General features: G+C 50.3%; 55 protein-coding genes (1 of these 55 running past the window's edge). 18 read left to right on the plus strand and 37 right to left on the minus strand.

Annotated features, from left to right (window positions below; translation table 11 throughout):
• Nucleotides 1-281 precede the first annotated feature (281 nt).
• From V3O24_RS05550 to V3O24_RS05560, 3 genes are all read left to right on the plus strand, one after another.
• A complete protein-coding gene (locus V3O24_RS05550) occupies nt 282-1,124 on the plus strand; it encodes an arylamine N-acetyltransferase (RefSeq protein ID WP_331306535.1) in 843 nt (280 codons plus the stop codon).
• A 127-nt stretch (nt 1,125-1,251) separates the two neighbouring features.
• Entirely contained in the window at nt 1,252-3,105 is a 1,854-nt protein-coding gene (gene ilvD, locus V3O24_RS05555) for a dihydroxy-acid dehydratase (RefSeq protein WP_331306536.1), read from the plus strand.
• 231 nt (nt 3,106-3,336) lie between these two features.
• Nucleotides 3,337-3,678: a hypothetical protein gene (locus tag V3O24_RS05560; protein ID WP_331306537.1), complete on the plus strand. Its 342-nt coding sequence runs from the start codon at nt 3,337-3,339 to the stop codon at nt 3,676-3,678.
• 162 nt (nt 3,679-3,840) lie between these two features.
• Here the strand turns inward: V3O24_RS05560 and V3O24_RS05565 are convergent, their stop codons facing one another.
• Nucleotides 3,841-4,344: a DUF1269 domain-containing protein gene (locus tag V3O24_RS05565; RefSeq protein WP_331306538.1), complete on the minus strand. Its 504-nt coding sequence runs from the start codon at nt 4,342-4,344 to the stop codon at nt 3,841-3,843.
• A gap of 281 nt (nt 4,345-4,625) precedes the next feature.
• Between V3O24_RS05565 and V3O24_RS05570 the strand changes: the two genes are divergently transcribed.
• Together V3O24_RS05570 and V3O24_RS05575 are read left to right on the plus strand one after the other, a co-directional pair.
• Nucleotides 4,626-4,964: an STAS domain-containing protein gene (locus tag V3O24_RS05570; protein WP_104424689.1), complete on the plus strand. Its 339-nt coding sequence runs from the start codon at nt 4,626-4,628 to the stop codon at nt 4,962-4,964.
• 57 nt (nt 4,965-5,021) lie between these two features.
• Nucleotides 5,022-5,447, plus strand: coding sequence for an ATP-binding protein (locus V3O24_RS05575; RefSeq protein ID WP_104424688.1), 426 nt, complete (start codon nt 5,022-5,024; stop codon nt 5,445-5,447).
• A 215-nt stretch (nt 5,448-5,662) separates the two neighbouring features.
• Here the strand turns inward: V3O24_RS05575 and V3O24_RS05580 are convergent, their stop codons facing one another.
• The 20 genes from V3O24_RS05580 to gvpA form a co-directional block, all read right to left on the minus strand.
• Entirely contained in the window at nt 5,663-6,043 is a 381-nt protein-coding gene (locus tag V3O24_RS05580) for a response regulator (RefSeq protein ID WP_104424687.1), read from the minus strand.
• A 4-nt stretch (nt 6,044-6,047) separates the two neighbouring features.
• Nucleotides 6,048-7,508, minus strand: coding sequence for an ATP-binding protein (locus V3O24_RS05585; RefSeq protein ID WP_331306539.1), 1,461 nt, complete (start codon nt 7,506-7,508; stop codon nt 6,048-6,050).
• 19 nt (nt 7,509-7,527) lie between these two features.
• Nucleotides 7,528-8,241, minus strand: a complete 714-nt coding sequence (locus tag V3O24_RS05590) for a GvpL/GvpF family gas vesicle protein (RefSeq protein ID WP_331306540.1) — start codon at nt 8,239-8,241, stop codon at nt 7,528-7,530.
• The gene (locus tag V3O24_RS05595; RefSeq protein ID WP_331306541.1) at nt 8,238-9,020 is read right to left on the minus strand and encodes a GvpL/GvpF family gas vesicle protein; all 783 of its coding nucleotides are present in this window, start codon (nt 9,018-9,020) and stop codon (nt 8,238-8,240) included. Before V3O24_RS05595 ends, V3O24_RS05590 begins: the two co-directional genes overlap by 4 nt.
• Nucleotides 9,010-11,187 (minus strand): CDC48 family AAA ATPase, encoded by a 2,178-nt coding sequence (locus V3O24_RS05600; RefSeq protein WP_331306542.1) that lies wholly within the window; start codon nt 11,185-11,187, stop codon nt 9,010-9,012. Before V3O24_RS05600 ends, V3O24_RS05595 begins: the two co-directional genes overlap by 11 nt.
• Before the next feature lie 7 nt (nt 11,188-11,194).
• Complete coding sequence (locus tag V3O24_RS05605) at nt 11,195-11,698, minus strand: Hsp20/alpha crystallin family protein (protein WP_331306543.1); 504 nt, start codon at nt 11,696-11,698, stop codon at nt 11,195-11,197.
• Entirely contained in the window at nt 11,695-13,116 is a 1,422-nt protein-coding gene (locus tag V3O24_RS05610) for a sigma-54 dependent transcriptional regulator (protein ID WP_331306544.1), read from the minus strand. Before V3O24_RS05610 ends, V3O24_RS05605 begins: the two co-directional genes overlap by 4 nt.
• A 278-nt stretch (nt 13,117-13,394) precedes the next feature.
• A complete protein-coding gene (locus V3O24_RS05615; RefSeq protein WP_331306545.1) occupies nt 13,395-13,979 on the minus strand; it encodes a hypothetical protein in 585 nt (194 codons plus the stop codon).
• Nucleotides 13,980-13,992: 13 nt separating this feature from the next.
• Nucleotides 13,993-14,325, minus strand: coding sequence for a gas vesicle protein (locus V3O24_RS05620; RefSeq protein WP_331306546.1), 333 nt, complete (start codon nt 14,323-14,325; stop codon nt 13,993-13,995).
• 143 nt (nt 14,326-14,468) lie between these two features.
• Nucleotides 14,469-14,747 carry a tetratricopeptide repeat protein gene (locus V3O24_RS05625; RefSeq protein WP_146083358.1) on the minus strand — a complete coding sequence of 93 codons (279 nt, stop codon included), beginning with the start codon at nt 14,745-14,747 and terminating at the stop codon, nt 14,469-14,471.
• An 11-nt stretch (nt 14,748-14,758) separates the two neighbouring features.
• Nucleotides 14,759-15,106, minus strand: coding sequence for a gas vesicle protein K (locus V3O24_RS05630; protein WP_331306547.1), 348 nt, complete (start codon nt 15,104-15,106; stop codon nt 14,759-14,761).
• A gap of 4 nt (nt 15,107-15,110) precedes the next feature.
• A complete protein-coding gene (locus tag V3O24_RS05635) occupies nt 15,111-15,308 on the minus strand; it encodes a gas vesicle protein (protein ID WP_219820870.1) in 198 nt (65 codons plus the stop codon).
• 18 nt (nt 15,309-15,326) lie between these two features.
• Nucleotides 15,327-17,282: an ArsA family ATPase gene (locus V3O24_RS05640; RefSeq protein WP_331306548.1), complete on the minus strand. Its 1,956-nt coding sequence runs from the start codon at nt 17,280-17,282 to the stop codon at nt 15,327-15,329.
• Nucleotides 17,279-17,557, minus strand: coding sequence for a gas vesicle protein GvpG (locus V3O24_RS05645; protein WP_104424674.1), 279 nt, complete (start codon nt 17,555-17,557; stop codon nt 17,279-17,281). Before V3O24_RS05645 ends, V3O24_RS05640 begins: the two co-directional genes overlap by 4 nt.
• 9 nt (nt 17,558-17,566) lie before the next feature.
• Nucleotides 17,567-18,385 carry a GvpL/GvpF family gas vesicle protein gene (locus V3O24_RS05650; protein ID WP_181049914.1) on the minus strand — a complete coding sequence of 273 codons (819 nt, stop codon included), beginning with the start codon at nt 18,383-18,385 and terminating at the stop codon, nt 17,567-17,569.
• Entirely contained in the window at nt 18,382-18,579 is a 198-nt protein-coding gene (locus V3O24_RS05655; RefSeq protein WP_104424672.1) for a hypothetical protein, read from the minus strand. The genes V3O24_RS05650 and V3O24_RS05655 overlap by 4 nt, the downstream gene beginning before the upstream one ends.
• Nucleotides 18,580-18,589: 10 nt before the next feature.
• Nucleotides 18,590-18,898, minus strand: coding sequence for a hypothetical protein (locus V3O24_RS05660; RefSeq protein ID WP_104424671.1), 309 nt, complete (start codon nt 18,896-18,898; stop codon nt 18,590-18,592).
• 2 nt (nt 18,899-18,900) lie between these two features.
• A complete protein-coding gene (gvpN, locus tag V3O24_RS05665) occupies nt 18,901-19,890 on the minus strand; it encodes a gas vesicle protein GvpN (RefSeq protein WP_104424670.1) in 990 nt (329 codons plus the stop codon).
• Nucleotides 19,891-20,403: 513 nt separating this feature from the next.
• Nucleotides 20,404-20,898, minus strand: a complete 495-nt coding sequence (locus V3O24_RS05670; protein ID WP_104424669.1) for a hypothetical protein — start codon at nt 20,896-20,898, stop codon at nt 20,404-20,406.
• 115 nt (nt 20,899-21,013) lie between these two features.
• Entirely contained in the window at nt 21,014-21,232 is a 219-nt protein-coding gene (gene gvpA / locus V3O24_RS05675; RefSeq protein ID WP_021013972.1) for a gas vesicle structural protein GvpA, read from the minus strand.
• A gap of 566 nt (nt 21,233-21,798) precedes the next feature.
• Between gvpA and V3O24_RS05680 the strand changes: the two genes are divergently transcribed.
• Nucleotides 21,799-25,230 carry an NAD-glutamate dehydrogenase domain-containing protein gene (locus V3O24_RS05680; RefSeq protein WP_331306549.1) on the plus strand — a complete coding sequence of 1,144 codons (3,432 nt, stop codon included), beginning with the start codon at nt 21,799-21,801 and terminating at the stop codon, nt 25,228-25,230.
• Between the two features lie 143 nt (nt 25,231-25,373).
• Here the strand turns inward: V3O24_RS05680 and V3O24_RS05685 are convergent, their stop codons facing one another.
• On the minus strand, nt 25,374-26,399 hold the full coding sequence (locus tag V3O24_RS05685) for a zinc-dependent alcohol dehydrogenase family protein (RefSeq protein WP_331306550.1): 1,026 nt from the start codon (nt 26,397-26,399) through the stop codon (nt 25,374-25,376).
• Between the two features lie 167 nt (nt 26,400-26,566).
• Between V3O24_RS05685 and V3O24_RS05690 the strand changes: the two genes are divergently transcribed.
• The 6 genes from V3O24_RS05690 to V3O24_RS05715 all read left to right on the plus strand — a co-directional run bounded on the left by V3O24_RS05690 (nt 26,567) and on the right by V3O24_RS05715 (nt 32,193).
• On the plus strand, nt 26,567-27,034 hold the full coding sequence (locus V3O24_RS05690; protein ID WP_331306551.1) for a protein-L-isoaspartate O-methyltransferase: 468 nt from the start codon (nt 26,567-26,569) through the stop codon (nt 27,032-27,034).
• The gene (locus V3O24_RS05695; RefSeq protein WP_331306552.1) at nt 27,031-27,267 is read left to right on the plus strand and encodes a hypothetical protein; all 237 of its coding nucleotides are present in this window, start codon (nt 27,031-27,033) and stop codon (nt 27,265-27,267) included. The genes V3O24_RS05690 and V3O24_RS05695 overlap by 4 nt, the downstream gene beginning before the upstream one ends.
• A gap of 8 nt (nt 27,268-27,275) precedes the next feature.
• Nucleotides 27,276-28,538 (plus strand): adenosylhomocysteinase, encoded by a 1,263-nt coding sequence (locus V3O24_RS05700; protein WP_104424706.1) that lies wholly within the window; start codon nt 27,276-27,278, stop codon nt 28,536-28,538.
• Between the two features lie 194 nt (nt 28,539-28,732).
• A complete protein-coding gene (locus V3O24_RS05705) occupies nt 28,733-29,710 on the plus strand; it encodes a hypothetical protein (RefSeq protein WP_104424665.1) in 978 nt (325 codons plus the stop codon).
• A gap of 154 nt (nt 29,711-29,864) precedes the next feature.
• Nucleotides 29,865-30,500 (plus strand): DUF6781 family protein, encoded by a 636-nt coding sequence (locus tag V3O24_RS05710; RefSeq protein WP_331306553.1) that lies wholly within the window; start codon nt 29,865-29,867, stop codon nt 30,498-30,500.
• Between the two features lie 16 nt (nt 30,501-30,516).
• Nucleotides 30,517-32,193 (plus strand): AarF/UbiB family protein, encoded by a 1,677-nt coding sequence (locus V3O24_RS05715; protein ID WP_331306554.1) that lies wholly within the window; start codon nt 30,517-30,519, stop codon nt 32,191-32,193.
• Between the two features lie 408 nt (nt 32,194-32,601).
• On the opposite strand, the gene V3O24_RS05720 is transcribed toward V3O24_RS05715, so the two are convergent.
• Nucleotides 32,602-32,772 (minus strand): hypothetical protein, encoded by a 171-nt coding sequence (locus tag V3O24_RS05720; protein ID WP_181049913.1) that lies wholly within the window; start codon nt 32,770-32,772, stop codon nt 32,602-32,604.
• A 217-nt stretch (nt 32,773-32,989) separates the two neighbouring features.
• Between V3O24_RS05720 and V3O24_RS05725 the strand changes: the two genes are divergently transcribed.
• Nucleotides 32,990-34,006, plus strand: a complete 1,017-nt coding sequence (locus V3O24_RS05725; protein ID WP_331306555.1) for an NAD(P)-dependent alcohol dehydrogenase — start codon at nt 32,990-32,992, stop codon at nt 34,004-34,006.
• An 89-nt stretch (nt 34,007-34,095) separates the two neighbouring features.
• Here the strand turns inward: V3O24_RS05725 and V3O24_RS05730 are convergent, their stop codons facing one another.
• The 4 genes from V3O24_RS05730 to V3O24_RS05745 all read right to left on the minus strand — a co-directional run bounded on the left by V3O24_RS05730 (nt 34,096) and on the right by V3O24_RS05745 (nt 39,088).
• Nucleotides 34,096-35,061, minus strand: a complete 966-nt coding sequence (locus V3O24_RS05730; RefSeq protein ID WP_331306556.1) for an omptin family outer membrane protease — start codon at nt 35,059-35,061, stop codon at nt 34,096-34,098.
• Between the two features lie 51 nt (nt 35,062-35,112).
• On the minus strand, nt 35,113-37,161 hold the full coding sequence (locus V3O24_RS05735) for a sodium-translocating pyrophosphatase (protein ID WP_331306557.1): 2,049 nt from the start codon (nt 37,159-37,161) through the stop codon (nt 35,113-35,115).
• Between the two features lie 113 nt (nt 37,162-37,274).
• Nucleotides 37,275-38,600 carry a pyridoxal-dependent decarboxylase gene (locus V3O24_RS05740; RefSeq protein WP_331306558.1) on the minus strand — a complete coding sequence of 442 codons (1,326 nt, stop codon included), beginning with the start codon at nt 38,598-38,600 and terminating at the stop codon, nt 37,275-37,277.
• A 155-nt stretch (nt 38,601-38,755) separates the two neighbouring features.
• Complete coding sequence (locus V3O24_RS05745) at nt 38,756-39,088, minus strand: phage holin family protein (protein WP_331306559.1); 333 nt, start codon at nt 39,086-39,088, stop codon at nt 38,756-38,758.
• A gap of 329 nt (nt 39,089-39,417) precedes the next feature.
• On the opposite strand from V3O24_RS05745, the gene V3O24_RS05750 reads away from it, so the two are divergent.
• Together V3O24_RS05750 and V3O24_RS05755 are read left to right on the plus strand one after the other, a co-directional pair.
• Entirely contained in the window at nt 39,418-39,699 is a 282-nt protein-coding gene (locus V3O24_RS05750) for a DUF1778 domain-containing protein (RefSeq protein WP_104424658.1), read from the plus strand.
• Nucleotides 39,696-40,193, plus strand: a complete 498-nt coding sequence (locus tag V3O24_RS05755) for a GNAT family N-acetyltransferase (protein ID WP_331306560.1) — start codon at nt 39,696-39,698, stop codon at nt 40,191-40,193. Before V3O24_RS05750 ends, V3O24_RS05755 begins: the two co-directional genes overlap by 4 nt.
• 70 nt (nt 40,194-40,263) lie before the next feature.
• Here the strand turns inward: V3O24_RS05755 and V3O24_RS05760 are convergent, their stop codons facing one another.
• From V3O24_RS05760 to V3O24_RS05805, 10 genes are all read right to left on the minus strand, one after another.
• The gene (locus V3O24_RS05760; protein WP_331306561.1) at nt 40,264-40,989 is read right to left on the minus strand and encodes a DUF72 domain-containing protein; all 726 of its coding nucleotides are present in this window, start codon (nt 40,987-40,989) and stop codon (nt 40,264-40,266) included.
• Nucleotides 40,990-41,090: 101 nt separating this feature from the next.
• On the minus strand, nt 41,091-42,521 hold the full coding sequence (locus V3O24_RS05765; RefSeq protein ID WP_331306562.1) for an RtcB family protein: 1,431 nt from the start codon (nt 42,519-42,521) through the stop codon (nt 41,091-41,093).
• Between the two features lie 12 nt (nt 42,522-42,533).
• The gene (locus V3O24_RS05770) at nt 42,534-42,959 is read right to left on the minus strand and encodes an archease (RefSeq protein WP_331306563.1); all 426 of its coding nucleotides are present in this window, start codon (nt 42,957-42,959) and stop codon (nt 42,534-42,536) included.
• On the minus strand, nt 42,956-44,179 hold the full coding sequence (locus V3O24_RS05775; protein WP_331306564.1) for an NrdH-redoxin: 1,224 nt from the start codon (nt 44,177-44,179) through the stop codon (nt 42,956-42,958). The genes V3O24_RS05770 and V3O24_RS05775 overlap by 4 nt, the downstream gene beginning before the upstream one ends.
• 362 nt (nt 44,180-44,541) lie before the next feature.
• On the minus strand, nt 44,542-48,000 hold the full coding sequence (locus V3O24_RS05780) for a mechanosensitive ion channel domain-containing protein (protein WP_331306565.1): 3,459 nt from the start codon (nt 47,998-48,000) through the stop codon (nt 44,542-44,544).
• Between the two features lie 156 nt (nt 48,001-48,156).
• Complete coding sequence (miaA, locus tag V3O24_RS05785) at nt 48,157-49,098, minus strand: tRNA (adenosine(37)-N6)-dimethylallyltransferase MiaA (protein ID WP_331306566.1); 942 nt, start codon at nt 49,096-49,098, stop codon at nt 48,157-48,159.
• A 126-nt stretch (nt 49,099-49,224) separates the two neighbouring features.
• The gene (mutL, locus tag V3O24_RS05790) at nt 49,225-51,051 is read right to left on the minus strand and encodes a DNA mismatch repair endonuclease MutL (protein WP_331306567.1); all 1,827 of its coding nucleotides are present in this window, start codon (nt 51,049-51,051) and stop codon (nt 49,225-49,227) included.
• Between the two features lie 99 nt (nt 51,052-51,150).
• Nucleotides 51,151-52,509, minus strand: a complete 1,359-nt coding sequence (locus V3O24_RS05795) for an N-acetylmuramoyl-L-alanine amidase (RefSeq protein WP_331306568.1) — start codon at nt 52,507-52,509, stop codon at nt 51,151-51,153.
• An 83-nt stretch (nt 52,510-52,592) separates the two neighbouring features.
• The gene (gene tsaE / locus V3O24_RS05800) at nt 52,593-53,015 is read right to left on the minus strand and encodes a tRNA (adenosine(37)-N6)-threonylcarbamoyltransferase complex ATPase subunit type 1 TsaE (protein ID WP_331306569.1); all 423 of its coding nucleotides are present in this window, start codon (nt 53,013-53,015) and stop codon (nt 52,593-52,595) included.
• The gene (locus V3O24_RS05805; RefSeq protein ID WP_331306570.1) at nt 53,012-54,478 is read right to left on the minus strand and encodes an NAD(P)H-hydrate dehydratase; all 1,467 of its coding nucleotides are present in this window, start codon (nt 54,476-54,478) and stop codon (nt 53,012-53,014) included. The genes tsaE and V3O24_RS05805 overlap by 4 nt, the downstream gene beginning before the upstream one ends.
• A gap of 364 nt (nt 54,479-54,842) precedes the next feature.
• Between V3O24_RS05805 and V3O24_RS05810 the strand changes: the two genes are divergently transcribed.
• From V3O24_RS05810 to V3O24_RS05820, 3 genes are all read left to right on the plus strand, one after another.
• Entirely contained in the window at nt 54,843-55,079 is a 237-nt protein-coding gene (locus V3O24_RS05810) for a hypothetical protein (protein ID WP_331306571.1), read from the plus strand.
• A gap of 135 nt (nt 55,080-55,214) precedes the next feature.
• The gene (locus V3O24_RS05815) at nt 55,215-55,502 is read left to right on the plus strand and encodes a hypothetical protein (RefSeq protein WP_331306572.1); all 288 of its coding nucleotides are present in this window, start codon (nt 55,215-55,217) and stop codon (nt 55,500-55,502) included.
• 63 nt (nt 55,503-55,565) lie between these two features.
• Nucleotides 55,566-57,671 carry the 5' portion of a hypothetical protein gene (locus V3O24_RS05820; protein ID WP_331306573.1) on the plus strand. It continues 1,851 nt past the right edge of the window, so only the first 2,106 of its 3,957 coding nucleotides appear in the window; it begins with the start codon at nt 55,566-55,568; its stop codon lies off the right edge, out of view.

Consider the following 57,671-nt stretch of genomic DNA (forward strand, 5'->3'; position numbering starts at 1 on the left):
TGAAATAACTTGAGCAAGTTTTATTTTTCATTTTTTAACCATGAAGGACATGAAGCGGCATGAAAGGTTTAAGTCTTCATGCTCTTCATGGTAATTGCCTAAATTAATTTATGCACGATCCTAAGTTAAGCGTATTGCCGCCGCAGCAGTTACAGAGTTCTAGCGCCTTCATCGCGGACATCGCCCGCTCCTGCCGCTCTTGCTTTAACGGCATTGCTTTCGTCCTTCGCCGCATGGATAATTCTTCACCCGCGTCTTAAACCCATTTATCTACCGCTCTTATGACATTCGATCTGAACAAATACCTGAACAGAATAAACATTGCCCACCCCGAAGCCACCGCAGAAGGTTTGGCGCAACTGCAATGGGCTCAGCTCAGCAGCATCCCTTTCGAAAATATCGATCCGATACGCGGAATATTGCCCGATTTGGAGCCTGCTGCATTAAGCAAAAAAATTCTCGATGAAGGACGGGGCGGTTACTGCCTGGAATTAAACGGTTTATTAGGGCTTGTATTGACCGAGCTGGGCTTTAACTTCGAGCCTATTTTAGCCAGGGTTCGGATGGGCCGACCCGAAGGCGGACCACGCGCTCACTTGGCTTTTTTGGTCAACATCGAAAACGATTTATGGCTGGTCGATGCCGGTTTCGGCGGCCCCTGCCCCAAAAAACCGCTGTTGGTCAGCAACGGTCAAATCCAACATCAAGACCATGACCAGTTCCGCGTCAGGAACGATCCTGCCAGCGGCGAATGGGTCGTTGAAAAGCTTCAAAATGACGACTGGTTTGCATTGTACGGATTCGACAGGGCGAAAGTGCAGCGTTGCGATCTGGAAGCCGCCAATGTGGTCTGTTCAACCTGGAGCCAAGCCACCCTGTCGCCATTTCCCGAACATCTGTTAATGTGCCGCAATACTGAGCAGGGCCGCATTCAGCTGTATAACAAAACGTTGACTGAATCCTGCGGATACGGCCAAACAAAACGCCTGCTCGAAACGCTTGACGACCTGGAAGCCAGCATTCGAAACGATTTCGGCATTACCCTCACAGCCGCCGAATTACACCATGTCGCTTGGGCGATGCGCTTTGACAGCAGCGACACTGAGATTCAGACGGCCCTATAAAAAGCTGTAAATCTTGTTCTTACTCAACGGCGGAAACCGATAAGGCTACATGTGGCGCTACCTGCGCGATTAAAGTAAAATCACAGGAATTTACATTCAACCCATTAAAACTACTCCGAGGTTAGCCATGCCACAATACCGTTCCCGCACTACCACCCACGGCCGCAACATGGCTGGAGCAAGGGCGCTGTGGCGAGCCACAGGGATGAAGGAGGAGGATTTCACCAAGCCCATCATTGCTGTCGCCAACTCGTTTACCCAGTTCGTGCCCGGCCATGTGCATCTCAAGGACATGGGGCAGCTGGTGGCCCGAGAAATCGAAAAAGCCGGGGGCGTAGCCAAGGAATTCAACACCATCGCCGTGGACGACGGCATTGCTATGGGCCACGACGGGATGCTGTATTCGCTGCCGAGCCGCGACCTGATCGCCGACAGCGTGGAATACATGGTCAACGCCCACTGCGCCGACGCGCTGGTGTGCATCTCCAACTGCGACAAGATTACCCCAGGCATGCTGATGGCGGCGCTGCGCCTGAATATTCCGGCTATTTTCGTGTCCGGCGGCCCGATGGAAGCCGGAAAAGTGGTCTGGAACGGTCAAACCCGCGCACTGGATCTGGTCGATGCGATGGTGGAAGCCGCCGACGACAGAATCAGCGACGAACAGGTCGCCGCCGTGGAACGCTCAGCCTGTCCGACCTGCGGTTCCTGCTCCGGCATGTTCACCGCCAACTCGATGAACTGCCTGACCGAAGCACTGGGCCTGTCGTTACCGGGCAACGGCTCCCTTGTCGCCACCCATGCGGATAGAGAACAGCTGTTTCTGCGCGCCGGGCGCACCATTGTCGAACTGGCCAAACGTTATTACGAACAGGACGACGCATCTGTGCTGCCGCGTTCCATCGCCACTTTCGACGCATTCCAAAACGCGATGAGTCTGGACGTTGCGATGGGCGGTTCCACCAACACCGTGTTGCACCTGTTGGCCGCCGCCCATGAGGCAGGCGTGGATTTCACCATGGCTGACATCGATGCCGTTTCGCGCCGCGTACCGTGTCTGTCCAAAGTCGCGCCCGCCACACAGAAATACCACATGGAAGACGTGCATCGCGCCGGCGGCGTGATGGGCATTCTGGGCGAACTCGACCGCGCCGGCGTGATCAACCGTGACGTGCCGACCGTGCATGCGCCGAGCATGGCTGCCGCACTGGATCAGTGGGACATTCAGCGCACCGGCGATGAGACGGTCAAAGATTTCTACCGTGCCGCGCCCGGCGGCGTTCCGACTACAATCGCCTTCTCGCAATCAGTGCGCTACCCGACCTTGGACAACGACCGCGCCGAAGGCTGCATCCGCGACAAGGCGAATGCTTACTCGCAGGACGGCGGCTTGGCGGTATTGCACGGCAATATCGCGCTGGACGGCTGCATCGTCAAAACCGCAGGCGTCGATGACAGCGTCCTCAAGTTCACCGGCCGTGCTCGCATTTTCGAAAGCCAGGACGCCGCCGTCGCCAACATTCTGACCGATCAAATCGTCGCAGGCGACGTGGTGGTAATTCGCTACGAAGGACCCAAAGGCGGCCCCGGCATGCAGGAAATGCTCTACCCGACCAGCTACCTCAAGTCTAAAGGCCTAGGTAAAGCCTGTGCGTTATTGACTGACGGACGCTTCTCTGGAGGCACGTCCGGGCTCTCTATCGGCCATGCCTCGCCTGAAGCGGCCGAAGGCGGCGCGATTGGCTTGGTGGAAGAAGGCGACACCATCGAGATCGATATTCCCAACCGCCGTATTCACTTGGCCGTGACGGTGGAGGAACTGGAGCGCCGCCGCGCGAGTATGGAAGCTAAGGGCGTGCAGGCGTGGAAGCCGGTCAACCGTCAAAGAACGGTATCCGCTGCGCTCAGGGCTTATGCCGCCATGACCACTTCGGCCGCTAAAGGTGCGGTCAGAGACGTTTCCCAAGTCGAGCGGAAGTAAAGCCTACGTTGGCTGACTGAACAGTAGCCGGTACTATTGTGCTACTCGGCATCGGCCAGCTGCGTTGCGGAAAATGTTTGTTGCGGCGCCGTTTCGCGGTAACACTCAGGCCGCCGCACAGCGTTTTACGTTTTATAAAAAATCGACAAGCCGCATTGCTTGCCCGGCTTTCGGTCATGTCGCTGCTATAGACACAGCGTAAATTACCCGGTGCGGCAATAGAGTGGCGTTATGATTGAAAGCATTTTTCGACTGTCCGACGGCATTCGTTACGTTGCCGTCTATAAAAATGGTCACCTTGAATCAAAATCAAAAGCCGCGCTGCTAAACAGCAGCGCTTCGGAGACCGACCGATACGAGGAATTGCTGGTCAACCCAAGCTTACTCACATTGGCCTCGCAACGCGGCAACATCGACTGCGGCGGCCTTGATTACCTATTGGTTCGATACGGACATTTTTTTCAGTTTATCCTCCCGACAAGATGGGGACATGTGTCCGTGTGCATTGAAGCAGACGCCGACCCCATACAGATTGGCGGGCGCGTCAAGTCGCTGATAAAAAACGCGTCATAACGCGAAACCGCCTTCCGGTTGGTTTAAGCTGATTTAATCCTTCGATAGCTCAGGACGAACGGCTTGACGATAGAAGACAGTGATTTCGGGAAGTTATTTTTAACCAAATCCTAAGAGAAATATTGTTAGGGCTTGTAATCGCCTTAATTTTAGACTTTGTCTTCAGTAAGACGGCGGCAGAATCGGCTCGATGCCCTCAAACTCCGCCTCAGTATGATGTCTTGTTACCAACTTCCTGATGGTCTCTATCCGGTCGCGCGGAACATCAACCAGCATCAGTAGTTCGCCCTGTTCGATGGCTTCTTCAAACTTCTTTAAGCGTGAATTGCCCGAATTCATGCCCGCCAAGCCGCCCATCAAAGACCCGATCGTTGCGCCTGCGATAATGATCCCCAGCAGCGGCCCGCCCGCAATGGCGAAACCCGCAAAACGCAAACCAACCAATCCGGCCAATAATCCGGTGGCGCCGCCTAATGCAACTCCCCGTTCAACTGCGGGAATAAAATCCGTCTTTATGCTTACTCCGGCCTCATTCAGGCCTTCTAGCGGCGTATCCCTTTTCGCCAGGATATGAATATGGCGGTCTTCTATGCCGTTAGCTTGGAGTTCTTTGACAATTTTATGGGTGATTTGAATATTGGGAACTAAAAAATAAATTCTTCTCATCACATTCTCCTCATTATGATTACATTCACATACCGGACAAGAATCATAAATTAATTTTATTATTTTCCAATAAGTTGAAACACGTATTTTAAGGATGAATGGATAGACTATTCCCGGTGTTCGGCAATAACGACCGTATTACTGAATAACGCATTTCCAACTTTAATAGGAAATATTTTAGCCGTAGCAGCCATGCCGGTTTTTTATTTGCAATGCCGCTTATGGTGCTATGATTCGGTTACGAAGTTTGTTTTAAATACTTATCCCACTCAAGAAAACCTATGAATTTGAAGTCGGAAAAAATAAATGGCTGCAACGTCCTTTTTATTAAGGAAGAAAGAATAGACGCCCACAATTCAGGCGAATTAAAGGAAGCGATTTTGCATCTGATAGAGCATGGCGAAATCAATATTATTGTCCAGCTGGAACAAGTGCGTTTTATCGACAGCTCCGGTTTGGGCGCTTTGCTGTCAGGGTTTAAAAATGCAGCGGCCAAATCGGGCAAGCTGGCTATAGCCAACATGCAGCAACAGGTGTTATCGATGTTTGAATTAACCCGATTGGACAGGGTGTTTGAGATTTATGCGGATTTAAATGAAGCTTTTGACAGCCGACTGTAGGGATACAGGAGGTAGGGCAACGCAGGGAGCGGTTGCCGAGAAACGTAGAGGTTATGTATGTGTAACTCGCTTATTCAGGTAGAGGTAATCATTCCGACGCAGACCAAATATCTGGATTTGATCGGAAGCATCGGTGAGCGCATAGCGAAAGAACTGGATAAGTTTTCCGGCGACCGGGAGGCCTTGGCTTATCATTTAAACCTGGTGTTAACCGAAGCGACCGTCAATGCGATCAAACACGGGACGCAGACGAACCCGAATGACACCGTCAGGATAACCATTCATATTCGGGAAAACGAACTGAATATCAAGGTCTATGATCACGGTCAGGGCTTCGACCTGGAGTCCGTGCCGCTGCCGGATTTTGAGCATCCGCAAGAAGGCGGCATGGGCATCTTTTTCATCCGCACACTAATGGATTCGGTCACCTATACCCGCCAGGGCGATTGCAATGTTTTGGAAATCATCAAATACCTAAGCTGACCATAATGCTCATTGGTATCTGATGTGTCAACACTTACGGACACAGGGTTAAGCCGCTTTGTACTGCTCTTCCCGCTCAATACCGGTCTACTCTGGGATCTTTAATATTAGAAAAGCGATCGTGTTGATTTTACTACCATTGAAAATCAAGATGATAAATTTATCCCTTATCTTAAATTCTATTCCCAAGTATTTTTAAGCGCGATTGGCCTGCGCTACTCTATCGCTTGTGATAGTGTGTGCAGCGTTTTTAGCAATTCTTTATTGGTAAAGGGCTTAGCCAAGAAACCACAGATAATACCTTCAACTATGGCATGCCGAACAACGGGATCATCGTAATAGTGATAGCCGGAAACCAGCACTATGCGCGGCTTTTCGTGCAACAGAGTGCTAGCACGGCGTGCTACTTCTAAACCGTCCATATCCGGCAGTTTGGCATCTAAAAACACAATAGAAAAATCACCGTGAGTCAGTTTAAAACAGGCTTCTTCTCCATTGTAAGCCGTGATGACGTTGAAACCTTGGGATTCAATGATGTGGGAAATAGCCCAACACATATCAGGATCATCATCGACTATCAGAATAGGTGTATTCATGGTTTTAAAGTAACGGCAAGGTGACGATAATAGTAGCACCTTCACCGTAGCGGCTCTCCGCTTGAATAGAGCCAAGATGTTGCTGAATAATGCTATAGCAAATAGACAAACCCAGCCCTGTTCCTTGTCCTACGGGTGAGGAGGTATGAAACGGATCGAAGATTTTATCCAACTCGCCTGAGGGAATGCCGATTCCCGTGTCGGAAATACGCACAACTACCCTGTCTTCAAAGGTGTCGACAACAATGCGCAACACACCGCCCTCGGGCATCGCATTAATGGCATTGAGAAAAATATTCATAAATACCTGCTGCAATAAACCCGACACGCCCGACACCAAGATGTACTTTTTTTGCATGGGCAACAAAATCTGAATTTTCTGCACTTTAGCTTGATTAGAGACCAGATCAATGGTTTCTTTCAGTACCGCGTTCAGCTCGACTTCTACCATTTCGGTATCGAGCGAAGAACGGGCAAAGCGTAGCAGGTTCTCAATAATCGCCGAGGCTTTTTGAATGTTAGCCTGTATTTTTTTTGAGCATTCTTTGTGGAATTCAGCGGTGATATTGTCTTCCAGCAAAAATTGCGCGGCCGAAGAGCAAACGGCAAGCGGATTGCGAATTTCATGGGCGATACCGCCCGCCATGACGCCCAATGCGGTCAGCTTCTGCGATTGACGTAATTGCAGTTCCAGCTTGCGCCGCTCAGCCAAATCGCGGCCGACTACCACCGTACCTACTGTTTGACCATAATCATCTTTCATCGGTGAAAATACCCAAGAAATCAATATGCTGCCGCCGTTATTAGGCGTTAATAAATGGAATTCTGTCGTGTGCGATTCATTACTGTTCTTCATGCGCATGAAGATCAGTCGCACTGGCTGTTTTTGAGTAGTGTCGCAGAATTCAAAAAAGTATCGTCCATGAACTTCATGCGAGCTTAAACCCGACAGCTTTTCCGCAGCCGAATTCCACGTTAATATGCGCCCCTCAATATCGGTCGAAAGAACTATATCGCTGGCGCTTTCTACCACTGAAGCGAGGTGTCGCTCAACTCGACGCACTTCTTCAGAAAGACGGACTTGTTCGGTGACATCCTCCATTAGCAGCATAATCTGGTTAGTAGGAATCGGTAAAATAGAGTAGTAGTAAATTCGAATCGGTACGCCCGGAGCGCGATAGGTCATTTTCTGACCATTGACAGGTGATCCGCTACGAAATACATTGCGTATGCGTTCTTCAAGACCCGTATTTTCTAATATGACGGTCGGAAAGACTTCCCATAAAGGGCGGCCAACCGTATTCGCGTTGCTACGCTGGCTTTTCAGTAAAAAATTCTGGTTGACTGAAACTACATGTAGTTTTTCATCCACCATTAGTACGGAAGAAGGAATAGCATCCAATAACATGTTATACAGCAGTTCAAAGTGATTTTTGGACTTTTTTTTAAATGGATTATCTGGCATATAGGCTGTTGTTAATCAGTTAGCTAGCGAAGTTATAGGGAGGCCAAGGCCCGCTGATGAACCCTATATCTGTTATGCTGTCGGCCAGGGCATTTAACTTGTCGCGAAATGCCTGTAATTCGGTGCGAGGCACTAAATAGCTCAACAGGTAAGTACGCTGTCCATTAAAAACACTGATTTCCGCGCAGTGTTGTCGATACAGTCCTGTCAACGCATTGTTCAGCAGGGTAGCTTGCTGTTCGACATGTTCGGGGACAGCATAAGCGCGTTTCCGCCCCAGCAAATAGTCATGACCGCTAACTTGCGGCATGGTAACGGTATTATCCGAAGCCGAATCCAACGGTAGCCGTATACCCATTTCTTCACAATTCGCAAGCATTGCTAATCGTGTTCGGTAACCCTCCTCATGGTTGAGTAAATGCTGTGTTACCGCGTATTCGTCTGCTAACACACTGCCATAGCGCATAGGAATGAGCGCGGTTTGTTGATGAATGCGCATTACCTGTTCGCCAAAAGCCAGCACTACAGCCGACTCGTGACTGATTTCCGGTTCGCCAGATTTGACTATAGCAGCTAACTTCGCTGCTTTAATCAACTGCATCCCGTGTTCGGCTGCCAGCGGTGCATCTTCGGCAACAATCCCATACAGTAACAAGGCGCTCCTGGGCGTAGTCGAAGCCTGTCCTGAGCTTGTCGAAGTGGCCTGTCCTGAGCTTGGTCGAAGGGGGCTCATGACGCAACAAGTTGGCAAAAACTATAGGCTGCCCACGGGCCTGTCACTCGAAAACTAAAACCGTAGGTTTCATAGCGGTCGGCAATGTTAGTGACTTGCTGCTGAAACGCGGCGACCTTCTCCTCAGAGAGGAGATACGCCCAATGCAAAACTTTATCATCCAACAGCCGCCGTGAGCGAAAATCACGCATCAAGGGATGCAATTCATCTTGCAGCGAGGTCAAGCATTGTGCCAGCCAGTCGTTCAACTCAGTGGCTAAGGTGCGGCGTAATTTCTGTTCTTCCAGATGACGGCGGCCCGCGGCTTCAGGCAAACAAAAGCGGCCGGAGTGCAGACCTTCGGCGAATAAAGAATCAACCGCCTGTTTACGGTCCAGCGTTGCTTCCAGTGACCATTCTTGGCAGCCTGTTATGTGCCGCAACACCTCTAACACTTCTATAGAGCGGCATTGCATTTCCTGCTCCAATGCGATCAAACTGGAAAACAGCGTACCAAATGGTAAAGGATAGACCGGACCTTGAACCATCAATCTGTCTGCAACTAGAGCATGCCTACAGGCGCGCGGCGTTAGCCATGCGACATTCTGTACATTGGTTTCACCGATTTCACCGGTAAAATCAGACAGCGGCACCGAACTGATCACCGCATTCAACCCAGCGCATTGATGTGTGCCAATCGGGTGCTGATTATCGACTCCCAAAATCGGCGGTGCGACTGAATTTGGCAAAGTAAAACCATACAGATAAATGGCTTGAGTGGTCTGCGCTTCAGTGATCACTGTTATTCCCCTTATCGCCAAACATTTCTGCAATCACTTCGTCAAAATCGTGCTGTTCAATGCGTACAGTCAATTTTACTGGCTCCTCATCGCCCGTCGACTGGCTCAAGACAGCCTCTTTGCTTTGTTGCACTGCGCGGCGCAGTGCCGCTAGCGCTGCGCGGTTGCACACTGCCGCCAATTCGGCGCCACTGGCATCGTGACAACGCGCGGCTAAATCTTCGGCACAAATATTCGTGGCTAAAGGCTTATTACGCAAATGCACCGCCAGAATTTGCCGCCTCGCATCCTCATCGGGCAGGCCCAGTTCGATGATGTCATCAAAGCGTCCCGGACGCAGCATCGCAGGATCGATCAAATCCGCACGATTAGTCGCACCCATAACGAAAACGCCTTTGAGTTCTTCCAAGCCATCCATTTCAGATAAAAATTGGCTCAACACCCGTTCAGCAACATGTGAATCGGTCGCGCCTTCACCACGAGCGGGGACGACAGAATCGACTTCATCGAGAAAAATAATGCACGGTGAAGCCTGACGGGCTTTGTGAAACAGTTCTCGCACCCCCTGTTCAGAATCGCCGACATAGCGCGACATCAGTGCCGGCCCTTTGACTGAAATGACGTTAACACCGCTTTCATTAGCGACGGCTTTAGCAATCAGCGTCTTCCCTACACCGGGCGGGCCCGCTAACAGCAAGCCTTTAGGCGGTTTCACGCCCGCTTGCAGATAGAGGTCGGGGTATTTGATCGGCCATTCCACGGACTCTATCAAGCGGCGGCGCACATCATCCAAGCCGCCGACATCTTCCCAGCGCACATCGGGAATATCGACAAATAGCTCACGAATCGCTGACGGTGATACTTCACACAAAGCGGCACGAAAATCATCCATCGTTACCGTCAACGCCGCCAGACGGTCATAAGGTAATTCCGCGGCACTGAAATCAATTTCAGGCAATAAACGACGTAAAGCGCTCATCGCGGCTTCGCGGCATAAAGCTTCCAAATCGGCACCGACAAAACCGTGGGTGACATCGGCAACTACGTTCAAGTCAACATCGGCATTGAGCGGCATTCCTGTGCTGTGAATTTCGATAATCTCGCGGCGACCTTCGCGGTCTGGAATGGGAATGGTAATTTCCCGGTCAAAGCGCCCTGGACGACGCAACGCGGGATCAATTGCATTGGGTAAATTGGTTGCGGCGATGACGATAACTTTGCCCCGGCTCTTAAGCCCATCCATTAATGCGAGCAATTGCGCAACGATACGCTTTTCCACATCACCGACTACCTTGTCGCGGCGCGGTGCAATAGAATCAATTTCATCCAGAAAAATGATGCTGGGCCCTTTGCGTCCTGCTTCCTCGAAAATTTTGCGTAAATGGGCTTCGCTTTCACCGTAAAACTTATGTACGATCTCCGGGCCGCTGATGGTGAAAAACTGTGCATCGGTTTCTTGCGCAATAATGCGGGCAATTAGGGTTTTGCCACATCCCGGAGGGCCAGTAAGTAACACACCTTTGGGAGCGTCTATACCTAAACGTTCAAAGACTTCGGGATAACGTAACGGCAGCTCGATCATTTCCCGAATGCGCCGCACTTGACCTTTAAGGCCCCCTACATCTTCATAAGATAAACGTTGTGCGCTGTAGCCCGTATTTTTAGCCTCGTCTGACTTGCCGATTACCAGTGTAGTAGTCGGATTGATCAGCACTGCACCTGCGGGCGCGGTGCTGTCGACTTTGAAATCGGCAGAACGGCTGCCAAACAGATGTGCGCGTAACAGATCGCCTCTCTGCACGGGCAAGCCGTCGAGTAGACTGCCGATGTAAGCCAAATCACGCTGATTGGGTGTAATCGTAGTGGGAATAAGGACGATGCGCGTAGCGTGTTTGCATGAGACAGGTTCGATCTGCGCTTTTTCATCTATGCTCAGCCCTGCATTGCGCCGTGTCAAGCCGTCCAATTGCACAATGCCTTTATCGCGCATATCGGGATAAGTCGGCATCAACTTGGCAATCCCCTTGCCTTTTTTGCTGTTTACCTGCACGATGTCGCCAACAGCCAAATTCAATTTAGCCATATCGGCGGGGTCTAAACGGGCGTAACCTCGCCCAATATCTTTGGGCAAGGCTTCAACTACTTTGAGCTTGAGTTCTTCAGACATCAACGCCTCACTTTCTTAGTTTGACTTCCAAAATGCCGTTACGGCAAGACCGTTCTATAGCCATGCTATCAAACGAACGCGGTAACACGATTTCTTTATGATATTTCTTGCTGCCTCTTTCAGCGTGAAGCGTCAGGATGTCGCCGTCCAAGTCTAAATGCACATCCTCATCGGCAACCCCCGGCATTTCCGCCAATACCAAAACATGATCGCTTTCTTCGATGACATCGATCAGCGGTTCAGACACTTCCTGCACTGTGGTTTCGCCGGTTTGCTCATCTCGGCGTACATTGCCGAACGGCTCTACGCGCGTTTCCTGGTTCTCATCCAAACCCATTTTTACCGAAAAACCGTAAACCGCCTTAGCACTTTTGCCGCTGCTCGTGTCGATATCGAACGCACCGCTACGCTTTATTTGTTCGCCGGTTTCCGCCAATTTTTCCACCAACTCGCCTAAGCCGCGTAAAATGCCTTCGACATTACCCGCCACGTTACCTTTTTTGTTACTCATGATTTGTTTACCTCGGCTGCATTGATTTTTTTGAGTTTAGAATGCAGCGTTTTGTAGTCAATATTCAAACGCCGCGCCGCTTCCGCCTTGTTGTTGCCTGTTTTTTTCAGGGTGTCTTTAATAATAATACGTTCTATTTGATCAATGTTTAACTGGGTGATCTCTTTGAGGGACGACCCTTCGAGACAAAAATGCCACACAGTGTTTAGATGATGTTCTTTTGTCGGCTGTGACGGTTCTATCCCATTTATAACCAAAGCCAAGGCATCAGCAGCAATCTCTTTTTCGGATACTAAAACAGCACGACGAATAACAGCGCGTAATTCGCGCACGTTACCCGGCCACTGATAGCGTAGAAGTATGTCTTTAGCGGCAACAGAAAAATCGAGCGGTGTTTTGTCTAACTCAATGCAGGTTTCTGTCATAAAGCGATCGGCTAAAAATAGAATATCCTCATGACGGCTGCGTAACGGTGGGATACAAATGGTATATTCATTCAAGCGGTAATATAAATCCTCACGAAATTTCCCTTTAACCACAGCGTCCAGTAATCCTTCATTGCTGGCGGCAAGTACGCGCACATTGACCGGAATGGGATTAGTCGCGCCAATACGATAAACAACGCGTTCTTGTAGTACGCGCAATAATTTGGATTGTGCGGATAATGACATGTTGGCGATTTCGTCCAGGAATAACGTACCGCCGTCAGCAGCTTCAAACTTGCCCGCTTGTACGCGATCCGCACCCGTGTATGAGCCTTTTTCATGGCCGAATAATTCGTTTTCGATCAGCGAATCCGGTATAGCGCCACAATCGATGGGAATAAAAACGCCAGTCGCGCGTTGGCTGGCTAAGTGAATGTTTTTTGCGATCAGTTCCTTGCCTGTTCCAGTTTCGCCTTGAATAATAACTGAAAAGTCCGTGTGTGCCACGTTAATAACATCTCTGACAACAGATTGAATATTTGGGCTATTACCCATCATGGCAGCGATACGGTTTTTAGTATTTCTGCTGGCTTTGCAATTTGAATGGTGTTTACCGCCGCGCGTTTGCATAGCACGGTTCACCAGCTCTAATACTCGATTGTTGTCGAACGGTTTGGGAATGTAATCCCAGGCGCCTGCTTTAATAGCACAAACGGCACTGAGGATGCCAACATTGCCGGTAATAATGATAACGGGGAGTTGCGGGTACAGCGCATGGGTATTGGCTAATACTGCCATACCGCTGTGTTTAGGGATAATGCTGTCGAGTAGCAGCACATCAGGTTCACGTTGAGACAATAATTTTATCGCCATGTCGCCGTCGTAACCTTGTTGGGTTTCATAGCCGGCTTTTTCTAGGAGATGCGACAGCAGATCACAAATATCTTTGTCGTCATCAATTATCAAAACATAGCCAGGATCAATGCTTTTCATTTAATAAATCCATTTGTTCAAGATGTGATGGTTAAGTGCTGAATTACTTACGTCATTAGGCTCTATTGCTAGTAATGGTTACCGCTTGCAATGGACGCGTAGAATAACACCTACGTTAAAACAGAGGGCAGAGAAAACATTGCCCGACTTCTTAATGTATTAAACTGGGGGCCAAATACTTAGCTTGAAACACCAAAAAAAGAAGCTGCTATGATGTCAGCAAAACCATCCGAAACCATAAATATTCTATATGTATGATATGTTAAGTATTCTGGCAGCTATTCTCTCCTTGCCTGGATGCCACCGGGTTTCCCCAACGGTTGAATGAGAACGATGTCTTTGGGTAACTTCGTTTCAATGTTGTGCATTAGTCCCAAAAAAAGTATCGCTAATTCGTCGTCTTGCAACGTTTCATTAATACGTTGAGCAATATAATCATCTCGCTGATCCAATAATGCTTGCGCTGTTTCCAAAGAAGATTCGGTTCGCTCCGTAGACTGTAACAATTGCGTCATTAAGGCATGTTCTTGTAATAACAATTCGGGGGATTCAGTTCCCACCAACATAGCCCCTTTATGCTGTAAAGCGAGTAATAACGTATAATTCTGACTACCCGACTTAGCGACATCCGCAACTATTTCATTTTCTTTTCCGCAAACAGGCAAACCATCTTGATAGATTTTCAACTTGGTATAATCCAGTCCTAAACCTTCAATCGTTGTTGCGATCATTGTCCAGAAATGTTCAATGGAGGCAAGATGCTCGTGTGCTTGTTCCTCAGTCAGCAAATTGCTTACCGTTCCGCCCAGTGACCCTAAATCCTTAGCACTGTGAATAATGGGAAAATGAATCAGTGCACGCATGAAAAGGCAATCCTTATGTGTGTGTTTCTTCGATAACGGTCGGCATTGTTTCCAAACGAGCTTCCAGGCGCTGTAGACGTTCTTCTAACTCTGTCACGGGTAAAGATGATGCTACCCTGGCTCTGGAATCAAACGCAGGATTACCGCTCCACCAGTCTAACCCCATTTCTACCGCTTTATCTACCGAACAAATAAGCAGGCGAATTTCCAATGTCAACAGTTCTACTTCAACCAGCCTGATGCGAATGTCGCCACTGATGACGATACCTTTGTCCAGCAATCGCTCTAACAAATCGGCTACGGTAGTCGAATTGGTTGAGTGGGTTAATCTTTTGTTATCGCTCATGGTGTAAATCCTTACAGTAGTCGACCTAAAGGCCTCAAAGCCACATTTTCATCATTCTCACGCTTTGGCGTGGGGATACCGTCAGTAACGCTCGGCGTCACGCAACGCAGGAACTGTAGTGGTCAACTAAAACAGTACGCTAGCTATACGGTCGTCGTCATCGCTTGCTCAATTCGTTCAAGTACATTCAGCGACAGCCGTAACAAGCCATCCTGTTCGTAACCCCGGGAAATGCTCATCAAACTGGATTGAGCAGCTTCACTTTCCTCGCTGTCAGGATATTCCTCAATAATTTTTAGATACACATCTACCGCTTGCCATAGTTCATCTTGTTCAAACCAAGTATTGCCCATACGCAGTAGCAATCCACGCGTTGCTGCATTTATGTCGATAGTATTGTTATGCTTCACAGGATTGTTCATCACACTCGTCCTTATAGTAATCGGCCTAATGGGCCTAAGTTAAAATTCAAATCATCGTCTTTAAGATCAAAAACCTCTCGTAAATGTTCCAGTTCCTCGGCTTGCCGCATTAACGTCAAACCTAAGCGCTCAATTTCTTCATCGCTGAGCGAACCCGAATCCATACGCTTAATAGCTTGGCGTTCCAACAGTTCGTGCAGCAGTTTAACCAGTGTTAAAACGAGTTGCGCCAAACCATTACGAACGCGTTCACCATCGATTTCTATTTTGCGCTTGTTACCTTGAACATCCGGTTGTTGCGTTGTTTGCGGTGGTAAATCAACCCTGGAATAATCTGGAAACAGGTCATTCGTTGTCATTGTCTTACTCCCTGCCACGTAAACGTTTTCCTGTTTCTACAGAAGCGACTAAAGCTTGTAGACTTAAATAAATCAAATCAATATTAGCGACTGAAATGGTTACATCAGCAACCACAACCGCACCTTTGTTCAGAATGCGATCCAATGCCTCACACAGAGAAACCTGTTGCTGTTCATCCTGATACTGCCGATTCATAGACATAATGCATATACTCCCAGTTTATAGAAACAACGCCGAACCCAAAGCCTTTAGCTCATCCAAACCCGTAGGCTCTATTTGCCGAAAAATTTGTGCTTGCGGCTGGTTAGGAAAAATGTCATGCGCGCGTTTGAGCTGCAATGATTCACGCGCATTAATTGCCTGGCACAATGCACAACCGCTGATGGGTGTAATCTGATTGATAAACAACGCTTTTGCCGTCATGCCTAGCCGCTGTAGTGCGCATAACATTTCACTGGTTTTTTCTATCGACAATTGAGTCGGAATAGTGACGGCATACACTTCTGTTTGTTCGATGTTTTGCAACAGAATGCGTAGTTTTTTTAATTCGCGTGAGAGCTGTACCAAGCGTTCCGATAAATGCGGCAACCGCATGACCTGGCGGTATTTTAGCAATAACGAGAAGAACTGTTTCAGCCAATCTCGAATCAATTCAGGCAATTCCAGTAAACGTAGTAAATGCCCGCTAGGCGCGGCATCGATTATTATTATGTCATAACGTTCGCTATCGAGATAATCAATAATTGTGGTCAATGCCATGATTTCATCCAGTCCGGGGGGAGCCAAATCGAGTAAGTGTTCCATCACTTCACGATCAAAGGTAATATCCAGATGCGGTAAAGCATCCTGCAAAAAATCTTCCAATTCTGCACGATAGTCCTGCCGAATTTTTTTGAAGTCAGCTTCCGCATTAATTTCCTGTGCATCGATTTCAACCAACTCCGTCCTGAGCGTAGTCGAAGGAAGCGTAGTCGAAGGGACTGAAGTAGGGTGCCGTTGTACGCTTATCCCCAAACAATCGCTAAGCGAATGCGCGGGGTCCGTTGAGAATAATAGAATACGTTTGTGCGGATATTCGCTATGCAAGCGCAATGCCGTGGCACAGGCCAAGGTCGTCTTACCCACACCGCCTTTGCCGGCAAAAATCAATAGCCGTAATGTGCTGGCAGGCAGCTGAATGGGATTTTCTACATGCAAGGGCAATTTATGACTATAGGCAGTAGTAGTCATGACTTCGTTTTCATCAAGTAAACGCACCTCTGCCCACAGTGAGTAAAGTAATTTGCCGCTTGGTTCTGCGGCAAGTAAAGGCAGCGTCCAAAACAGGTGTCCCGGTAAAAGCTTAAGGGCGTTTTTAAGCGCGAGCATTTGCCTGCTGCGTTCAGCTAAACAGATTGGACAATCGTTTTTAGGAAACAATCGATTGACCACCAGATCGGAGATAAACACCCGCTGTTTATTCAAGGCGCTGACAAGATCAATACTTTCCTCCACACTCATCGTCTCCGCCAGCATTACTAAAATAAAACAACAACGTTCTGTGTCGGTCATCAGACTGTGCATGGCTTTTAGCGAATCACTCATGCCCAATAAAAAATTATCCAAATGATCCAATCGATTATCGCCGCCAAAACGTTTTCGCATGTAGCGGTGTTTGGCGAGCAAGGTATCCAAAGCCGTCAACCACCGATGAATCAGGTCAGGCATTTCCAAAAGCCGCAATGTATGCCCCGTAGGCGCGGTATCTATAATGATGCGGTAATAGGTATCCTGTTCAATCCACTCGGCTATTTCAAGATAAGCCGCCAATTCATCCATGCCTGGAAGCGCGGCGTCCATTAAGCCTTGAATGTCGTTTTTGTCAAGGAAAGTACCGCGATCAGCGATTTCTTTCAGGAGGGCATCGTGTCGCATTTTGAACTCATGCAAGGAAGCGGCGGCATTTAATTCGCGCACCTCCAGATTCTTGGGCAACACCAGATTGGAAAGAATATTTTTCAGGGAGTGCGCCGGATCGGTAGAAACCAGCAGAAAAAGATGCTGTGGTTGTTCTTGCGCCAGCTTTAAAGCAGTCGCACTTGCACAGGTGCTTTTTCCTACACCGCCTTTACCGCCGAAGAAGACCAATTTCAGCAGTGACGGCTGTAAAAATTCTGGATAAATCGCAGGTTTCATTTTGTCGCGTCCTCATTGTCCTCATCCTCGGCATCTCCTATCATGTCATCCTCTTCATCCAGCGCATCTAATCTATCGAGTAGTACGGCTTCCTGTTGTTCAAATTCTTCTTCGGTGATCTGCCCCGCTTCCAGTTGCATATAAAGCTCTGTCAAACTTTCACGAATACGATCCGCCTCGCCAGCCAATTCTTCTTCGGCCAGTTCGTGAATTTGCCGAAAAATCCACATAATGCCTTTAATAGGAGAAAACAGTATGTCATCGACCAGCAGCATGGTTTATCCTCAATCAGGGTGAACGCTTTCGCTCGGCAACGCTTTTTTCTTTGCTGTGGGGGCATGTAAATCCAGAGTAACGAAATTATGCGGCGCCCACGGACCGGTATAATCAAACAAATAAACGTTATCAAATAACTTTGAGGCTTGAAAAACGCCTTTGGCGAATTCATCCAGCCGTTTTCTTTCTACCAAACACGCCAGATTCATCACATCTTTTTCTTTTTTAACAGGGTTTTCAATAATGTCTTCGCAATAATCGAACAATACTTCTTTTACTTTTTCAGTCGATTCTTTTCTATCCGCGCTACGCAATGATTCATATAAATTACCCAATCGAATCTTCTCTTCGCGGCGATTACCGTCTCTGGAATCTCTATTCCAGATTTCATCACGCGTTTCGCTCAAGATTGGATGCAAAGCAACAAAATATTCATAAATATTGGTGACATCCCAAGAAACGCGTAAGCCCATTTCCACGCGCCCATTTAGACGTTCAAAATGTTCTCTGATGGTCTTCTGGTTGGAGGCCAGCAAATTTTGTACGGCTTCGGCATTGCGTGCAATGACGCCGAAACGCATCGGCAATACGGTATTTTCTTCCGTCAGCGAGTGTAATACAGCCTGATGCGCAGTAATATTGCGTCTTTCCGGGCGTAAACGGGTGCTAAGCGTATCACTAACCACGGCTCTTAAACCGTTTTTATCGATGGCATAAACAGACGCAGATTCCAGTCCGCGTATTTTGTAGTTGGGTTTTGAGTCGTCGGAAGCACAAAGAGCATAAAGCACTTTAGCACGATAACTTCTGGATTTATCGATGTTCACAATGCACTCCTTAGTAAAATGCGTTTGCCTCTAGTGTGCTGCATCTGCATGCGGTTTAATCGCCGATATTCTTCTGAATAAATACGTCCTAAATCGGCAAGAATTTGTGGCTTCCCCGTCATGTTGACGCAAGCGCGAAAACTCTTCGCCATATGCGGGGTACGGATATGAGCGAGGGTGCGAATTTTGTTCATGATGACCGCCTCAATATTTGATTCGCAGACCGGAAGATTTTTTCTTCTCAGTTGACTTTGATTTACCGTTGTCGTCAATCGACGCACAGGCAGCGGCTGCAAGCAACATTTCCTTTTCTTTGTCAATATCGGCTATACGGCTATCGATACTGGCTATACGCGATGAAGCGGCCTCACGTTCTCGTATCCGCCGCCAACGCTCCAATTCCAACGCACCGACCTGAAAATAGTCTCGGTATGTTTGGTGGTCACCGCTACCCCGTCCTGAGTGAGTTTTTATATCTGAGATTGTCCGAGGAGGACGCGTACTGATTGCCATGACTACTCCACCACTTTCATTTTTTGTGTGGATGTTTTGATTGTTGCTGGCCCCACTGGCGGACAAATTTTTCGAATAACATCATCGACCATTTCATGAAAGATCGAGTGTCCGGCTCGTTGTATTTTAGCCGTTTCCATGCTCAAAACATCGTAGCAAATAGAATGGAATAACTTGTCGCCATAACGCGGTTTCATTCCTTGCAAGGACAAGATGTTGGCAATGGCGATGCCTGCGCGTAACCCGTGTTTGGTTTCATGTTCATTGCCACGCAACTCCCTGACTATATCAACGATATATGCCGACTCGTTTAATTCCAAGTCAGAACGCGCATGTAATATTTGTAGTTCGGTATCCCGATCCGCAAGACCGATATTGATGGTAATCATTCGATCCATCAGGGCGTCTTGGGTCTTGTGCGTACCCGCGTATTCTTCTGGATTGGAGGTGAAAATAGCGCGAAAGCTTGAGTGTACATCCATATAACCCTCCCCGGCACCGCGTAAACCGGGCAAGTTCAAAATACCTTCGGACAACACCGATAACAGCACGTTATTGGTTTCCGCCTTCGAACGATTGAACTCATCATAAATCAGCATATCGCCATTGCGGCACGCGGTCGTCAAACGATTATCCACCCACATGCGGTTCATCTGCTCTTCAGTTTTAAGTACCGAATGAATGTAATTATCGACTAAACTGCTTTTGCGATAGCCAATGTCTTTTCCCGTCAAATCGGAACTTACGAACTCTTCGTTACCTTGCAACAAGGTGACGGGGCGCCCCCATTGTGCAGCGAGATGAAATGCTAAAGTCGTTTTTCCTGTTCCCGATGGACCGGCAAAATGTACGGGATAGCCTGCGTGTAAATAAACCAACGCGCGATCTATAATATCTTTTACATAAGAAGTCAGCACAAAATGATCGCTCGCTTCTGGAACGACGAGATCATCTTCTACGGTATAATGTGAAACGGTATTTTGCTTAATCATAAAAATACTCCTGTACTAATCGGTATAGGTTCCCCACACTGGTGGGACTGAAGCTCTGGATAAATATCATCAGAGTTGTCTAGAGAAGATGTTCGGTCGATGCGACTGATAAAAGCACCACAACCAGACCTTTAGTGCCTAATTAGCGCTAAAGGTCTATGAAAAAGTTATTAGTTCAGTGAGAAACTGCATTCCCAATAACCTTATAACCTTGTTTCTTTCTATGTAGGCTGTTCATCTGCACACATGCTCTTTGTGAGCGACAGCGGCAACATCCCTATTTGCCTTTCTTCGCGCCAAAAAACTCACTAGGTTTTTTCTTAGGCTTTTTGATTTCACCCGCTTCTGTACGCTCGGAAGCAACGTCTATCGATCCAAAGTGCTCTGCATGTGGTGATGACGGCACAGCTGTTTGCTCAACGTCTGTTAGTACAGGTTGTACACTTCCATGTGCTTCATGTTGGCTTAACAAACCTTCAACACTTCCAGTCGGAGTCTCATTAAGATGAATGTCTATACTGGGAATGCTGTTTTTTTTTTAGACGTGGCTGTGCCGAAAAATACAGCATGAGCCCCGGCTCTGTCCTGTGCGGCATCTTTGATAAAAGCGGCAACATTGTTAGTCATGTCGGCAATGAAAACCGCTCTTTCTTTGGCACTGCGTTCAGCCATACTGTTACGATTAGCCTTAAAGCTGCCTAATAAATCTAGCGTCTTCTTTGACATATCGGTCAAGAAAGCGGCACGGTCTTTGCGGCCCTGCCGCCCCATCACTTGATGTGTATGCCGAAATTCATTCAGTAAGCGATTAACATCATTGGTATTATCGGTGACAAACGCTGCCCGCATGTGAGCATCTCGCACTCCATTCCTTGCCCGGGTAGCAGCAAAGTCAGCAATCTGTGCGTTTACACTGGAAACCCGCGCATTTTGTTGAGCTAAACGGGATTCACGACTATTGTCAATGTTTCTACGCAACTGCGCCATATCATCTGTTAAGCGTCCCATAGGTGTTCTCCTTAGGTCATCACTTTAGTAAAACCCCAATCAGTAAGCTTGAGGCGGTGGAAAGCGCCCAAGCCGCTGAATACTCAACGGCTGGTCACTCTTACTCTTTGGTTAATTAAGCTGGAGTAGCTGCACTGGCGGTAAGACCAATGGCTTCTGCGTATTTCAAATAAGTTTCAACAGAAGCAATCACAACGCGTGCTTCTATCGACAGCAATTCGATACCGACCAATGAAACCTTGACCCAGGCATCAATAACAATGCCTTTGTCCAGAATGCGGTCTACTACTTCAGCTAAACTAGAAGAGTCAGTTGATTTTTGAACTTTAGCCATGACGGCGTCTCCTAAAAAATGTTAATAAATTACAGATGTAATTGGATTTTATGTGCAACGATATGCTGCACAGTAAGAGTAAGGCAATTAGTACGCCAAACTTTCGGCGTTAGAGTATTCTTTGAGCTGAATAATTTGTTTTTTCGTATGGAATGTCTTGAGTGCACTGAACAATAAAGATATTTATTGTTTTTGAGCAGTGTAGAGCAGTATTGAATAAAATTTTTTTACTGTGAAAAGTTAGGCGTTTTTTGCTAACAATAATTGAAATTACCATGCAACTATGGTGTTAATTACTCAGTTAGGTAAGCTGCTCCCTAGCTTGCCGACCATAGATTAATTAATTTGAATTCGACATAAAAAAGCAGCCTTTTTAAAAATCTGAACGGCAAAATCAACTCAATTTTGTACTAACGGCGATGCATCAACTCTTTTCCAGCCACAACTATCGACTTCCCATCGTATGCTAAATACAACCCAAATACGAATGGAATGAAAACAAAGCATCTGTCAATCTCTCAAAACATGGTGTTGCATTCTTTACTTTTTACAACTACCGTATAAGCATGAACAGACCTAGCAAAACATGGCCGGCAGCCTTGCAACGTATCGCTGAAAGAGCTTTGGGCAAGCAAGCCGGTCACGCCTTGTGGCAGAAATACCATGCCACATTTTCGGCCGCATACCGGGCGCAGGTATCGCCGCGTTATGCGCTAAAAGATATGCTGTATCTCGACGAAGTCCTGGCGTCCTGCGCAATCCCCTCGTCTGCATCCTGTCGGCAGCGCATCAGCCTGCTGAGTCCCGGCAAAAAAACCGATCATTACCGGCTGCATTTTTACAGCCTGCAACCGCGCTATCTGGACGAATATATCCCGGTTCTGGAAAACATGCATTTACGGATCATGGATCAGGTGCAGTTTCCGGTTACGGTTGCCGGCACAACCTTGTTTATAAAAAGCTTTACGATCAAGGCCGCCAAAAGCCAGTGCGCTTCATTCGCCAAGTTAAGATGCCGGATGCTGGAAACCATTCAGATGATGATGGACGGCATGGTCGAAAACGACGCGCTCAGCAAGCTGTGTGTGCTGATCGGAATGACCTGGCAGGAAATCGACGTGCTCAGGGCTTACCGGAATTATTTCCTGCAACTGGGCCACCAAACGACCCGGGCCAGCGTTCATCATGCCTTGCTTAACAACCCGCAGGCCGCGCTGGGCCTGTTTAATTACTTTGAGGTACGGTTCAGGCCGAATCCCGACTGGGACGACCCGATGATTCGGGAGGAACAGGCTTTATTTCCGTTGCGTTTGCAGTTGCTAAGCAGCATTGCCTCGGTTTCCGATATTAATGACGACCGGATTCTGCGCACCCTGTTTAACCTGATCGACGCAACCATGCGCTGTAATTTTCATTTGCGCCGCGACCGGCCGGATTATTTCATCGCTTTTAAAATTAACAGCCTGGGCATCATCGATATGCCATCGCCAAAGCCGCAAAACGAGATTTATGTCCATTCGGTGGATATGGAAGCCATACATTTACGCAACGGAAAGATTTCCCGCGGCGGCATACGCTGGTCGGACCGGCCCGATGATTTCAGGACCGAAATTCTGGGCTTGATGCAAACCCAGATCAGCAAAAACGCGCTGATTATACCGACCGGAGCCAAAGGCGGTTTCGTGCTTAAAAAGAGCGGATTAAAGCACTCGTTGTCAAGCAACGGCCTGGACGTCAAAGAAGCGGCGAAAAAAGCCTATCTCACCTTCATCCGCGGCTTGCTTGATTTGACCGACAATTATGTCGACGACAGGATCGTCCAGCCCAACAGCATCGTCTGTTACGATAATCCCGACCCCTATCTTGTCGTCGCCGCCGATAAAGGCACGGCGCAGTTTTCGGACAGCGCCAATGCCGTTTCGGCGGAATATCAATTCTGGCTGGGCGATGCCTTTGCCAGCGGGGGCTCTCACGGTTACGACCACAAAGCGTTGGGTATTACCGCTCGCGGCGCTTGGGAATGCGTAAAACGCCATTTTCGCGAATTAGACAAAGCCGCCGCACCTGATCAGCCCTCTTACCTGCGTCCTGCCGGCAAAGACATACAACACGAAGCATTTACCGTCGTCGGCATCGGCAGCATGGATGGTGACGTGTTCGGCAACGGCATGTTGATGTCGCCCTACATCCGGTTGCTGGCGGCTTTTAGCGGATCGCATATTTTCATCGACCCGAATCCGCCCGATGGCGATGCCGCATTTAATGAACGCAAGCGCCTGTTTGAGTTGCCCGGCTCCAGCTGGAATGATTACGACCGGACGCTTATTTCGGCGGGCGGCGGCGTTTATCCAAGATCGGCCAAAGATATTCCGGTTTCCGCCGAATTGAAAAAATGGTTAGGCATCCGCTACAAAACACTGGATGGCGAATCCCTGGTCCGCTACCTGCTGACGGCTCAGGTCGAATTATTATGGCTCGGCGGTATCGGCACTTATGTCAAAGCCGGCACCGAAAAGAACGAAGAGGTCGGCGACCGGGCCAATGATAACGTGCGGGTGAATGCGGCGGACTTGCGCGCCGGCATCGTTGGCGAAGGCGCCAATCTGGGCTTTACCCAAAAAGCGCGCATTGAATACGGCCTGAAGGGCGGGCGCATTAACACCGATGCGGTCGATAACTCGGCGGGCGTCGATTCTTCCGATCATGAGGTGAATTTAAAAATCTTCCTGACCGGTCTGCAAAAAAAAGGTCTGATAGCCGACTATCAACCGTTATTCATCAGCATGACCGAGGAGGTTTGCCGTCTGGTACTGGCCGACAATATCGCCCAAAGCCTTTGCTTGTCGCTGGAACAACTGCGCTGCAAAGAAAACCCGGCGGTTTTTTTACAACTGGCCGAACAGTTGGAATCCGCCGGTTCTTTCGATAGAGCCGCGGAATGTTTTCCACACGTCAAAGACGTAATGTCCAGACCCGGACAGCTTATTACCCGGCCTGAACTCGCGGTACTGATGGCCGCAAGCAAAATGCACCTGACCCAGCTGATACAGGATCAATCGGCCTTGCTGCAGGAAGAATGCTGCACTTGTTATTTGCAGGCCTATTTTCCGAAACAGCTTGCCACACAATACGCAGACCAACTTTCCAGCCATCCCTTGGCCGGTGAAATCAAAGCCACACTGATCAGCAATAAAATCATCAACCAAGCCGGTTGCGGCTTTTTAAGCCTGGCCGCCGACAGCGACGGCACACTCGATCATGTCACCTGTTACCTGACTTTCGACCGGGTTTTAGACGGCGATGCGTTGCGGCAGGCGATTAATGCGCTGGACCATAACGCGCCGGTCGATAAGCAATATCGCTTATTGATGCAGCTGGAAACTACATTGGCCGGTTTTTGCCGCTGGGCCTTAATGCAACGAAGAAAAATCCGGCCCAACGATCAGACCATCAACTGCTATAAACGTTATCTAAAAGGCTATAAGCAATATTTCAAGACCGACTGCGCCGAATTTGCCGAACAGTTGGCGCAATACCGGCAAGACGGCATTCCCGAGCAACTGGCGCTGGACATGGCGTTTATAGCCAGCCTTGACGATTTTCCGCTGATCGTCTCATTGGCCGCAGAAACCGCTCAGGATTTTGTCGCCACATTGAAACTGTTCAATGAAATCACCGGTTATCTGGGTTTGTACCCGGTTTATAATCAGTTGGCGAAGCTACCGATGCACGATTATTGGGAACGGAAAGTATTGGATGAATTGCAAGAGGACATCAAACGCATGGTGGGCCTTGCCATCAAGGCTGTCCTCGCAAGCAAGGCCGAAAGCTGCACCGATTACTTCGACCGGCCGGACCAAAAACATAAAATCAGCCGATACCGGCGCATTTACCAGGAAATCAACAGCGCCGTGCCGGTTAACCTGTTTCCGTATATCGCCTTGGCTAAAGAGTTGCAGCATTTGGTTGGCGTCGATCCGGTAGCAGGCAAGAAATAATCTGTCCGAAACTTATAGAAGGCGCATTGCCGTGCTGTATGCTTAACCCTAAAAACCTAAGTTGAGCATTCCAAAATCCCGCTCACCCTGAGCTTGTCGAAGGGCGAACGGGATTTTGAAATACTGAACTGCGGTTTTTTGATTTAATCAATCTTTAGCACCTTCGCGCCGCGAATATTCCCTGTCTTCAGCTCAAGCAAAGCCTTGTTGGCCTGCTCCAATGCAAACACCTGAACCTCCGGCTGGAGCTTCATTTCCGCGGCCATCGTCAAAAATTCTTTTACATCGCGCCGGGTGATGTTGGCGACGCTCTTTAGCTCTTTTTCCTGCCACAGATGCAAGGGATAATCCAGGTTCAGCAGGCTGTGCTTGTCGCCTTCCTTGCGGATCGCATTAATCACCAGCCTGCCGCCGGATTCGAGGTTCGCCAAGGCTTCAACGACAGGCTCCCATGCCGGGGTGGTATCGATGATGCAATCGAGTTTATTGGGCGCCCGCTCCACGGTGTCTCCGCTCCACACCGCCCCCAGTTGCTCGGCAAACGCCCTTTCCTTCGCGCTTCGCGCAAACACGTAAACTTCGCTGTTTGGATACCGGTGCTGCGCCATTTTCAACACCAGGTGCGCCGACGCGCCAAAGCCGGTCAGTCCCAGCCGTTGCCCGTCCTTCAGGCCGGTCAAACGCAACGAGCGGTAACCGATTGCACCGGCGCAAAGCAGCGGCGCGGCCTGTACGTCGGAAAATGTCTCGGGGATGGCATAGGCGAAATTCGACGCAACCGTCATATATTGGGCGTAACCGCCATTGGCGTCACGACCTGTCGCAGTAAAAACCGGACACAGATTTTCATTACCCGCCAAACAGAACTTACAGTGGCCGCAAGCGGAAAAAATCCAGGCCACGCCCACCCTGTCGCCTATTTTAATAACATTTACCTTGTTGCCGAGCGCTTCGACCCGCCCGACCACTTGATGCCCCGGCACTATCGGTAATCGCAGTGGAGGCGTCCGTCCCTCAATTTCGTCCAGTTCGGTGTGGCAAACCCCGCAGGCCGAGACTTTCAGCAGGATTTCCCGGTCGCCGGGAACCGGAACGGGTAGCTCCATTAATTCCAGCGGAACCTGATTTTCTTTAAGATCGCAGAGCTGTTTCAATACCATGGCTTTCATTGCTTCCCCCTCGTTTGATTCCGATTCTGCTACGGCTTTCCGCTCTAAGCTATCAGTAATGTCTCCAATTGAAAATACACCACCGTTATGTTGCAATCATGGTTCGTGTTGCTGGAGAAAACGGTCCCCTGCCCGCTTAACGATAATCCATCCCCGGAGCATAATTAATGAACGATCTGCAACGCATGTTGAATGATATTGAAATGGAAGTTAACCTGACCCGTCATCTGATCGGCAAGGATGCATTGGACGACAGAGTCATGGCGGCCATCAAACAAGTGCCGAGACATGAGTTCGTACCTGCGGATTTCCGCTTCCTCGCCTACGATAACGGACCCGCACCGATCGGTTCGGGACAGACCATTTCCCAGCCCTATATTGTGGCGCTAATGAGCGATTTATTGAACACCAAGCCCGGCGATACCGTCCTGGAAATCGGCACAGGTTCCGGCTATCAGGCGGCCGTTCTTTCAAACTTGGTTAAGCAGGTTTATTCGCTTGAAATCATACCGGAGCTGTCCGAAAAAGCGCGCCGCCGACTCAAAAAGCTGGGCTACCGCAATATCACGGTGCGCACCGGCGACGGCCACACTCAGGCTGGCCGGAATATGCGCCGTTTGACGGCATCATCGTGACCGCCGCCGCACCTTATATTCCACCGGCCCTGATCGACCAACTGCGCCCCGGCGCCTGGCTGGTCATACCGGTGGGATTGCCTTACAGTTACCAGGAGCTGATGGTTTTAGAAAAAAAAGCCAGCGGCGAAACTGAGACCCGCACTATTCTTGGCGTCAGTTTTGTGCCGCTGACCGGCGGAGACGACGAAGAAACAAACTACAGCGCCGCCTTAAATTCAGGACACAGGTGATCAGTACCATGAATATCCACCATGACATTAAAGACTCTTCGCTGGCCGATCAGGGACGCGAGCGCATTGAATGGGCGCTGACTGAAATGCCGGTACTGCGCATCATCCATGATCGTTTTGCCGAGGAACGGCCATTGGCCGGTGCGCGGATCAGCGGCTGCCTGCACATCACGACGGAAACCGCCAACCTGGCCCGCATCCTGAAAGCGGGCGGCGCGGAGCTGGTGTTATGCGCCAGCAATCCGCTCAGCACCCAGGATGATGTCGCCGCCGCGCTGGTGCGGCATTATCAGATCCCCACCTTCGCCATTCGCGGCGAGAACAGCGACACTTATTACCGGCATATAGCCAGGGCGCTGGATCATCATCCGCAACTGACGATGGATGACGGCGCAGACTTGGTCAGCGAACTGCATAAAAACCGCAACGACTTGTTGGCTGAAATGATCGGCGGCACCGAAGAAACCACCACCGGCGTGATTCGCCTGCGCGCGATGGCGGCGGACAAGGCGCTCAAATTCCCGGTCATTGCGGTCAATGACGCAATGACCAAACACCTGTTCGACAACCGTTACGGCACCGGACAAAGCACGCTGGACGGCATTATTCGCGCGACCAATATCCTGCTGGCCGGCAAGACTTTCACGGTTGCAGGCTACGGTTGGTGCGGGCGCGGTATCGCAATGCGCGCCAAAGGCCACGGCGCTCAGGTCATCATCACCGAAGTTGATCCGTTAAAAGCGCTGGAAGCCGCTATGGACGGCTTCCGCGTGACGCCCCTGCTTGAAGCCGCCGCTATTTCGGATTTTATCGTTACCGCAACCGGCGACAAGCATGTGCTGGATCACGCGCATTTTGAAGTCATCAAGGACGGCTGCGTGATCGCCAATTCCGGGCATTTCAATGTCGAAATCAACATTCCGGCACTGGAAAAGCTGGCCGTAAAAAAACACCGCCCGCGCACCAGCGTCGAAGCCTATCAGCTTAAAGACGGGCGCACCGTCCGGCTGCTGGCCGAAGGGCGGCTGGTCAACCTGGCGGCCGCGGAAGGCCATCCGGCAACGGTCATGGATATGAGTTTTGCCAATCAGGCCTTGAGCGTTGCCTATTTGTGGCGGCACGGCGCCGGCCTTGAGCACACCGTGCATCCGGTGCCGGCGGATATTGACCAACGGGTCGCCGTCATGAAACTGGCGGCGATGGGCCTCAGTATTGACAGCTTAAGCCCGGAACAACAGGCTTATCTGTCGTCCTGGAAAGAAGGCACCTAAGGAAGCGCTGATTTAGTCCTTCGACAGGCTCAGGACGAACGGTAACGTATTGATTCCGTTCGTGGTGAGCCTGTCGAATCATGAACGGAAGCATTTTGTTCAGCGCTTCCCTAATTACCGCATCGGAGCGCCCAGGGGACATTCCTGCGCCGAAGCGTGGGAATGATAGTAATTAAACCGGGGGAGTCATAAAGATGTCATCAAATCTTAATATCCTGAAGTGGTTATTCGCGCTGGTTCTTATTTTCGGCGGGTTTACCGTTTACAAGATTTTCGGCGTTCTAGCTGTCGACCTCGGCAGCAAAGAATACGCATGGATACTAAAAATTATCTCTGAGTTTGGCTTGTTCACGTCGGTGGTCATTTCAGTGGGTTTTTTCCATCACTGGATCATTGCTACCGAAGAACGTAGAGAAACCGAAAAGATATTTCACAGCGTACTGACCCGATATATCGATGGGACGGTTATCAATGCCAAGAAACGGGGGTTTTTAGGCATAACCGAGAAAGAACTGGATTTTTCAGAAATCATGCACAGTCTGTATCCCGGCGATTATGTTTATTGGTTAATCATCTTTGATCCGCGTTACAGGCATTATTGCCGGGAGTTTGAACTCGCCATTAAAAGGGGCGTTCATTTCAGGATGCTTATTTTAAAGGATTGCCCCACGCCGGAACTCTATGCGAATGAAATAATAGGTTTCGGCGTCGAGGAGTTCAGACAATATAACCGCTTGTTTTTAACATCGCTGAAAGATATAGCAGGACGCATTAATGAGAAGGACAGCGGCACATTGGGCGTTTTTGCCTATGATTACGATAATTTACCCAGTGTTCCGCTGTTCTTTATTCTTCGCAAAAAATCAGAAACCCTGGAGGTTTTTAACAGTTTTTACCTGTCCGAGCCGATAGGAAGAATGCCTTATTTGCATTGGCAGTCTGAACTGAAACACGACACCAGTTACTTTTTCGAGTCGGAAAAGTGGAACATGCCGGATCTTTTTTTAGACTATTTTCAGCGCCGCTGGATCGTCGAAAGACATAAATCCTGTGAGACCGATAAAGAAAATTCAGCTTGCAAAGATTTTCTGTACGCGCCGGCTTCAGCCAGGGAGAAATGCATCCGCCTCAATTCCGAATCGGATACACTGAGTAGCCCCGATACTTCATGATCTTGAGTACAAAATGAATCTATAGAATAGGTGGTCTGACTTTCATCCATTGTATAGGCCTGATTGACGATATTTTTAGAACGTTACATCGAATGTAGTTTCCTTTTTTAAAACCATCTACGAAAAGTTTTTCATATTGATCTGGAGAATAACGATGACTAAAACAAACCAACAACAAGATGTTAAAGACGCCGTCCGGGCAGCGGTTAAATCGGGAGATGATGTTCATCAGCAAGTTAAGGATATAACCCTGAAAGCGCTGACAAAGCGGCAACTGGATATTGAAAATATCAAAAGTGTCACTGAAGCGGTCATTAAAGGCACTAATGAGGGCATGACCGATCATGGCAAGCACGGCAAAGAGGTCTTTATGCAGGCGGCCACAGCATTGGACGATGCGTTGGCGACTGCCGCGGAAGCATCGGCATTGGCTGTTGAAGAGGCCGCGTCCAAAGTTGCCGAGTATTCCGAACATGATTTTAATGATGCCATCAAAGACATACAGGATATGGAGGGGATGTTTATCGACACCCTGGAGAAAGTCGCCAAAGACAGTAATCAGGTTGTTGCCGACATCATCGGCGATTTTATCGCCCATACGCGGCAAAACGGAACGTCGGTCGGCGAACAAACTTTAATTGCCTTGGATGCGCTGAAAGATTTGCCGAAAATAAGCAAGGACATCATCCTTTCAAGCACGGTCGCCACAACGTCCACTTTGGCGCAAATAGGCAGCGGTATTTTATTGGGCATCGCTGAAAGCCTGAAGACGTCCCATTCCAACAAATAAGGTTCAACAGCGCAGCATGTTATGGGAAATGTTAAACGCGGCGAGGGACCTGGGCAGGATTCAAGATATTGCAACCGTATTAATCCGCTATGGATTCGGCAGCTTTGTTCGCAGCCTGGGGATGGGCAAGGTATTGGAGAGCGCAGGCCGGGTGCTGCATTGGCAGCATGCCGAAGAGTTTGCAAAGCTCGACACGCCGCAGCGCGTGCGCCGCGTACTCGAAGAGCTGGGACCTACCTTCGTCAAATTAGGGCAAATTCTTGCGACGCGCGTCGATTTATTCCCGCCTCAATATATTGCCGAATTTGAAAAACTTCAGGATCAGGCGCCCCCCATCCCCTTTGAAGAATTGCTGCCCCAGCTTGAAGAAGATCTCGGCGGCAACATTGACGAGTTTTTTTTGAACGTCGAAACACAAGCCCTTGCGGCGGCATCGATTGCCCAGGTTCACAAGGCTACGCTGAAAGACGGAACGCCGGTTATTCTAAAAATCCGCAGGCCCGGCCTGCGCAAAATCATCGAAGCCGATTTACGCCTTTTGCAGCGCATCATCGATATTGCCGAATCCGAATCAGAGGAAGTCCGAAGGTTTCATCTGAAAGAAGTCCTCCGCCAGTTTAACCAGTCCTTACGCCGGGAACTCGACCTCGCCGCCGAATGCAGAAACGCGGAACGGGTAGCCGCCAATCTGGCCGGCGATCCTAACATCAAGATTCCGACTGTCTATTGGCAATGGACCGGCGAACGGCTCAATGTACAGGAGTATATTCAAGGCATTCAAGGCAGGGATCTGGCTGCGCTGGACCAAGCGGGACTGGACAGAAAACTGCTGGCTGACCGCGGCACCCGGGCGGTCATTAAGATGATCATAGAAGACGGCTTTTTTCATGCCGACCCGCATGCGGGCAATGTGTTTTATCTGCCGGATAACAAGCTCGCATTCATCGATTTCGGCATGGTCGGACGCCTGACCGAGGAGCGCAGGGAACAGGTTGTCAGCCTGTTGTACGGCATGACCAATCACCTGCCGGTTAAAGTGGCCGAGATACTGGAAGACTGGTCGGACAATATTTATACCGATGAGCAAGTGCTCACCATTGAGATAGAAGCCTTTGTCGATCAATACAGCTCGCTGGCGCTGAAGGACTTAAGCCTTACCGCGATGATGGGCGACTTGATGGCGCTGCTAAGGGACCATAAACTGATATTGCCCGCCGATCTCGCCCTGCTGATCAAGACTTATATCACCCTGGACGGTCTCGGCAGGCAGCTTAACCCGGATTTTAATACGCTGGTCTTTTCCGCGCCCTATGTCCAGAGAGCCATGATGGAACGTTACAGGCCGGAGGCGCTTGCCAGACGGGGCTGGCGCAACCTGGTCAGCGTCGCCGATCTTTTATCCAGCTTGCCGAAAGACCTGCGTAAACTGCTGCGCGCATCCAGGAAAGGGGCCGTTCAGGTCGATATTACCGTCAGGCGTCTCGACCAATATGTTCATAGTATCGATAATGCGATCAGCCGGTTAACCATGGGCATCGTGACCGCCGCGCTGATTATCGGCTCTTCGATTATCATGACCGTAAAAGGCGGGCCGGAACTATTCGGGCTGCCTGCCTTCGGATTTTTGGGCTACTCGTTTGCCACGATCGGAGGCATCTGGCTGCTGCTTTCCATATGGAAAAGCGGGCAATGATTTTTCAGACCACGCACCATCCAAGCCAATAAGCGGTTTTTTATTTCATGTCAGAGGAGCTTGCACTCCAAATCGACATATCCCCGCTTGCACCGTTGTTCAATTCCCGGAATGAAAAACCGTGCCATTCGCTGAAAGGTTCTTGAAAGCTTCAGGCAATACAATGCTCCCCGGTAGCCGTTCATACCTCCCCCTCATGACGGTTCTGGAGTGCAGCCATTCTTCCCCTCTCGACGGGTAGATTTTCGATACTCCAGGATTGGACGGTTACCGACCGTTACTCCCACGATGGGAACGGCGTCCGACATTCCGCCCCGCAAAGCCGCGTAGGGTACGCCCACATATCATACGCAAGTTCTACGGGGCATTTTTCCTTGATCAATTTATACTCCATCCCCTTTTCACCCATTATTCGTTATAAATCTGGTCAACCAAATTCTTAAACCAGCGCGGGCGGAAAACCATCACGAACAAAATCAGCACCTCCAATATCGGCAGCGGTATGACGTGTAAAATGATCAATATTATCAAGACTAAAATGCAAACGAGCAGCCTTGGAAAAAAAGCAGTTTTTGTCATGGCGAGACTCCTGATGTAGTGACCGCGCTGATAAAAGTTGATAACGGTTTTATATTCAAATGTACCTAAGAGACCGGAAGGGGCAAAATATCGGCCGCCATTACCTTTGATTCCGGTAAAAAAGCGGCGCGCTTTATTCTAAAAACCGCGCAAGCGCAACAAAATACGCCAATCAGAGTATATTGATTTTACTACCAACCCGCACAGGAAAATCGTCATGACTGAAACTCGCGGATGGGCCACGCACGGTCCCAAGCAAAAACTCGAACTTTTCTCATACAATGCCGGGCCGCTGGGTCCCGAAGAAGTTGAAATTGCGGTCGAATATTGCGGCCTTTGCCATTCCGATCTGTCGATCATCAATAATGACTGGGCAATATCGCAATATCCGACCGTTCCCGGCCATGAGGCCGTCGGTAAGATTGTCGGCATCGGCGAACAAGTCAAAGGCCTAAAAATAGGCCAGCGCGTCGGCGTGGGCTGGAATGCCGGCAGCTGCATGCACTGCCATCAATGCATGACCGGCAACAACAACCTGTGCGCAGAAGCCGCGCCGACCATAGTCGGGCATCATGGCGGTTTTGCGGACAAGGTTAGAGCGCATTGGGTCTGGGCAATCCCGCTGCCGGACGCGCTCGATATTGCCGGAGCGGGCCCGTTGTTATGCGGCGGTATCACCGTCTTCTCGCCGCTGCTGACCTTCGGCGTCAAACCGACTGACCATGTCGGCGTCGTCGGTATCGGCGGCCTGGGTCATATGGGCCTTAAATTCGCCAACGCCTGGGGCTGCGAAGTAACCGCTTTCACCTCTAATCCCGCCAAGACTGACGAAGCCAAAGGCTTCGGCGCTCATCGCGTCGTGTCGAGCCGCGACAGCGGGGACATGCAAAAAATCGCAAACTCACTGGATTTGTTAATTGTGACCGTCAATACGCCGCTGGACTGGCCTGCGCTATTGAAGACCCTGAAACCCAACGGACGCATGCATGTCGTAGGCGCGGTTCTTGAACCGATGCCGATTGCCGCCTTTGACCTGATTTCCGGGCAAAAAAGCGTATCGGGATCGCCGACCGGCGGCCCCACAGCCATAGCGACGATGCTTGAGTTTGCCGCGCGGCATCATATCGCCCCGCAAGTCGAACATTTCCCGATGAGCAAAGTGAACGACGCGCTCGAACATCTGGCGTCGGGTAAAGCGCGTTACCGCATAGTGCTTGATGCGGATTTTGTTTGATTGAATTGACCGAAACACACCATGCGGTGCAATACGGCTAACGCCCATTGCACCCTTGCGACTCTCGTTGATAATCGCATTTCACTGTCTTAAAACGCGTACTTAAGGCCCATCGTAATGCCGAACTGCTGCGACCAGACATTGACCTCGTAACCGGAGCTCTCATCCTCGCCAAACACGGTATTCACCCAGCGATGGGAACCGGACGTGTCCAGCTTCAGGTAGTCCAGATCGAGATTCGCGCTGAGCTGCCGCGTCAGGCCGACGTCCAGCCCCAACGCAGCATGCCAGCCATTACCCCTCGTCTCTTCGTAGGTGAAGCGTCGGCCCTCCCTGAGCATGTGGTGATCCTCGTTTTCTCCTATCACATAAGCCCAGTCCAGCTGCATCCGTACCCCCAGCCTCGAAACGTAAACCGGGTTCCGCCATTCATAGGCTGTCTTGACCCCCAAAAAGGTTTGCCAATAGGTCTGCTCGAAGCGTATCCCGTCGCCGGGCAGCGCTATCGGTGGCGTGGTGTCTCCCGGCGACGGATAAACCTGGAGGCCGTCATGGCTGACAAATGAGAAACGCTGCCAGCGCCCCCCAATTACCGGACGCAGATCGAATCCCGAGGGCAATCCGACCCAATCCGAGATCTTCAGATCCACGTCGGCCCGAACCGAGTAGCTGGGATCGAGGCGTAAGTTCGATTCGGAATAAATCGTCTTAACCCCCGGCCTGGCGTCATCATCCCAATCCGAATCCTTAAACGGGCCGTCGGCCGCACCCGAGATATTCCGCATGGCTTCGATGCCGACAGAAACCCTCGAAAAGCTCCGCCTCGCCTCGAGGCCGGCCCACCACGAATCGAGAGGAAACTCCAGACGGCTCAGGGGGGCTTGATAAGGGGGGAAAGGGTTGCCGAATTCGTAGGAGGTGTGGCTGCTAAAATCGTTCCTGACCTTCGGGTTGACCGACCAGGGTGTGTCCGGGGAATCGCCCGGATCCATACCGGAAGCCCGGCTCGCCGAAACAGCGGTCAACAGGATTAAAATAGCCAACAAACGTTTCATGGCGAATGCCCTCTTCTTTCGATGGACGAATAATTATTTAAAGTGAATATCTCACAACAACGGCGCAATCAACAAGGCGATAATGTTGACTATTTTCATAATAATATTGACCGCAGGGCCGGCAGTGTCCTTGTAGGGATCGCCCACGGTATCGCCGGTAATCGAAGCTTTATGCGCAAGAGAACCTTTCCCGCCATGATGCCCCGCTTCAATAAATTTTTTGGCATTATCGAAGGCCCCGCCGCCCACACTCATGGAAATGGCAAGGCACAGGCCCGAGATAATCGAACCTATCAATACGCCACCTAAAGCTTCTTTGCCCAAGGTAAAGCCGACGATGACCGGAATGCATACCGGCAACAAGGCCGGAACCAGCATTTTTTTGATCGCTGAAATCGTCAGTATATCGACGGCCCTGGAATAATCCGGTTTGGCCGTGTAATCCATAATGCCGGGAATTTCCTTAAATTGGCGGCGAACTTCATTCACAATATCGCCGGCGGCTTTGCCGACGGCCTCCATAGCCAGTGCGGAACATAAATAGGGGATCAGGGCGCCGAGTAACAACCCGAGAATGACCCTAATATCGCCCAGATCGCAAACCAGACCTCCCAATTCAGTGGTATAGTCAGAAAACAGCACCAACGCCGCTAATCCTGCGCAACCCAAGTCAGATCCCTTGGTCACGGCTTTCGTGGTATTGCCGACGGCATCCAGGGCATCGGTCATCTTGCGTATTTCTTCAGGCAGTTTTGCCATTTCAGCAATGCCGCCCGCATTATCGGTAATCGGTCCGTAGGCATCCATGGCGACTATCAGCCCCGTTAACGACATCATGCCGACGGATGCCATCGCAATTCCGAACAAACCGGCGAGTTGATAGGATAACCACATGCTGGCGCATATCAGAATAATCGGCGCCGCCGTTGCTTTCATCGATACGCTGAGTCCGGCGATCACATTAGTGCCGTGACCCGTGGTTGATGCTTTTGCGATATAACGGACCGGAGCGTAATCGCTGGAAGTATAGTAGACGGTCACCGGCATCAACGCGGCCATTAAAGCCAAACCGGTAATTGCCGAATAAAACAGGTTTATCGACGGCACGGTCTTGCCGCCGATAATCAGCGTCTCTCCGAGCAGCCATTGAGTAACGGGATAATAGATCAGGACTGTCAAAACAGCCGTCACAATCAATCCACTGTACAACGCAGCGATGATGTTTCCATTAATGCCTATCCTGATACAGAAGATGCCGACGATGGACGTCAGGATGGAAATGCCCACTAACACGAGAGGGTATAGCTGAATGTTGTTACTTCCAGTCACCAGAATATCCGCCAATATCATGGTTCCGATTATCGAAGCCGTGTACGATTCGAATAAATCCGCGCCCATGCCCGCGCAATCGCCGACGTTATCGCCGACCTGGTCGGCAATAACGGCCGGATTGCGAGGATCGTCTTCAGGAATTCCGGCCTCCAACTTACCGACCAGGTCGGCGCCGACATCGGCGCCTTTGGTAAAAATACCGCCGCCGAGACGGGCGAATACAGCGATCAAAGAGGCCCCGAAAGCGACCCCGATCATGGCTTGCAAGGGTTCATGGACACCGCTTGCCAGCAACATTTCGTAGTAGCCGCTGACGGCCAACAGTCCCAGGCCGGCAACCAGCATCCCGGTAATAGACCCACCCCTGATTGCGATCAAGAAGGCCCGGTTGATACCTGTGTAGGCCGCCGCCTGGGCAGTACGGGCATTGGCTCTCACGGAAACATGCATGCCGATAAAACCGGCCATTGCTGAAAACGTTGATCCTATAACGAAACCGCCTGCGGTTTCCCAGTTTAACGAGAATGCAATTATCGCGAACAGAATAATGCCCACCAGCGCGATGATCTTGTATTGTCTCGATAAGTAGGCTTGGGCTCCCTCCTGTATCGCGGCGGCAATAGCCTGCATTTGTTCGGTACAGGCAGGTTGGGCATTAATCCACTTAATCGAAATAAAGCCGTACAAAATCGCACAGATTGCTGCACCGGGAGCGAAGAGCGTAAGCCAATGCTCCGGCAAAAAAACGGAATAGGTGTTGTCAAGCATAAGGGTTCCCGGTTAATGATTTCACGCAACCAGCAGTTCCAGCACACCATGCTCAGCAAATGCCGGTTGCCTCAATATCGCGGGCGCGGCCCGCTCCTACGGAGTCATTGTGCTTAACTCAATGGCATTGAATCTTTATCCAGGTCGGTCATAAATTCTGTCAGCACTTTCCGGTCTGCATGCGGCATCACCACAACATGCGCATACTCCTGTTTTTGATGATTAATGTCCAAATGCATGGTTGCCAGTGAATATTTTTCCACAATCCGGTCGCTGGGCTTTCTAAAAAAGATAGTATTGGATCGATCGTTAACGCGTGTGGGTTGCAGGTAGGAAAAATGGCTTTGCATCTGTTCCATCAGGTAAACCGCGTTCTGCAACATGGACCGCGCGTCTTCAGCCAGTTTGTCCATCGCCGACGGCGTTGAAAAGAAATAGAATTCCGCCGGTTTTACGGCATCCCTGGAGCAGGTTATCGTTCCCGGCACATGATGGATATATTCGGGATTATGAATTTGACTGAAAAGCTCATTAAACTCGTCGAAATGGCTTTTCGTGGTAATGAATAATCCGGCGGGCGATGGAAAACCGAAAAATTTATGACAGGAAACGGCTATCGAATCATATCGGGCCAAAGCCGGGTTGCTCTGGGATTGGTATGACACTTCCCCGGCATGGGCGGTAAACGGCAGGTAGCCGCCAAATAATGCCGCATCCAGATGCAGGTGACTGGTATAGCCTTTTAACGCTTCCTGAATGCGGTCAACCTGATCGATAGCGCCTTTAAAAGTGGTCCCGATCGTCGCTATCACTAAAGCCGGATGAGATGGATTATCGGCCAGCTTCTGCTTTAGGTCATTGGGGTCCATGCCGCCATCCGGCAGCGTTTCGACCAAAACGGTTTCAAGCCCCAGCAAGTCCCGCAAAATCTGTATCGAATAATGCGCTTCTTTGGTGAAATAAGCTTTCGGCAACACGCCGGTACGGCCTTTTAACAGGGTCCGCCCCATGTACATGCCGTGCATGTTGCTGTCGGTCCCGCTATGTGAAAGAAAGCCCCAGGTATTACCCGGAGGAAATCCGTATAACTTGCCGAATCTCAGGATCAGTTCTTGTTCAAAATCGTGGGTATTGTTTGGGATAGCGCTGTCTTTGAACGGATTGCCGACGTTATTGTAGGCAAACGTATTGATTCCGGCATCGAGCAGTTGCCGCCGCCAAGCAAAAAAATCATCGGACAGCGTATTCATATTGACCGGATACCCCAGCAAAAGATTTTTCTGCGTTTTGAGCTTTGCCTTGTCTGCCAGCGACAGGTTTATCTCTGGGGATGCTTCCGCCTGATTTACCACCCAATCGAGATGTTGCGGTCTACAGCCGCTGGAAACGGCCAGGATCCCTGCACCACCATAACCTAAAAAACGACGTCGTGTAAGCATGGCGAACTCCTTTTAAAATCTGACGATCTTTTGAACTTGGTTTTATTAGACAGGTTCAGCTTCTCAAGTCCATTGATATAAGTCAATGGAAAACAGAGGCGCTTAAAATTCAGCTTCTTTCATGTCAGCAAGATGTCCCACCTGCGCTTACCTCGCTAGAGGAACGCAACGACAAGATTGAGCAACGTGAGCACCAGGCTTCCCAGCAATGCAGGCCCAAACCCCTGAACGCGGATGCCCGGAACGATTGCCGCAACCAAGCAAAGCATCAGCGCGTTGATCACAAGAAGAAAGAGCCCAAAGGACAGGACAGTGAGCGGCAACGTCAGAAGAACCATCAGCGGCCGCACAACCGCATTCACGAAACCGAGCACAAGCGCGCCGATGAACGCGGCCCCCCAGCCCTCCACCTGAACGCCGCGAACGAGGTTGGCCATCAGCAGCAACAAGCCTGCCGACAAAATCAGATGAGCAAGGAACGTGAGCATAAATACCTCCGGTAAGGCGTGAGTGTCCTATGAAAACTTGGCGTTTTAGTAAGCTATGTAGGGTACGCTGTGCGTACTATTTTTTCAATCGCCACAAAAAATACCGTAGCGTGCAGAGTTTCATCGAATGCCAACATTTCGGTATTTGATGATGGAACGGTTGCGGGCAAACCCGAAACCTACCGCATATTGAAATATAGAGGCGCCAACATAAATAGCACTCCATACAGGACTTTTTTTCCGGCAAATATTCGAGATTGCTTGATACCGATATTGCAATGTCTGTACAAACGGCGCACAATTAAACCCGTTGGTTTAGGAGATTCCCAATGAGCGCAACAACAGTCAAAGAAAATCGTCTCAACATACGATGCGATAATCACGCTAGACAAATGCTTAATAAGGCTGCTGCCTACGCGCATGTCAGCGTTTCAGAATTTATACTTTCTCATGCCTTGGCTTCAGCGGAACAAGTAATTCAGGCGCATGAATCGATCACTTTAGATCCGGCAGATTTTGAAGCTTTTCTTGCCGCCCTTGACAACCCCGCACAAGCCAATGACGCTTTAATCCGTGCATTCGATCGCCATAGTGAACAGGTTGAACGTTGACGAGCTATATAATCCGGGCTCACGATGGAAAGTTTGATGCAAAATCGTTTAGTTGCGGACAATCCGCACTTGATGATTATATCCGCCGCTATGCTTCACAGGATATAAAACGCGATCTTGCAAGAGTCTTTGTCGCTTCGCCGGCGGATGATTTAGGTTGCTTGGCCGGTTTTTTTACGTTAAGTGCGGGCAGTGTCAATTGCTCGGATTTACCTGAAAAACTGGCGCACAAACTGCCGCGATACCCTGTGCCGGTGGCTTTAACAGGGCGTTTAGCCGTCGACCAAGCCTTTCAAGGCAAAGGGCTGGGTTCAATCTTGTTGGCCGATGCTTGCCAAAAGGTAAGACGGGCAAGAGATACTTTAGCTGTGGTTGGTATCATCGTTGATGCGAAGGATGATTCTGCCGCCGCGTTCTATCGGCATTTCGGATTTATTGAACTTTCGGGTCAACCGGATCGTTTATTGCTGCCTGCTGCGGTTTTTTGCCGATGAAAATAAGGCGCGCGCAGCACGCCCTACGGATGACCGATAAAACTTGTCTGGATAGTTATAGCTTCCGCCTTTATAAAACTTCCAGCATCGCCCGCAAGGCCAAGGCATTAAAAGGCGCGGCGCATTCGGCGTCATTGTCGAAATAAACATGCACTTCCCTACCCTCATTTAACCACTCAGTAATACGCTCAGCCCAATAGGCCAGTTCGGGGTTGCTGTAGGAAGAGGCGTAAGTTCGCGCATGCCCGTGCAGGCGGATATAAACCAGGTTTGAGGTGACACAATCCCACATCGGCCAGGTTTCGGCATCGGACATACAAACGGCGATTTCCGCTTGGGCCAACTTGGCTGCCACTTCATCATCAAACCAGGAGACGTGCCGGAATTCTATGCTGTGCCGCACTTCGGGCCATTGTTGCAAGGCGTCGATAAAGCCTTGCAGCCGGGGCAGATCCTTTTTCAACAGGCCGGGCAGTTGCCACAAAACAACGGCCAGTTTTTCTCCAAGCGCTACGGCATGATTTTTCTCAATCAGCACCGACGGTTCGGGATCAAGCAGTTTCTTGTTATGCGTTAAATAGCGGTTGGCTTTTAATGCGAACTTGAATGTTGCCGGTGTTTCGTCAAACCATTTTTTAAACGTGGCGGGGCTTTGCAGGCGATAAAAAGTGCCGTTCACTTCCACTGCGGAAAAGCGTTCTGCATAGAATTTAAGCCAATCTTTTCGCGCGACGCCGGTGTAAAAACAGTCATGCCAGTGCTGATAGCTCCAGCCGCTGGTGCCGATGAAAATCATAGGTCTATACAGTCCTGCCGGGATAACCAACAGCGTAGAAACTTTAGCGGGACACCCTTTTCACCTTTCACCTTTCACCTTTCACCTTTAGCCTTTAGCCTTTAGCCTTTAATACAAATCACCGGCTCCAGTCGGGCGACTTTTCGGGCCAGACCTGCCCGGTCGGCAATATCCACCACCGCACTGACATCTTTGTAAGCCAAGGGCGCTTCTTCGGCGACGCCGCGCATCGACGGGCTGCGGATAATAATGCCTTTGGCCGCCAGTTGGTCGACCAGCGTTCTGCCCTGCCATTGCTTGGTGGCCTGCGTGCGGCTCATCGCCCGTCCCGCGCCGTGACAGGCGGAGCTGAATGCGCGCTGTTCGCTTTCTTTGGTGCCGCACAACACATAAGAACTGGTACCCATCGAGCCGCCGATCAGCACCGGTTGACCGACTTCTTTGAATGCAGCCGGCAAATCGGGATGGCCGGGGCCGAAAGCGCGGGTTGCGCCCTTACGGTGTACGAACAGCGATTTCTTTTGGCCGTCAATCATGTGCCGCTCCAGCTTGCAGGTGTTGTGCGAGACATCGTACAGCAAACCGAGGTGGATGCCTGGGAACACCGTCGCCACGGCCTGCCGGGTCAGGTGGGTGATAATCTGGCGGTTGGCTAATGCGCAGTTTATCGCGGCCCGCATCGCGCCCAGATATTGCTTTCCTAAAGGTGAATTCAGCGGTGCGCAGGCCAGTTCGCGGTCCGGCAAGGCGATTTGGTACTGGGCCGCCGCCATCGCCATGTCTTTCAGGAACTCGGTGCCGATTTGGTGCCCTAAGCCTCTGGAACCGCAATGGATGCTGATCACCACATCACCAACCCGCAAACTGAACGTTTTGGCGACAGCCGGGTCGAAAATCTCCGCGACCCGCTGCACTTCCAGATAATGATTGCCGGAGCCCAGGGTGCCCATTTCATCTTGTTGCCGCTCCCTGGCCCTGGGGGAAACATAGTGCGGTTCGGCGCCGGCCATGCAGCCGTGTTCCTCAATGCGCTCCAGATCCCGCTGTTCGCCGAACCCCTGGTCAAGCGCCCATCGCGCGCCGCCTGTCAACATGCCGTGCATGGTTTTATGGTTCAGATGTATCTTGCCCCGGCTGCCGACACCGGCCGGCACCGTGCGGTACAACGCATCCGCCAGCGCCTGTTTGTGCGGCTGCAGCTGATCGATGTTAAGGCCGGTATGCAAAGTGCGGACACCGCAGGAAATATCGAAACCGACGCCGCCTGCCGACACTACCCCGCCTTGATCGGGATCGAAAGCGGCGACGCCGCCGATCGGAAATCCGTAACCCCAGTGCGCGTCAGGCATCGCATAAGCGGCCTGAACAATGCCCGGCAAGGTCGCGACATTGGTGATCTGCTCGTAAACTTTCTGGTCCATCTCCTGCAATAATTGCGCGTCGGCATAAATAATCGCCGGAACGCGCATTGCGCCTTTAGGCTCAATTTCCCAGCAGGTTTCGTCTCGTTGTATAAATTGACCGGTATCCATTGATTCTCTCCTTTAAACATCGACAACGCATTGGGCAACCCACATGCCGTCAGCTTGCCGGTAGACGTGCAGCCCGGTAAAAGTAGCGCCTTTGATTTCAACGGCGGGCTGATGTTTTTGCCGGTCAACGGCTACGCCAAAAGCGGTCGCCGTTAATTTGCCGCCGTCGATGGCGACCCGGTAGCGGTTGAACAACCAGCCGTGCGCGGACATTTCATAAACCAGCTCATTGATCCAGCTGACCAACAGCAGTTCGTTGTCGGGTGCTTCGCATTTTATCGGCACGGCTAAGGCATCCGAAACCAGCTCGGGATCGGTCACCACGGCGGTCATCGCGACGGCGGCTTGTTCGAACGCCTGCCCAAGCGTTGGCGCAATACCGCGTATGCCGATGTCGGCTTCGTGTTCGAAATGTTCCCAGTGAGGCATGTTCATCATCTTATAACCGCTCCGACGGGCTTCAACAATAGATAGACGCCAACCCCGATCATCGCCAAACCGCTGATTAATTTAAGCAGGCGCCCTTCTCTTTCCTGGAGCCGCCGTTGGCTCAGCGTGACGATGCCGATGGCTAAAACAATAACGTCATCGAACATATAGGCTAGGTTGTACAGCAGCAAATAGCCGTAATAGCCGAGACTATCGGGCTGTTTCAGCGTTAGAATCCGTGTGTACAACGCCGGAAAACCCGAGGTGCACATGAATTCGACAATCTGCACCAAAACAGCCAGCACTACCGCACCGATCAGCGCGCCGGTCAGATTTTGCGCTTGCAGAATTTTGCGCATCCGGGCATAAATATCGGGTTTGGCCGCATCGGGGATCGTTAATGACACGCCTTGTCGATAAAACCGAAAATCCTTCAGGTTAATCGCGCCGACCAGCAAGGCTATAACTGCAATGGCGATTTCCGAAACCCGGGACAGGCCGATCAGCAGAAAGAGGTTGAGCCAAGCCGCCATGAAGATGAAATAGACCAAACCTTCCACAGCGACGAATGTACCGGCGATCATGAACATCCGCATCCGGTCTTTCATCGACGCGAGCAACGAGACCATCAGCAGCAACACCCATATTGAACACGGATTGAACCCGTCCAGCAGACCGATTGCCAGCGTACACAGCGGCAGACCCAGCTGATCCAGCGATAGCCTGTAACCGAAAAAGTCGATGTCTTGCGCCGCCTCGCAGGACAAGGGCGCCTCAATGGTGCAGCTGCCCGAATCATCCTGTTTTTCCGGTATGCGGACTTTAGCCAGTAGGCTGCGGAGCAATTGATCTGTGCCGGCCTCCTCCGAATAACCGGAAATCAATTGCCCGCCCACTTGAAAAGCGGGCACTCTTACTGCATTAATACCTTGATTTCTGGCGATCAGCCGTAATCGCTCCAATGCGGCGGGCTCATGAACGACGTCATGAGTGGCGATGCTCAGCGTGGGCTGTTCGCGTTTAAGAGCCTGTAAAAACGCCAGCGCATTCGCGCAGTGCGGGCAACCCTCTTGCACAAAGACCTCAATATCGGCTGGCTGCGTACTCGAGTTGCCGGCGCTTGCCGGTAAAGAATCCATTCTGCCGGCAAACGCCGTCGGACTCAGGCCGAAAGCCGATAGCCAGACAAAAACCAAAAACCACCGGATAACAGATAATCCAACTATCATTTTCAAGGATACCTCCTCTTAGGATTTGGTTAAAAATAACTTTCCTAAATCACTGTCTTCTATCGTCAAGCCGTTCGTGCAGCCCCTTCGACTACGCTCAGGACTAAAGGCCTTGTCGAAGCATGATCGGCTTGACACGGTAGGCCGAAATTTTTCCGTCCACCCCATTCGACAAGCTCATGACAGGCGTGGACAAGGCTCTCCTGAGCGTAGCCGAAGGGCTCAGGGCGAACAGAAGAATTTTACCCGATCCATATCGGGAAGTTATTAATGACCGTATCCTTAGTCTGTCGTTCGCAACCCCAATTATTTTTCTCGCTCCCTCGTGCGGCTAATCGTTGCAGCAAGTTTTAAAGCCTTTCTCACTCTTGCGGCGCCGTTATCAATTGCTGTACATCATGGTTTGTCTCACTAGCATCATGCACTACAGAACGCACATGGATGTCCCGTTGCGGAAAGGGAACTTCTATGCGGTGCTCTCGCAGGGCTTTTTCAAGCCGGAAAAGTAAATCATGCGTCACCGGCAGCCGGTTTGACAGTTCGCAGACAAAAACACGAATGGAAAAATCCAGCGAACTCTCGCCAAAACCGACCATCAATACACTCGGCTCAGGCTCTGCAAGCACCAGCGGCGTTGATTTTACGGTATCGACCATGACTTTATGCGCCAGTTCCACATCGGAACCGTAGGCGATGCCGACAGGAATCACCACGCGGGTTACCGCATCGCTTAACGTCCAGTTGATAAGCTGGCTGGTGATAAAGGTTTTGTTCGGCACAATCAGGTCTTTCTGGTCCATGTCTATCAGCGTAGTGGCGCGCATATGAATACGGCTGACTTTACCGGTAATGCTGCCTATGGTTACGGTGTCGCCGACCCGGATCGGACGCTCGAACAATAGGATAATGCCCGACACCATGTTGGCGAAGATCTCCTGCAAGCCGAAACCCAAGCCGACACTGAGCGCCGCCACCAGCCACTGAACCTGAGACCAGCTGCCGCCCAGTTCATTTGCGACGCTGATAAAGCCTATCGAAAATAAAACATATTTAGCCAGCTGGTTAACCGCGTAACGGCCGCCCGCCTCTATCGGCAAGCGCCTGAATACCAATAATTCCATTACGCCGGAAAAGTTTCGTATCGAGACCACCGCGATAAAAATATACAACCCGGCCAACAGCAGATTGATCAAGGTTATCGGCTGATAACTCTCCTGGTTGTCGATATTAACCAGATGATGCCAGAGTACAACACGATCCAGAAATGAAAAAGCCGGCAAGATGTTTTTCCAGATCATCCAGAAACCGATCACCACGGTAAAACCGATAAAAACGTTCAGCAGTTTTATCGTTTGAGCGTTTATTTTAGGTATATCGATTTGTTGCTCGTCAACCGGCAGTATCGGATCTTCCGATCCTGCCAGAGGTTTTTCGGCAATCGCCGCGGTTTTGCGTTTTTGTCTGGCATTGCTGATGGCCAGCTGTCTGTTGACCAACGTTAACCAGCGAAACACCAGCGCATGAATAATGATGACCGAAAAAATCAGCCTTAAGGTGACAACCAGTTTTTGCTGCAACTCCAATGCACTCAAATAATAGCCTGCCACAGCAAATCCGATGATAACCAACGGTATCGCGATGGCCGCCGAATACCAGACGTAGCGCAGCTTGGCTATCCAACCGTCGGCGTTTTTGTCGATATAGCCCCGCAACAAACCGCTGGAGGGTTTTAACACCCGGCCCACAAATACAGTCATGGCAATCATGTCGATAATCAGCGCCAAACGGCCGATGCTGTCGCTGTGTGCGGAAAACTTTGATGCGCCGGTACTGCTGATAATGAATACCCCCGGCACGACAATAAAACGTATCCAGGCGACCTGTGTGCGTAAAAGACCGACTATCGTTTTTTGCCATTGAAAATGTTTGCGCGCTATGCCATCGGCCGCAAACAGGCGGTAAAAGAATTGCAGGAAAAACAGCGGCAGCGCGGCTCCCTGCAAACCTTTACCGAGCGCTTGGGAGAAATCGTCAACGCCAATATCCATACTCAAAAACCAGCCCAGGTACTCAAAAAGCAACGGCAACGGCAAGACTATAATCAAGTTGTAGGCCAACGCTCTTAAGGTGTAATAAAAGCTATCGGTAGAAATCCTTTCAACCTTGCCGGAAATGGCTTGCAACTGTAATTTCGCCCAGTTTCTGGCAAACTGTAGACCGACAAAAAACAATACCGCGACAAACGTCAGAAACAGGTAATTCCAGGCCAGCTTAACCGTATCTTTAATCAGCGCCATCCAGTTAAACGGCGACAGCAGCCATTGTGCGGAATGATATAAATCGGCGATATAATTCAGGTTAATCGGCTCCGAACTGGGCACCCACAACAAACGCTCGTCCAGATAAGTGGCGAATTTACCGGCCTGAGTGATCATTTGTTGCCTGGCAAAATCAAGGTCGCCTAAGGTGTGCAGGTAGCTTGTATAAGCAACGGACAACTTGTTGAGCAGCTCTTTCTGATTGTTCAGCAACACCCTTAACTCGGCCTGTATCATCATGCGCTGATCGGCAGGCAAGGCCGGATCGACCTGCCGTCTCATCATGTCCTTCAGCGTTGCATCAACATCGGCCAGCCGCTCCAGTTTGTCCTCAACCTTGAATTGCGCAAGACTGGCTATTGCAGTTTCATTCTGAATAACCTGGGATTGCTGCTCAAACTCATTCTGAATCGGTAAATTGCGCCGCTGTTCGCGCAGTATTTTCCCCAGAGCCGGACTTAAACCCGCCAGGCTGATTTTCTTTTCAGCGCTTTTGAAGTCGGTTTCAATTTCGCCGGCTTGAGCATCCACCCTGGCTTTTTGTTCGGTGTATCGCTCAATTCTTGCGGTAAAGTCCTGTAAATCGCGGCTGTATTGAATATTTTCCCGCGTATTTTCCTGGATAAGGGCATGCTTACCGGAAGCCGCTTTTTCCGCCTGGCTGAGTGCATCCTGCATTTGTTTCGCTTCCTGCTGGCGTAAATCGAGAGCAAGACTCTCGATTGCAGCAACAACCGAGCTCAACGCCGCTTTTTGCATATCCAGCTGCTGAAACTGGGCTTTAAGCAATTCAACCCGGGCCGGATTGCTGATGGCTTCAACATCTAGCATTTTCAACTCGGCCGCGCGTGAATCAATTGATGTTTTCAGCTGCGCCTGCCGGGCTTCGACTTCCAGTTTTGAATCCGATTTATCCGCCGTCATTCCCAGTTTTTTTTGCGCCGTCTCTATATCTTGCTGCGCAGCCAGCATTTCTTCGCGAATAAACTGCGGGCGGCTGCTTTGCACCGCAAGCTCATCTTCAAGTTTCTTTAGCTGCTCGTCCAGATTACTGAGATTTCCTTTCTCAATAATAAGACGCTGCTCAAGCTCCTCGACCGGTATCCGGCTAAAATCTTCCGGTTTTTGCCTGGAAGCTTTTAGCGAAGCCTGCTCAATTTCCTTTTGCAGCCTTTTGGTTTGTTCAGGCGCTTGCTTCAGGGCCGCCTTAAAATCGGCGGTCTGCGCCTTAAACTTTTCGATATTGGCCAAATTATCTTCGGCCGTTTGATAAATTGACAGCAACTTGGATTTTGTTGCCTCATCAATGCCCTCCCGTGTATTGATGGCGTCTATTTTGGCTTTTAGCGTGTCTTTATTGATCTGAAACATTGGATTTTTCTGCCCCGCATCCGAGGCTGCACTTTTAGCCCATGCCCCGCTTGAGCCCAAGGCGACAACCAGCAATAAAAACAACAGGGGATGAATCCTAAATTGAGTAAGAGGCAAATTAATGATTTTCATAGATTATTCAAAGCACAACTGGGAATGGATAGCAGCGTTATTGTAAACTGTTTTTGCCGGTTTCGAAGCGGGAAGCGTGAGAAGGATGCGAATCTCCGGCACTGCGGCATAGATGCATTCTTTACCTGCAAGGATGCAGGCAAGATGCGGCGGCTTTCAGCGCAGCCTGGCATTCACTTCCGCCAACACTTTTGTTAACAGGTCCGGTTCGCCGGTCTGGAAATTTGCCGCGTCGGTTTCCCGGCGCAGCCAGGTAAACTGGCGCTTGGCCAGCTGCCGGGTGGCGACGACGGCTTTTTCGGTCATGGTTTCAAGATCATATTCGCCTTGCAGGTAGGACCAGGCTTGGCGATAACCGACAGCCCTGATCGACGGCATTTTCTCGGTTAAATCGCCGCGCCGATAAAGCGCTTCCACTTCATCGATAAATCCCTGTTCCAGCATTTGTTTAAAGCGCCGGGCGATGATGCCGTGCAGTATGGCCCGGTCTTGGGGGGCGATAATCAGTTTTATCCGTCGATAGGGGATGTCTTTCGCCTGGGCTTCGGTGAAAAAAGACGTTAACGGCTTGCCGCTGATTTCGTAGACTTCCAGGGCGCGTTGTACGCGCTGCGGGTCGTTGGGATGGATTCTCGCCGCCGCCTCCGGGTCGATCCCAGCCAGCCGGCTGTGCAGGGTCTCTTTACCCAATTGTTCCAAATCCCGGTCGAGCCTGGCCCGGATGACCGGGTCGGCTTCGGGCAACACCGCAAGCCCGCTGTTCAGGACATTAAAATACAGCATCGTGCCGCCGGCCAGTATCGGGATTTTGCCGCGCCGGGTTATGTCATCCATTAAGTCCAGCGCCTGTTTCCGAAACTGACCGGTAGAGAACGATTCGGCGGGATCGAGTATGTCGATCAAATGGTGGGCAACGCCGCCTCTTTCATCCAACGTCGGCTTGGCGGTGCCTATATCCATGCATTTAAACACCAACGCGGAATCGACGCTGATGATTTCTCCGTTAAGCGCCTGGGCCAGCTGTACGGATAGCGCGGTTTTCCCTGAAGCGGTAGGCCCCATCAGGAAAATGGCCGGAGGATTGGGATGGTTTTTCATAATTGAGGTGATGGTAACTAAAATGGAACACGGATGACGCTGATTGGATAGATTAATAAAAAGGCAAAGGGCGAAAGGCGAAAAAAACACCTTTCGCCCTTTGCCTTTCGCCTTGTACCGATAACATTATTGCCCGCGCAAAAAGAACTTGTCCAAATCGCCGGTCGATAATTCTATCCAGGTGGGTCTGCCGTGATTGCACTGCCCTATTCTTTCGGTTTGTTCCATATCCCGCAGCAAGGCGTTCATTTCGTCGATGGTCAGGCGGCGATGTGCGCGCACCGAGCCATGGCAGGCCACCGTGGCTAATATTTCATTGGATTTTTCCTGTATCCGCCGGCTCATGCCGTGTTCGGCCATGTCGGCCAGCACATCGCGAATCAGGGTTTCCATGTCGGTATTGCCCAATAGAGCGGGTATTGAACGCAGGACGATGGTTTCCGGTCCGGCGCGGTTAAGCTCAAAACCCAGGGAAGTGAAAAACGCTTGCTCCTGTTCGGCCAAATCCGCCTCCGCCGCACTGACCTTTATTTTAATCGGCAGCAATAACGGCTGACTGGGCACCGCGCCGTTTTGGTATTGCTGTTTCAAACGCTCATAGGTAACCCGTTCATGCGCGGCATGGGCATCGACCAGGATGATGCCGGTCGCGGTTTCGGACAAGATGTAGATGTTGTGCAAATGCGCGATCGCGTGGCCCAGCGGCTTCGCTTCCGGTTGAACCTGCGCTACCGGCTCGGGTTTTGGATACAGCGACGCATAGGCTTGTACGGTTTCTTCTACATGTAAGGGTAATGATGCTTGTTGCGGCGGTCTGGGGCTGTAGGCCGGTTTATTATCAAAATCGGGTTTTGATTGTTGGGTTACGCTATCGTTTAGCCAACTTACATTCTGGACAGCTTGTGTTTGCGGCGGCGATTCGGTGGCCGACTGTTGGATTACGCCATGCCCCGGCCTTAAATCGGCAAGCGACCGGTGCAGCGCAGAAAACAGAAAATCATGCACCAAACGGCCTTCCCTGAACCTGACTTCCAGTTTTGCCGGGTGGGCGTTGACATCGACCAGCGCAGGATCGAGCGTCAGGTACAAGACGAAAACCGGGTGCCGACCATGAAACAAGACATCCTGATAAGCCTGTTTGACCGCATGGGAGACCAGCTTATCCCTGACCAGCCTGCCGTTGACGTAAAAAAACTGCATGTCCTGCTGGCTGCGGGAAAAAGTCGGCAAGCCGACCCAACCGGCCAGTTGCAGGCCGGACGCCGCAAAATCGATTTTTATTGAGTTTTCAATAAAGGACGAGCCGCAGATACCGGCAATCCGCTGTTCCCGCTCGGTTTCCGTTGCCGCCGGCTTCAGGTTGAGCATTTCCTTTTGGTTGTGCGACAGCGTAAAACCAACATCGAAACGGCTCAGTGCCATGCGTTTGATCAATGTTTCTATGTGGGCATATTCGGTTTTTTCGGTTTTTAAAAACTTGCGTCGGGCCGGGGTGTTGTAAAACAGGTCGCGCACATCGATCGTTGTGCCGGGAGGGTGCGGATCGGGTTGCGGATTGAAATCCTGCTCCGAGCCGTCGGCAACAACCTTCCAGGCGCAATCCGCGTCGCTGATGCGTGAAATCAGCGTAAGCCTTGAAACCGAACTGATGCTGGGCAAGGCCTCGCCGCGAAAGCCCATGCTGACCACCTGCTCCAGATCTTTTAAGCTGGCGATCTTGCTGGTCGCATGCCGGGACAAGGCCAACGGCAAGTCGTCTTTGATGATGCCGCAGCCGTTGTCCCTGATTTTTATCAGCCTGGCGCCGCCCTGTTCGATTTCAATGGAGATGTGACTGGCCCCCGCATCAAAACAGTTTTCAACCAGTTCCTTAACCACGGACGAGGGTCTTTCGACCACTTCGCCGGCGGCAATCTGGTTGACAAGTTGAGTGGGGAGGGAACGGATACGCATCAGCCAGCCTAAAGCAAAAGGCGTATTTTATATGATGGGGGTAATTATTCACACTGCCTTGTAAGAAGCCGACCGGCATCCTACAAGGTTAAAGCTTTATCACATCTCTAAAGCCGCTACGCTGCTTCCCTCTGGGGAGGGTTTGTAGGGAGACGTCGTATCGAAATAATTGCGCACGCCATCAAAAATAGCGCCGGCTATTTTCGCTTGATGCGCGGCATTGACTAACCTAAGCTCTTCCGACGGATTGGAGATAAACGCTGTTTCGACCAAAATAGACGGCACATCGGGCGATTTCAGCACCAGAAACCCGGCCTTTTGCACCGAAGCGTAATGCAGCTCGCCGATGCGTTCGAAATTTTTCAACACCTTGCCCGCAACATTCACGCTGGCGTCTTGAGTAGCGGTCTGCGACAAATCCAACAATACCGAAGCCAGCACATCCTCTTTATCGTTCAGGCTGACGCCGCCGACCAAGTCCGATGCATTTTCGCTGTCTGCCAGCCAACGCGCGGCTTCGCTGGTTGCGCCTTTGTTAGACAAGGTGAATACCGAAGCGCCTTTGACTGTCGTATTCTGGAAGGCGTCGGCATGAATTGAGATGAATAAATCGGCCTTGGCTGCCCTGGCAATCTGCATTCTTTTCCTAAGATCGACGAAATAGTCGCCTTTACGAACCATGACGGCCTTCATGCCCGGCTGTTTATTAATTAAATTCGCAAGTTTTCTGGCAATTTCGAGTGTGATCTTTTTCTCTTCGGTACCGTTGGCTCCATGTGCGCCGGGATCGTTTCCGCCGTGTCCCGCATCAACCGCAATAATGATGTCTTTGTTTCGTTTGGCCGTTTTTGTTGATTTAACCGGCACGACCTCTGCCTTTTCAGCTTCTTTTGTTGATTTAACAGCTATCGCTTCAGACTTTTCAGCTGCTTTCTTTTGCAATTCCTTAACCGGTTTTTCTATTTGTTGCTGGCTGTCCGCCACTTTGGAGGCCGCCGGTTTAGCGGCAATAGGCTTAATCTCTGCCTTCTGCTCAACCTTCGCATATTTATTCGGGTCTTTATCCAATAACTCAATAACCAGACGCTTGCCATTCAGGCTATTGGTTCTTAGTGACGTGCTTTGTGCGCTAATTTCTCTTTTTAAATCGACTACAATTCTTATATCGGTCTTATTTTTTGCTGCAACGCGTACTTGAGAAAACAGCGGATGGGATGACGGCGGCTGGCTTAACGCCTGCTTTAAATTGACATTGCGCATATCGATCACCAGGCGCGCCGGATTCTTCATCAGGAAAATACGATGTTCCGGCGAAGCAGTCACATCGAACAGCATTTGAGTCTGATCAGGCGTATTCCAGTAACGCAATGAACTCACATCGATTTGTTGCGCATAACCGGGCACAGCCCCCAATACCTGTAATCCAATAACAAACAAGAGCTTCCAGTAACTTCCCATCGGCATAACTCATAAAGTAATAATCTGGATTAGATTATAGCAGTATGTAATTGTTTTTCTAGGCCGGTTGTGTGACTATTTTTTTAACTTTGTGAGTTGCCGTGTAATTCCAGTGAGCGCCCGTTCCCGTCCGTAGCCAAACTGATGACCCGATCCGGCTCGGGTAAAAAGCCTTTGCCCATGTCCGGCCACTCAATAAAACACACGCAATCCTGATCGAAATAATCCCTTATGCCGATCCATTCCAGCTCTTCGGGATCGGCGACCCGATACAAATCAAAATGAAATATCTTGCGCCCCGCTATCGTATATTCTTCGACCAGCGTATAGGTCGGGCTTTTAACCGCGCCGGTGTAGCCCGCCGCCCTGAGAAAGCCCCTGACCAGCGTTGTTTTTCCCGCGCCCAGATCGCCATGCAAAAATATTACGCATTTTGACGGCAACTCCGCCCAAAGCTTCGCGCCAAACTGTTCTGTCGCTTCGGCATCCTTTAAATATGTCTTCATTCATTTACCAATTGTCTGAGATAAGGCATTAAATCACCGGCCAGCAAGCCTCTTTCCCCGTCTTTTTCTACGGCCAAATCCGCCGCCAAGCCGTGATTATAAACCCCTTGCTGCGCCGCATCCTTTAAAGACAAGCCCTGAGCCAGCAATGCGGCGATCACTCCGGCCAATACATCGCCCATGCCGCCGGACGCCATGCCTGGATTGCCGGTATTGGAAACGGCAAGTTCGTGTTCGGATGCAATCAATGTGCCTGCGCCTTTAACAATCGCAACGCCGCCGTAGCGGGCCTGAATGGACAAGGCCGCCGCAAACCGGTCTTGTTGTATGCCCGCAGTCGTGCAGTTTAACAGCCGACCGGCTTCACCCGGATGCGGCGTTAAAATCCAGTCCGGCTTTTGGGTTGGCGAACCGGCCAAGAGATTCAAACCGTCGGCATCGACTATCATCGGTTTTGCTGAACTTATCACGGCATTAAACAGCGCTTTCGCCCAATCGCTTTGCCCTAATCCCGGCCCGACCACGACAACATCGGCTTTTGCCAGCAACGCCGCCAACTGCCCGGCTGTTTCCACGCCGTGACACATCAACTCCGGCCTGTTCAGGTTCATCAACCCGGCATGCCCGGCCCTGGTCGCTATGCTGACCAAGCCTGCGCCGACCCGCAACGCCGCCTCGCCAGCCATCCGGGCCGCACCGGAATAGCCCAGCTCGCCGCCAACTATCAGCACATGTCCGCAACTGCCTTTATGCGCGCAACGGTCGCGGCGCGGCAACGGCGTCTTGACTACACGCGTCGCCGCCGCTTTAACTCCGGTAAACACATCTTCGGGCACTCCCAATTGCGCATAGCAAATCTCGCCGCAATACTCGGCCGCCTGTCCGGTAAACAAGCCCTGTTTCAAACCGATAAAACTAACCGTGCAAGCGGCTTTTACTGCACAACCCATCACGTTGCCGGTGTCGGCATTTAAACCGGATGGAATATCCACGGCGATCACAGGGGACGGATGGGCATTGATGGTCTGTATCGCTTCGGCGTAAAGCCCGGTAACCGGCCTGTCCAATCCGGTACCCAGCAGCGCGTCAACCAACACATCGGCGTTGATGGTATGTCCGGTCTGAAACGGTATGACCGTGCCGTTGGCTGCATCGTATTTCCGATAGGCGGATAATGCGTCACCGGTCAGTTTATCAGGCTCCGAAACCGCATAAACACAAACGTTCAACCCCGCTTCCACTGCCAGCGCGGCAATAATATAACCGTCGCCCGCATTATTGCCGGAACCGCAAAAAACGGCGACTGACCGGGCATCCGGCCATTGTTTTTTAATGCGCTGGAACGCTTCATACCCTGCCCGGCTCATTAATTCAAAACCGGGAATGCCGCGTTCCTGAATCGCGATTCGATCCATTTCCCTGACCTGCGCGGCGCGATAGAGTTTTATTGGTAAATTTTGCATGTCTTGTGATGTTGTTTCGTAGCGGTAACCGGCAGGTTGCCTCTGGGTAGCACCGAGAAGCCTAAAGGAAACGCCGATTTAATCCTTCGACAGGGCTCTCCTGAGCGTAGCCGAAGGGCTCAAGAAAACGGTAACATACTGATTCCGTTCATGGTGAGCCTGTCGAACCATCAACGGAAATGATTTGCTCAACGCTTCCCTAAAGGTTTTATTGGCTGGATTTGATTATAACGCAGTAGTAAAAAGCTTGGCTGAAAAGTGAAGATGCGCCACGTCTGGTTACGCCACCCACCACACATTGAACCGTGTGCTATCAAATGCTATCATTCAAGTGCATGTAATTCTGGATTTTTGGGGGCATATCATGGCAAATTTAAGCGTTAGAAAACTGGATGAGGATGTCTTTTCAAAACTACGTCTACGTGCTGCGACACATGGCGTTTCGATGGAAGAAGAAGAAGTACGCCAAATTCTTAAACAAGCCGTTGCAAACCCTATTAAACTCGGCGATATGGCTTTGCAATTGTTTGGCGAAAAGCACGGAGTCGAACTGGAATTGCCTGAACATACGCCGCATGAACCATTGGATTTATTGTTGTGATTGTTCTGGATACCAATATCATTTCAGAAGTTATGCGCCCTCACCCAAGCGAGTCTGTTGTAGCATGGCTAAATCGGCAACCCGGCACCAACCTCTTTATTACGTCCATAAGGCTTTGCAGAGATCGGGTACGGCTTGCGTGTCCTGGCCGATGGACAACGCCGTAGAAACTTGCAAAACCGTTTTGAAGAATTCGTTACCCAAGGCTTTGAATATAGGGTACTCGACTTCGATGCCGCTGCTGCGCGTATTTATTCTGAAATAATGGGGCACAAAAAGGAAATTGGCTGCCCAATGAGCTTTCCCGACGGTCAAATCGCCTCAATTACGTTGGTCAATCATTTTAAACTTACAACTCGCAATATTAAGGACTTTAGCAGTTGCGGACTTGATTTGATTAATCCTTTTGAATATTACCGTTAGGTCATTCTTGATGGACACAAAATCGCGTACCCACCCCACATTTCTACAAGGCTGTTAAAAATCATGAACTTTCAAGGATTCTCACCTGATTCATTCGAACAATTCATTCGTGCACTTTCTCTGAAAGTTATTGGCCCCGGAGTAACGATTTTCGGTAACGGCCCGGATGGAGGACGCGAAGCAACATTTCAAGGCAAAATCAATTTTCCTTTTCCGCCAAACACTACATGGGATGGTTACGGCGTCCTTCAGGCAAAATTCAAAGAAAAAATCGAAGACACCCAAAAAGATCAGAAATGGGCAAAGTCGCAATTGGAGGATGAGCTCAACGTCTGGATTTCAAATAACAATCGAACTCCTAAACCGGATTACTTTATTTTTTGCACTAACGTAGAACTCAGTTCCGCTGCCAACGGTGGTAAAGACGCCATAACTCAGATTTTCGAAGATCACAAAGCCGCAATTGGGTTAAAAGATTATGCAATTTGGGACGCCAATCAGTTAAAAGCATACGTTGATGGATATGCAGAAATTCGGCAACGTTTCGAATGTTTTTTCACCCCAGGTGACTTGTTAGCCGCAATTGCAAAAAAGCTGTCCAATGCCGCCAACCCCGATGCGATCTTAGCCGCTTATTTGTCTAAAGAAATACTGGTCGATGAAGACGCAAGACTCGGTCAAGCAGGTGATCGATCCGAAGATAGAATTAGATTAGCTCATGTCTTCATGGATTTGCCTATTACTAAAGCTTCCATGTTAGAACCGACAGAAGAAGATGAATTCACTGAACATTTACCGCCTGCATCCTTGCATAATTTACTTCACGCCGCAGCCAATAAACTTGACCCATTAGCACTAGAAGATCACCGGCAGGCATTTAAGACCCTGCTAACTGGATTACAATCACAACGTATCTATGGTCGCTTTGTGTTTTTGGGTGGGCCGGGTTCAGGAAAATCGACTATCGGTCAATTCCTCGCCCAAATCCACCGTGCGGCGCTATTAGATCGGCGTGAGCCACGTCGCGTAGAATTTAAGGTGCGCAGTGTTATCAAAGACATCAAAGCCCGTTGTCAAGAAGAACAGGCAATCTGGCCTAATACGCCGCGTTATCCTTTCCGTGTCGAGTTAAATGCGTTTGCCAAAGCGCTTTCAAAAGATACGGTTAAAACTCTATCCGAGTATTTACGCCACTGCCTAAGTCAGGACTTGGCATTGTCCCATGAAGACCTTCGTGAATGGCTGCGCCTGTTCCCTTGGCTCCTGATTCTTGATGGACTAGACGAAGTGCCATCTTCTAGCAATCGCCGCGAAGTTGTAGCAGCTATCCAAAACTTCCTTAACGAAGCCAGGGACGTAGAAGCCGATTTAATGATAGTGGCGAGTTCCCGTCCTGATGGGTATGCGGGTGAATTTGACGGTGATGAAGTTGCTCACAGATATTTAGCGCCACTATCAAAGCGTCGTGCGCTGGCCTGTGCTCAACGTTATGTCGATGCAAAGACAGCTTCTAAAGGCAGTCAGCGAGCCGCAGAAACAATGGCGACGCTTACAGATGCAGCCAATAACCCCTTGATTGCCCGATTAATGCGTTCGCCATTGCAAGTCACATTTATGGTGACAGTGGTGTCAGCCAGCGGCAAACCCAGCGATAGCAGATGGCAACTTTTCAACGATTACTACCGAACTATTTATGAGCGCGAGCTTCATAAGGCCGTCCCCCCTTTTGATATTGCACTCAACGAACGCCGACCAGACATCGACGCTCTTCATCACAGAGTCGGTTTTATTTTGCAGTGCCGTGCCGAATCGTCCGGCGGCACCCAGGCAGATATTTCTATAACTGAGTTCGAACAACTGGTTAGCGAGTGTCTTGAGGAAAACGGTTTATCCTCACATGAATTAGCGACTCAAAAGCAGATGATTATAGGGGCCGCAAAACAACGGTTAGTTTTTCTAACCAGCCGCACACCCGGCCGATTGAGTTTTGATGTCCGATCATTGCAAGAGTATATGGCTGCTGCTTGCTTGACCAATACCGACTCGTCTGTGATCATCGAGAGATTGGATGCTATTGCTCATTCAGCCTATTGGAGAAATACGCTACTTTTCGCGGTTGGACGATTTTTTGTTGAACCACAGATGCGCGATCACCGGGACAAAATAAGG

Source organism: Methylobacter sp. Wu8, from assembly GCF_036440755.1.
In the GTDB taxonomy this organism is placed as follows: Bacteria; Pseudomonadota; Gammaproteobacteria; order Methylococcales; family Methylomonadaceae; genus Methylobacter_A; species Methylobacter_A tundripaludum_A.

Excerpts from the sequence above, each read along its gene's own strand:
- V3O24_RS05550 (WP_331306535.1), top strand. The coding sequence starts at position 282 with ATGACATTCGATCTGAACAAATACCTGAACAGAATAAACATTGCCCAC.
- ilvD (WP_331306536.1), top strand. The coding sequence starts at position 1,252 with ATGCCACAATACCGTTCCCGCACTACCACCCACGGCCGCAACATGGCT.
- V3O24_RS05560 (WP_331306537.1), top strand. The coding sequence starts at position 3,337 with ATGATTGAAAGCATTTTTCGACTGTCCGACGGCATTCGTTACGTTGCC.
- V3O24_RS05565 (WP_331306538.1), bottom strand. The coding sequence starts at position 4,344 with ATGAGAAGAATTTATTTTTTAGTTCCCAATATTCAAATCACCCATAAA.
- V3O24_RS05570 (WP_104424689.1), top strand. The coding sequence starts at position 4,626 with ATGAATTTGAAGTCGGAAAAAATAAATGGCTGCAACGTCCTTTTTATT.
- V3O24_RS05575 (WP_104424688.1), top strand. The coding sequence starts at position 5,022 with ATGTGTAACTCGCTTATTCAGGTAGAGGTAATCATTCCGACGCAGACC.
- V3O24_RS05580 (WP_104424687.1), bottom strand. The coding sequence starts at position 6,043 with ATGAATACACCTATTCTGATAGTCGATGATGATCCTGATATGTGTTGG.
- V3O24_RS05585 (WP_331306539.1), bottom strand. The coding sequence starts at position 7,508 with ATGCCAGATAATCCATTTAAAAAAAAGTCCAAAAATCACTTTGAACTG.
- V3O24_RS05590 (WP_331306540.1), bottom strand. The coding sequence starts at position 8,241 with ATGAGCCCCCTTCGACCAAGCTCAGGACAGGCCACTTCGACAAGCTCA.
- V3O24_RS05600 (WP_331306542.1), bottom strand. The coding sequence starts at position 11,187 with ATGTCTGAAGAACTCAAGCTCAAAGTAGTTGAAGCCTTGCCCAAAGAT.
- V3O24_RS05605 (WP_331306543.1), bottom strand. The coding sequence starts at position 11,698 with ATGAGTAACAAAAAAGGTAACGTGGCGGGTAATGTCGAAGGCATTTTA.
- V3O24_RS05610 (WP_331306544.1), bottom strand. The coding sequence starts at position 13,116 with ATGAAAAGCATTGATCCTGGCTATGTTTTGATAATTGATGACGACAAA.
- V3O24_RS05615 (WP_331306545.1), bottom strand. The coding sequence starts at position 13,979 with ATGCGTGCACTGATTCATTTTCCCATTATTCACAGTGCTAAGGATTTA.
- V3O24_RS05620 (WP_331306546.1), bottom strand. The coding sequence starts at position 14,325 with ATGAGCGATAACAAAAGATTAACCCACTCAACCAATTCGACTACCGTA.
- V3O24_RS05625 (WP_146083358.1), bottom strand. The coding sequence starts at position 14,747 with ATGAACAATCCTGTGAAGCATAACAATACTATCGACATAAATGCAGCA.
- V3O24_RS05630 (WP_331306547.1), bottom strand. The coding sequence starts at position 15,106 with ATGACAACGAATGACCTGTTTCCAGATTATTCCAGGGTTGATTTACCA.
- V3O24_RS05635 (WP_219820870.1), bottom strand. The coding sequence starts at position 15,308 with ATGTCTATGAATCGGCAGTATCAGGATGAACAGCAACAGGTTTCTCTG.
- V3O24_RS05640 (WP_331306548.1), bottom strand. The coding sequence starts at position 17,282 with ATGAAACCTGCGATTTATCCAGAATTTTTACAGCCGTCACTGCTGAAA.
- V3O24_RS05645 (WP_104424674.1), bottom strand. The coding sequence starts at position 17,557 with ATGCTGCTGGTCGATGACATACTGTTTTCTCCTATTAAAGGCATTATG.
- V3O24_RS05655 (WP_104424672.1), bottom strand. The coding sequence starts at position 18,579 with ATGAACAAAATTCGCACCCTCGCTCATATCCGTACCCCGCATATGGCG.
- V3O24_RS05660 (WP_104424671.1), bottom strand. The coding sequence starts at position 18,898 with ATGGCAATCAGTACGCGTCCTCCTCGGACAATCTCAGATATAAAAACT.
- gvpN (WP_104424670.1), bottom strand. The coding sequence starts at position 19,890 with ATGATTAAGCAAAATACCGTTTCACATTATACCGTAGAAGATGATCTC.
- V3O24_RS05670 (WP_104424669.1), bottom strand. The coding sequence starts at position 20,898 with ATGGGACGCTTAACAGATGATATGGCGCAGTTGCGTAGAAACATTGAC.
- gvpA (WP_021013972.1), bottom strand. The coding sequence starts at position 21,232 with ATGGCTAAAGTTCAAAAATCAACTGACTCTTCTAGTTTAGCTGAAGTA.
- V3O24_RS05680 (WP_331306549.1), top strand. The coding sequence starts at position 21,799 with ATGAACAGACCTAGCAAAACATGGCCGGCAGCCTTGCAACGTATCGCT.
- V3O24_RS05685 (WP_331306550.1), bottom strand. The coding sequence starts at position 26,399 with ATGAAAGCCATGGTATTGAAACAGCTCTGCGATCTTAAAGAAAATCAG.
- V3O24_RS05690 (WP_331306551.1), top strand. The coding sequence starts at position 26,567 with ATGAACGATCTGCAACGCATGTTGAATGATATTGAAATGGAAGTTAAC.
- V3O24_RS05700 (WP_104424706.1), top strand. The coding sequence starts at position 27,276 with ATGAATATCCACCATGACATTAAAGACTCTTCGCTGGCCGATCAGGGA.
- V3O24_RS05705 (WP_104424665.1), top strand. The coding sequence starts at position 28,733 with ATGTCATCAAATCTTAATATCCTGAAGTGGTTATTCGCGCTGGTTCTT.
- V3O24_RS05710 (WP_331306553.1), top strand. The coding sequence starts at position 29,865 with ATGACTAAAACAAACCAACAACAAGATGTTAAAGACGCCGTCCGGGCA.
- V3O24_RS05715 (WP_331306554.1), top strand. The coding sequence starts at position 30,517 with ATGTTATGGGAAATGTTAAACGCGGCGAGGGACCTGGGCAGGATTCAA.
- V3O24_RS05720 (WP_181049913.1), bottom strand. The coding sequence starts at position 32,772 with ATGACAAAAACTGCTTTTTTTCCAAGGCTGCTCGTTTGCATTTTAGTC.
- V3O24_RS05725 (WP_331306555.1), top strand. The coding sequence starts at position 32,990 with ATGACTGAAACTCGCGGATGGGCCACGCACGGTCCCAAGCAAAAACTC.
- V3O24_RS05730 (WP_331306556.1), bottom strand. The coding sequence starts at position 35,061 with ATGAAACGTTTGTTGGCTATTTTAATCCTGTTGACCGCTGTTTCGGCG.
- V3O24_RS05735 (WP_331306557.1), bottom strand. The coding sequence starts at position 37,161 with ATGCTTGACAACACCTATTCCGTTTTTTTGCCGGAGCATTGGCTTACG.
- V3O24_RS05740 (WP_331306558.1), bottom strand. The coding sequence starts at position 38,600 with ATGCTTACACGACGTCGTTTTTTAGGTTATGGTGGTGCAGGGATCCTG.
- V3O24_RS05745 (WP_331306559.1), bottom strand. The coding sequence starts at position 39,088 with ATGCTCACGTTCCTTGCTCATCTGATTTTGTCGGCAGGCTTGTTGCTG.
- V3O24_RS05750 (WP_104424658.1), top strand. The coding sequence starts at position 39,418 with ATGAGCGCAACAACAGTCAAAGAAAATCGTCTCAACATACGATGCGAT.
- V3O24_RS05760 (WP_331306561.1), bottom strand. The coding sequence starts at position 40,989 with ATGATTTTCATCGGCACCAGCGGCTGGAGCTATCAGCACTGGCATGAC.
- V3O24_RS05765 (WP_331306562.1), bottom strand. The coding sequence starts at position 42,521 with ATGGATACCGGTCAATTTATACAACGAGACGAAACCTGCTGGGAAATT.
- V3O24_RS05770 (WP_331306563.1), bottom strand. The coding sequence starts at position 42,959 with ATGATGAACATGCCTCACTGGGAACATTTCGAACACGAAGCCGACATC.
- V3O24_RS05775 (WP_331306564.1), bottom strand. The coding sequence starts at position 44,179 with ATGATAGTTGGATTATCTGTTATCCGGTGGTTTTTGGTTTTTGTCTGG.
- V3O24_RS05780 (WP_331306565.1), bottom strand. The coding sequence starts at position 48,000 with ATGAAAATCATTAATTTGCCTCTTACTCAATTTAGGATTCATCCCCTG.
- miaA (WP_331306566.1), bottom strand. The coding sequence starts at position 49,098 with ATGAAAAACCATCCCAATCCTCCGGCCATTTTCCTGATGGGGCCTACC.
- mutL (WP_331306567.1), bottom strand. The coding sequence starts at position 51,051 with ATGCGTATCCGTTCCCTCCCCACTCAACTTGTCAACCAGATTGCCGCC.
- V3O24_RS05795 (WP_331306568.1), bottom strand. The coding sequence starts at position 52,509 with ATGGGAAGTTACTGGAAGCTCTTGTTTGTTATTGGATTACAGGTATTG.
- tsaE (WP_331306569.1), bottom strand. The coding sequence starts at position 53,015 with ATGAAGACATATTTAAAGGATGCCGAAGCGACAGAACAGTTTGGCGCG.
- V3O24_RS05805 (WP_331306570.1), bottom strand. The coding sequence starts at position 54,478 with ATGCAAAATTTACCAATAAAACTCTATCGCGCCGCGCAGGTCAGGGAA.
- V3O24_RS05810 (WP_331306571.1), top strand. The coding sequence starts at position 54,843 with ATGGCAAATTTAAGCGTTAGAAAACTGGATGAGGATGTCTTTTCAAAA.